Below are 57,203 nucleotides of genomic sequence, written 5' to 3'. Positions count from 1 at the left end.
TCAGCCGCTCACGCAGGGTGGATTGCTCAAATACGTCCATGGTGGTGAGTACCATGCGTATAACCCGGATGTCGTTGCGGCCCTCCAGGAGGCGGCGTACACCGGCGACTACGAGCGCTACCGGATTTATGCCGAGACCGTTAATACGCGGCCGGTGGCCGCACTGCGCGATCTGCTGCAGGTCAAGGAGCCCACGCCCATCCCGCTAGAAGAGGTCGAGCCGCTCGAGGACATCCTCAAGCGTTTTGACTCGGCCGGCATGTCGCTCGGCGCGCTCTCGCCCGAGGCCCACGAGGCCCTGGCAATTGCCATGAACCGGCTGGGTGGACGCTCCAACTCCGGTGAAGGTGGCGAAGATGATCATCGCTTCGGTAACGAGCGGAGCTCTCGGATCAAGCAGGTCGCCTCCGGGCGCTTTGGCGTCACGCCGCACTACCTGCGCAACGCCGAGGTGCTGCAGATCAAGGTGGCTCAGGGTGCGAAGCCTGGCGAGGGCGGTCAGCTGCCCGGCCACAAAGTTAACGACATGATCGCGCGGCTTCGCTACTCCAAGCCAGGCGTTGCCCTGATCTCACCGCCACCGCATCACGACATCTACTCGATTGAGGATCTGGCGCAGCTGATTTATGACCTCAAGCAGGTCAACCCCGATGCACTGGTGTCGGTCAAGCTGGTTGCCGAGCCCGGCGTAGGCACGGTCGCGGCTGGTGTCGCGAAGGCTTATGCGGATCTGATCACCATCTCGGGCTACGACGGCGGGACAGGCGCGAGCCCGCTCACCTCCGTGAAGTACGCGGGCACCCCATGGGAGCTTGGCCTCGCGGAGACCCATCAGACGCTGCGCGCCAATGACCTGCGCGACAAAATCCGGGTCCAGACCGATGGAGGGCTGAAGACCGGGCTCGACGTGATCAAAGCAGCGATCCTCGGCGCCGAGAGCTTTGGCTTTGGCACCGCTCCGATGGTTGCGATGGGCTGCAAGTACCTTCGCGTGTGTCATCTGAACAACTGCCCCACAGGTGTGGCCACGCAGGAAAAGGTCCTGCGAATGAAGCACTTCATCGGCACCCCGGAGCGCGTGGCCAACTATTTCACGTTCGTGGCCATGGAAACCCGCGAGTGGCTCGCGCGGCTTGGCGTGCGCTCACTCGAATCACTCATCGGCCGCGTGGACTTGCTCGAGGCCCGGGAAGCGGAGACCGACAAACAGCGCCGGCTGGATCTCAGCCCGATTCTGTCAGACGGTGGGCTGGATGCCTCCCTACCCACGCACTGCACCACGCCAAGCAACGTCCCCTTTGACCGGGGCGAACTGGCCGAGCGCATGGTGGCTGATGCCCTGCCGGCGATCGAAGCCGGTCAGGGTGGCGAGTTCCTTTACAACGTTCGCAATGACGACCGCTCAATCGGCGCCCGTCTATCCGGCGAGATCGCGGTAAGACACGGCAATCTTGGCATGAGCGGCAACCCGATCACGCTGCGCCTGACCGGCAGCGCCGGGCAGAGCTTCGGCGTCTGGAATGCCGGTGGCCTTGAAATGGTGCTGGATGGGGATGCCAACGACTACGTCGGCAAGGGAATGGCCGGTGGCAAACTGGTGATCCGCCCGCCGGTGCAGAGCCAGTTTGCTAGCCAGGACACCACGATCATCGGCAACACCTGCCTGTACGGGGCCACGGGCGGCAAGCTCTTTGCCGCTGGCCTGGCGGGTGAGCGCTTCGCTGTGCGTAACTCGGGTGCCCACGCGGTGGTCGAAGGCGTAGGCGATCATGGCTGCGAGTACATGACCGATGGTGTGGTCTGCGTGCTTGGGCCCACCGGGCTCAACTTTGGCGCCGGCATGACCGGTGGACTTGGCTTTGTGCTGGATCTCGAGAACCGATTCGTGGACCGCTACAACCACGAGCTGATCGACATCCGCCGCGTGCAGACCGAGCCGATGACCGCCCATCGCGAATTCCTGCGGGCCACCATCGCTGAATTCGTCGAAGAAACCGGTTCGCAGTGGGGTCGCGAGATTCTGGATAACTTCCGGGACTACGTCGGGTGCTTTTGGCTGGTCAAGCCCCGGGCGGCCGACATCAACGAGGTACTGAACACGCTGCGTCAGGCAGCCTGAGCGAGTTATGGGCAATTACTTTCAGTTTATTGACGTGCCCCGCGAGGACACGACCAAAGAGCCGGCCGGCGCGCGGGTTCAGAAATTCACGGAAATCTACGGTGATTTCAGCAGCGAGCATGCCGCCTCTCAGGCGGATCGCTGCGTGGAATGCGGCAATCCCTATTGTGAGTGGAAATGTCCGGTCCACAACTACATCCCGAACTGGCTCAAGCTGATTGCCGAGGGCAACCTGTTCGAGGCCGCCGAGCTCTCGCATAAAACCAACACGCTGCCTGAGGTCTGCGGCCGCGTCTGTCCGCAGGATCGCCTCTGTGAAGGCGCCTGCACGCTCAATGATGGCTTCGGTGCCGTCACGATTGGGTCGGTCGAGAAATACATCACCGACGAGGCGTTCAAACAGGGATGGCGGCCCGATATGTCAGGCGTGGTCGCCACCGGCCACAAGGTCGCGATCGTCGGGGCGGGCCCGGCAGGCCTGGGCGCCGCCGACATCCTCGTGCGCAACGGCGTGGAGGCGGTGGTCTTTGACCGCTATCCCGAGATCGGTGGCCTGCTGACGTTCGGCATTCCACCGTTCAAGCTCGAAAAGGAAGTCATCGCGAAGCGCCGCGAAATCATGGAAACCATGGGCGTCGAGTTCCGTCTGGGCGTCGACGTTGGCACCGATATCACCTACGAAGAGCTTGAGCGCGATTACGATGCCGTGTTCCTCGGCATGGGGACCTACACCACCATGCGCGGCGGCTTCCCGGGCGAGGACATGGAGGGCGTTTACGACGCCTTGCCCTTCCTCGTCTCGAACATCAACCGCCTGATGGGCTTCCAGAAAGACCCCTCCGAGTTCATCGACATGAGCGGCCAGCGGGTGGTTGTACTGGGTGGTGGCGACACCGCCATGGACTGTAATCGCACCTCGCTGCGCCAGGGCGCAACCAGTGTGACCTGTGCCTATCGGCGTGATGAGCAAAACATGCCCGGCTCCCGGCGCGAGGTGTACAACGCCAAGGAAGAAGGCGTCGATTTCCGCTTCAATCGCCAACCGGTCGAAATCGTGGGCAATGGCCAAGTCGAGGGCGTTAAAGTGGTCGAGACCCGTCTGGGCGCACCCGACGAGCGTGGCCGCCGGCGGCCCGAAGTTGTGCCAGACAGCGAGGAGATCATCCCGGCCGATCGCGTCATCATTGCCTTTGGTTTCCGTCCCGATCCGCCCGCCTGGTTCGACGAGCATGGCATTGCCGTTGATGAGCGTGAGCGAGTCAAGGTCCAGAAGCAAGGCAAGTACGCCTTTCAAACGGAGAACCCCAACGTGTTCGCCGGCGGCGATATGGTGAGGGGTTCTGATCTGGTGGTGACCGCGGTCTGGGAAGGCCGGGAAGCCGCGAAGGGCATCCTCGCCTATTTGAGCGTCTAGCGGTGAGCAGCGAGCTCCACAATGACCGCCTGCTTCGCGCCCTGTTGCGCGAGCCGGTCGATCGGACACCGGTCTGGATCATGCGCCAGGCAGGCCGGTACCTTCCGGAGTACCGCGAACTGCGGGCGCAAGCCGGCAGCTTCATGAGCCTCTGCAGCAATCCGGCGCTCGCCTGCGAGGTCACCCTTCAACCCCTGCGACGCTTCCCGCTGGATGCCGCCATTCTGTTTTCGGACATCCTCACGGTACCGGATGCCATGGGGCTTGGCCTCTACTTCGAGCCGGGAGAAGGCCCGCGCTTCGAACGGCCCGTCCGCGATGCCGCAGCGATCGATGCCCTGCCTGTCCCGGACATCGGCTCGGAGCTGCGGTACGTGACCGACGCCGTCAGCCTGATCCGCCGCGAGCTGGCCGGCCAAGTGCCACTCATTGGCTTTTCCGGCAGCCCGTGGACTCTCGCCACATACATGGTTGAGGGCGCCAGCAGCAAGGATTTCCGGCATATCAAGGCCCTCGCTTACGATCAGCCTGAGGTCCTCGAGCGGCTGCTCAACAAGACCGCTCAAGCGGTAACCGCCTATCTCAATGCGCAGGTTGAGGCCGGCGCTCAGGCCCTGATGATCTTCGATACCTGGGGCGGCGCCCTGGCGCATGATGCCTACGAGCGCTTCTCGCTACGCTTCGCCCGGCAGATCATCGAAGGGCTGATTCGTGAGCGGGATGGCCGCCGCATACCCGTGGTTTTCTTTACCAAGGGCGGGGGGCTATGGCTCGAACAGATCGCCGGTTGCGGCGCCGATGCCTTGGGCGTTGACTGGACCCTGTCTCTCAGCGAAGCCCGGCGCCGTGTCGGCGATCAGGTCGCTCTGCAGGGGAATCTGGATCCCAGTGTACTGTATGCCAGTCCGCACGTTATCCAGGCAGAGGTCGCCCGCGTGCTGGCCGAGTTTGGTCACGGCAGTGGCCATGTCTTCAACCTCGGCCACGGGGTTCACCCTCAAATCCCACCCGACCACGTGGCGGCGATGATCGAAGCCGTGCAGGCTCAAAGCCCTGCCTACCATGAATAAGCGCCGACCCCGCACGCTGTCCGCCGGCATGGTGATCGTGCGCCCGGAGGCGGCGGAATGGCGATTCCTCCTACTGCGGGCCTATCAGTACTGGGACTTCCCCAAGGGCCGTACCGAGGCAGGCGAGACACCGCTGCAGGCCGCTTGGCGAGAGGTGGCTGAAGAGACCGGCATAACCGAACTGGATCTCGCCTGGGGCGAGGACTATATCGAGACAGGCCCCTACGCCCGCGGCAAGGTCGCACGGTATTATCTGGCCCGGACCGAGACGCGCAAGGTGGTGCTGGGTATTGCCCCGGAACTGGGCACGCCCGAGCACCATGAGTGGCGCTGGGTGGATGAGACCACGGCCTACCATTTAACTGCGCCACGGGTGCGCCAGGTCCTGGACTGGGCTACCCATCGTCTGCCGCGCTGCCCCGCGGCCTGACCGCCGGAGATCACCGTGACCATGCACACCCCGACACCTGGTTTCCCCAACACCCGCCTGCGCCGCCTGCGCCGCGATGACTTCACACGGCGGCTCGTTCGTGAACATCGGTTAAGTGTCGATGATCTGATACAACCGGTGTTCGTGATCGAGGGTGAAGACCGCACCGAGGCTGTCCCGTCGATGCCCGGTGTCGAGCGCCGCACGGTGGACCGGCTGGTCGCCGAGGCCGAGGCCCTCGATGCCCTGGGTATTCCCGCGATCACGCTCTTTCCGGTGATACCGGCTGAGGCCAAAACCGCGGATGCCGCTGAGGCCTGGAACCCCCAAGGCCTCGCACAGCGGGCGGTGCGGGCCGTCAAGGCCCACGTGCCCGAACTCGGCGTCATCACCGACGTGGCCCTTGATCCGTTCACCCTCCATGGCCAGGACGGCTTGCTGGATGAGACGGGTTACGTGGCCAATGACCTCACCCTGGATGCGCTTGTGCGCCAGGCGCGCTCTCATGCCGAGGCCGGCGCCGACATCGTCGCCCCCTCTGACATGATGGATGGCCGAGTCGCGGCCATCCGGGGGGCTCTGGAGGCTGATGGCTGCAGTGAGACGCGCATTCTCGCCTATGCCGCCAAGTACGCCTCAGCCTTCTACGGCCCGTTTCGGGATGCAGTGGGCTCAGCCGGCAATCTCGCTGGCGGTGATAAACGCACTTATCAAATGGACCCGGGCAACAGCGACGAGGCCCTGCGCGAGGTCGCACTCGATCTGGCTGAAGGTGCTGATATGGTCATGATCAAACCCGGCATGCCGTATCTGGATGTCATTCAGCGGGTCCGCGAGCAGTTCGGTGTTCCCACCTTCGCGTATCAAGTCAGCGGGGAGTACGCCATGCTCAGCGCCGCCTTCGAGAACGGCTGGTTGGACCGGCGGGCCTGCGTCATGGAGGCCCTGCTGGGGTTCAAGCGAGCCGGCGCAGATGCCATCCTGACATATTTCGCCAAGGAAGTGGCTGGCTGGCTCACCGACCACTGAGACAACTGATTCACCGGAGGTGACCATGGATCTCTACGCCGTTTTTGGCCATCCAGTCGGCCATTCACTCTCTCCCCGCATTCATCGGCTATTCGCCGAGGAAACAGCCCAGCAGATGGAATACGAGCGTCGCGAGCCGCCCATGGACGGCTTTGCAGAGGCGCTGGCGGCATTCCAGGAGGAGGGCGGTGCCGGCGCCAATGTCACCGTGCCGTTTAAAGAGACGGCCTGGGACCTGGCCGAGCAGCGCAGTGAGCGGGCCGAACGCGCTGGTGCGGTCAACACCCTCATTTGCGGCGAAAGCCTGTATGGAGACAACACCGATGGCGAAGGACTGATCAATGACCTGCGCAACAACCTCGGCGTGGGGCTCGCCGGCAAACGGCTACTGATCATCGGTGCGGGCGGTGCGGCCCGCGGCGTCCTCGCACCGTTACTCGCTGAGCAGCCCGCCAACCTCGTGATCGCCAACCGGACAGCTGAGCGCGCCCAGGTTCTGGCCGCCGCCTTTGACGATATCGGCGGTGTCGAGGGCATTGGACTGGACGAACTGGACGGCGAGCGCTTTGAAGTGGTCATCAACGCCACATCCAGCGGGCTGGATGGCGAGGTCCCCACACTGCCCGAGAGCATCGTCGCGGACGGCGCCACGGCCTATGACATGGTCTATGGGGCCGAACCCACGCCTTTCCTGCGCTGGGCGTCGGCAAACGGGGCATTCCGCACCCGGGATGGCCTGGGGATGCTCGTCGAGCAAGCCGCTGGCGCGTTTGAACTCTGGCGACATATCCGTCCCAGCACCGAGCCCGTAATCGAGACCCTTCGGCACGACACCCGCCCCTAAGCGGCATGCCCGTTGAGGCCAGCGCCACGCCGGATGCCCTCCTCGTCATGCTGGTGGGCGGGGCCACGCTGCTTGCCGTTATGGCGCGGCATGTCTGTGGGTGGCTCCGCATCCCGCCCCTGGTGGGCTATATCCTGATTGGCCTTGGGCTGCGGCTCGTGGGCGCGCCGCTTGAGTGGCTGAACACCCCGGTGATAACCGCCTTTGAATTGTTGGCGGCGCTGGGGCTGGTTGCCTTGCTCTTTCGGATTGGCCTCGAGAGTGCCCCCCGTCGTCTGCTCGCAAAGCTTCCGGGCGCCAGCCTGATCTGGGTGGTGAGTGTCATCACCGCTGGGCTCGCCGGCTATGCGGGCGCGCGCTGGGTTGGCTTTGATCCCCTGCCGGCTGGCGTCGCCGGTGTCGCGCTGACGGCCACCAGCATCGGCGTTTCGATCCCGCCCTGGCAGCAGGCCGGCGCGCTGGGAAGCGAGAGTGGATCAGTCGCCCTCGACGTGGCCGAGCTGGACGACATCTCAGGGGTCGTGTTGATGGCCGTGCTGTTGAGCCTGATCCCGGTGTTGCAAACCGGGGAGGCCATCGCCTGGAGCACGGTTGCCGGCACAACGGCCACCCTGCTAACAAGCCTTGTGGCTTTCGCGGCCGCCTGCTGGCTCTTTGCCCGCTGGGGAGAGCCGCCGCTTGCCCGTTTCCTCGCCAGCTGTGAGAGGCCGCCGGCCCCGATGCTGGTGGTGGTCGCGCTGGGCAGCCTCATCGCCGCGATGGCCGGCCTGCTCGGCTTTTCTCTGGCCGTGGGGGCACTGTTCGCGGGCCTGATCTTCAGCAAGGCCCCGAGCCGGGTTCGCGAAGACGAGGCCTACCGCGTATTCCACGACTTTCTGGCGCCGTTCTTTTTTATCGGGATTGGCCTAAAGCTCGACCCCACGGCCCTGATCGGCGCCCTGAGTGCCGGCGCCGGCCTGCTGGTAGCCGCTGTGGCGGGCAAATTGGTTGGCACGGCCCTGCCCGCCCGCTGGGCAGCCCCGCGAGGCAGTGCATTGCCCCTCGGCGTCAGCATGGTCCCGCGGGCCGAGATCGCCATGGTCATCATGGATCAGGCCCGGCGATTCGGCCCGGAGGTGGTCCCACCCACCCTCTACGGTGCCATGACCCTGGTCACCCTCGTGACCTGTGCGGCAACGCCCAGTGTGGTTCAGGTCCTGCTCGCGAGGCGCCCCCAACTGGCTCAGTCCTCGGCGTCACCCCGATGACGGCCCATAAGCCGGACATAATGATCGGCTGAATAGGGCAGCTGCTCGCGCTCTTTGGCCGTGAGAGGCCGAACCACCTTGGCCGGGCTCCCCAGATACAAATAACCGCTCTCCAGGCGCTTGCCGGGCGGGACCAGCGTATTGGCGCCAATGATGACGTCGTCTTCAATCACGGCGCCATCCAGAATAATGGCCCCCATGCCAACCAACACCCGGTTACCCACCTCACAGGCATGAATAACGGCCCGGTGACCCACCGTAACGGCCTCGCCGACCACCGCGGGATACCCTGACTGAAACGGCCCCTCATGGGCGACATGCACAATGGCCCCATCCTGGATGTTGGAGCGCGCACCAATCTCGATGCGATGAACATCACCGCGCAGGACGGCGGTTGGCCACACGGAGACGGCCTCGCCCAGCGTGACGTCGCCGATGACGACAGCGGCATCATGGATCCACGCGGTCTCGGCGATCTGTGGGCTGATCTGCTGATAGGACTCGATCATGACCTGGGTTCCCCTATGATTAGGTCATGGTGACCACTTCTTCCGCACTGGTTGGGTGGATCGCGACGGTGTCATCCAGATCGCGCTTGGTCGCGCCCATGCGCACCGCAACCGCAAATCCCTGCAGCATCTCATCACTGCCCACGCCGAAGAGATGGATGCCGACCACGCGCTCGTCCTCCCCCACGCACACCAGCTTCATGGTGCTGCGCTGCTTGGCCTCAGCCGGCGCCAGGGCGAAGTCCATGGGCACAAAGCCCGTCTGGTAGATCCGCACCTCATCCCCGTATTCGGCGCGGGCCTGCGCCTCGGTCAGCCCGACCGTGCCAATCGGCGGATGGGTAAACACCACGGTGGGCACATCCCGGTAATCCAGGCGCCGCTCGGGCTGGCCACCCCAGACCCGATCGGCCAGCCGTCGACCGGCCGCAATGGCCACTGGGGTCAGCGGATAGGGGTTATCCGTGACATCACCCAACGCGAAGATGTGTGGCTGGTTGGTGACCTGCCAGTCATCCACCGGCACGGTGCCGCGCTCGGTGGTGCTCACCCCTGCGGCGTCCAGGCCCAGGGTGTCGGTGTTCGGAACACGACCGACGGCCCAGACCACCTGGTCAAGGCCCTCCAGACTGCGACCATCTTCGGCGTGCAGCGCGTATCCTCCCCACGCCGCCTCAAGGCCGGCCGGCGTGAAGTGATTGATCAGCGTGGGGCCGCCCTGCTCGATGCTATCCAGGTAGGCCTGCTGGATGGCGGCATCAAACTCCCGCAGCGGCTGTTCGCGACGCACGACAAGCTGGACTTCACTGCCCAGTTCGTGGAGTACGCCCGCCAGCTCGACGGCAATGTACCCAGCGCCAACCACGGCTACGCGCTCCGGTCGATCACGCAGGTCGAAAAATCCGTCTGAATCGATCCCAAGATCACCGCCGGGGATCGCGGGCCGGCCAGGCACGCCGCCGGTGGCAATGACGAACCGCTCCGCCTTATAGCGGGTACCGTCCACTTCCACGGTGTGGGGATCCACGAACCGGGCATGGCCGGTGATGTTTTCCACCTCAGCCTTGTCGAGGTTGCGGGCATAAATGCCGTTCAGCCGCTCGATGTAGGCTGCACGGGCACTGACCAGGGCCTGCCAATCATGGCGTGGCGCGACACCCGAGAAACCGTAGTCGGCGGCCCGCTCCATGACGTCGGCGGCATGGGCCGCCTGCCACATAATCTTCTTGGGCACACAGCCCACGTTTACGCAGGTCCCACCCAACCGGTCTGATTCGATGACCGCGCATCGTGCCCCATGCGCCGCCGCCCGTCGCGCGGTTGCGATGCCGCCACTGCCGCCCCCGATGCATATCAGATCAAACGTCTGCGCCTCGTCGGCCATAGCCCGCTCCTGGTTATCGTGAATATCGCTTTATATTCTCTCAGACCCAGCCTGCGACCGTCAGGCGAACTTATGGCGTGGCCTGCGCTCGAAATCGGTATCGTCAGCCTCTACCCTAGAGATTATAAGGTTTCCCGCCCATCAACGGAGCTCACGGCAAAACCATGACCAACCCCCTACTCGAGACCGACGCGCTGCCTCGCTTTTCCGACATTCGGCCTGAGCATATCCAGCCAGCCGTAGAGCAAGTCCTTGCGGACAACCGCGCCGCCATCGAGGCCATCACCGCGCAACCCGGCCCTCACACGTGGTACACCCTCGTCGCCCCGCTCGAGCAGCTCGAAGACCGCCTCGAAAAGGTCTGGTCGCCGGTCTCGCATCTCAATGCCGTGATGAACACCGAGGCGCTGCGTGCGGCTTACAACGCCTGCTTACCCGCTCTGTCCGCCTATCACACGGAAATGGGGCAGAACGCGGCCTTGTACGGTGCCTTTCGGGAGCTGAGCGAGAGTGAGGACTACGAGCGCCTCGAGCAGGATCAGCGCCAAAGCGTCGACAACGCCCTGCGCGACTTCGAGCTGGCCGGCGTGGCCCTCGAGGACGAGGCCAAGACGCGGTATGCCGCCATCGCAACCCGGCTCGCCGAACTCGCCTCCAAATTCCAGGAGAATCTGCTCGACGCCACCGATGCCTGGCACTGGGACACCCCCCAGGCCGGTGATCTCGCGGGGATTCCGGACTCAGCGCTGGGCGTGATGAAGCAAAAGGCCGAGCAGGCGGGTGTCGACGGCTGGCGAGTCACCCTCGACATGCCGGTGGTACAGGCGGTGCTCGCCCACGCCCACAACCGTCACCTGCGCCAGCGTGTTTACGAGGCCTTCACGACTCGGGCCTCAGATACCGGGCCAAACGCCGGGCAGTGGGACAACCACCCGCTGATGGCAGAAATCCTCGATTTGCGTCAGGAGCAGGCGGAGCTGCTTGGGTATCCGAACTACGCCGAGCTGTCACTTGCGCCCAAAATGGCGGAGTCCGCCGATCAGGTCATCGCGTTCCTTGAAGACCTCGCCGAGCGCGCCGTGCCCGCTGCGCGTGCGGAGTACGCCGAACTCGAGGCCTTCGCCAAGACATTCGATGGCCGCACCCAGCTCGAGGCGTGGGACGTCGGGTATTACAGCGAGCGGCTGCGCGAGGCACGCTACCAGCTCTCGCCTGAGGACCTGCGCCCTTACTTCCAGGCTGATCAGGTCATGGCGGGCCTCTTCGCCGTTGTGCAGCGGCTCTTTGCCGTCACCATCACTGAGCGCACGGATGTCGACACCTGGCATGACGATGTCCACTTCTACGAAATCCACGACGCCGACGGCGATCTGCGCGGCCAGTTCTATACCGATCTCTATGCCCGCTCGCACAAACGCGGCGGGGCCTGGATGGCGACTGCTCGGGGCCGGATGGGGCACGGGGGCGCACTCCAGACACCGGTGGCCTTCCTCACCTGCAACTTCACGCCACCGGTGGGGGACAAGCCGGCATTGATCACCCATGGCGAGGTGGAAACCCTCTTCCACGAGTTCGGCCATGGCCTGCACCACATGCTCACCCGCGTCGATGCCGCGAGTGTAGCCGGCATCAATGGCGTGGCCTGGGATGCTGTGGAGCTGCCCAGTCAGTTCCTCGAAAACTGGTGCTGGGAGCGCGAGGCGCTGGATCTGTTCGCGGCCCACCACGAGACCGGCGAGCCGATTCCTGAGACGCTGTTCGAGCGCATGACGGCCGCTCGCAACTTCCAGGCCGCCATGCAGATGGTCCGTCAGCTGGAGTTCTCCCTGTTCGATCTGCGCCTGCACGTCGAGCATGACCGCGCAACCGGCGAGCGAATTTTCTCGCTACTCGAGGCCGTGCGCGATCAGGTGGCCGTCGTGCGACCACCGGCCTTTAACCGCTTCCCAAACAGCTTCGCGCATATCTTCGCGGGCGGTTACGCTGCCGGGTACTACAGTTACAAGTGGGCCGAAGTCCTCTCAGCGGATGCCTTTGCCCGCTTTAGCGAAGAAGGCATCTTCAACCCGGTAACGGGTCGCGCCTTCCTGGAGCATGTCCTGGAGAAGGGCGGATCCGAGGATGCCGCCAAACTCTTCCGAGACTTCCGCGGTCGCGAGCCAAGCATCGAACCCCTTTTGAAGGCGAGCGGACTGGCGGCCTGAGCGCCGCCTCCGCTCCTCTTTCCTGAACGAGACCAACATGCAGAATACCCAGCAGCCGGTCCTCCGGGACATCGTTCTGGTCGGCGGCGGCCACAGTCATGTCGGTGTGTTGCGGCGGTTTGGCATGAAGCCGGCGCCTGGCATCCGCCTGACGCTGATCTGCCGCGACACCCATACCCCCTATTCCGGGATGCTGCCCGGGTACGTGGCAGGGCATTACGCCTATGACGATGTGCACATCGATCTGCGCCGCCTCGCGGAGTTCGCTGGTGCGCGTTTCCTTCGCACCGAAGCCACCGGGATTGATCGTGCAGGCCAGCAGGTGATTTGCAGCGATCGCCCCGCCATCCCCTATGACCGGCTGTCGATCAATATTGGCTCAACGCCGAAGCTCAGTAACACCGGTGGCGCCGCCGACCATGCGGTCGCCGTCAAACCCATCCACCGCTTCAACGACCGCTGGCTGGCGTTGCTCGAGCGGGTGCGCTCAACGCCCGGGCCGATGCGGATCGCGGTTGTGGGCGGCGGCGCCGGGGGCGTTGAGCTGCTGCTGGCAATGCAGCATCGACTGCGCAGCGAGCTAAAGGCCTTGAAGCAGAACCCGGACCTACTGGCCTTCGCGCTGTTCACGCGCGGCCGCACCGTACTCCCCACCCATGCGCCCCATGTGCAGCGGCGTTTCGCCCGCGTGCTGGGTGAACGCGGCGTGGCCGTTCACTGCAACGCCGAAGTGACGGGTGTCGATGCGACGGGGCTGACCACGGTCGATGGCCAACACCATCACGCCGATGAGGTGGTCTGGGTGACTCGGGCTGGCGGTGCGCCGTGGCTACGGGACACCGGACTCGCACTGGATGACAGTGGCTTCATTCAGGTCACCGATACGCTACAGACGGTGACGGACCCGAACGTCTTTGCGGCCGGCGACATCGCGAGCATGGTCAACCACCCCCGAGAGAAAGCGGGCGTCTTCGCCGTTCGCCAGGGCCGGCCGCTGGCGCGCAACCTGCGCCTGTCGCTGGAGGATCGAGAACCGCAGCAGTATCGACCCCAGCGCCATTGGCTTGCGCTGATCAGCACAGGCGATCAATACGCAGTGGCCTCTCGCGGGCCTTTCGGCGCCGAGGGCGCGGCACTGTGGCGATGGAAGGACTGGATCGACCGCCGCTTCATGGCGCGGTTCAATGAGCTGCCGGCTATGGAAGAACCGGCGCGGCGCGGACCGCGCTCACGCGTGGCACTGGAGGGGGAAGAAGCCAAACAGGCCATCTCCGCGGTCGCCATGCGCTGCGGCGGCTGTGGCGCCAAGGTGGGAGCCTCTACCCTGTCGCGGGCACTCGGCGCCCTGCAGCCCGTGGACCGGGAGGACGTCCTCATTGGGCTCCACGCGCCCGATGATGCCGCGGTTGTGCGCGTCCCGCCCGGCAAGGCCATGGTGCACACCGTCGATTTCTTTCGGGCCTTTATCGATGATCCGTATATCTTTGGCCAGATTGCCGCCAACCATGCCCTTGGCGATATCTTTGCCATGGGCGCCGAGGCACAGACCGCCACCGCCGTCGCCACGGTGCCGCAGGGCCTGGAGTCGAAAGTCGAGGATACGGTTTACCAGATGATGGCTGGGGCGCTCGAGATCCTGAACGACGCGGACTGTGCACTGGTCGGTGGCCACACCGGCGAGGGCCAGGAGCTTGCACTCGGGTTCGCCATCAACGGCCTGATTGACGACCAGGCTGATCACATCATGCGCAAAGGCGGCATGCAGCCCGGCAATGTGTTGATACTCACCAAACCCATCGGCACGGGCACCTTGTTTGCGGCGCATGCCCGTCTTGCGACCCGGGGGCGCTGGATCGACGAGGCGCTTCGCTCGATGCGCCATTCCAATCGTCTCGCAGCCCAGTGCCTGCATCGCCAGGGCGCCACGGCCTGCACGGATCTCACCGGGTTTGGTTTGTTGGGGCACCTGGTAGAAATGACCCGCCCCTCGGAAGTCGACGCCACGCTGACGCTGTCTGCACTGCCCGTGCTTGAGGGGGCGGAGGAGACAGTGGCCGCTGGTATTCTGAGCTCACTACAACCCGCCAACGTGCGGCTGCGCCGCGCCATCCGTCACGCCGAGACCGTCTTGGACCATCCCCGCTATCCGCTGGTCTTCGACCCGCAGACAGCCGGCGGGCTCCTGGCCAGTGTGCCGGCTGAGCAGGCGGATGCCTGCGTGCGTGAACTCAAGGATCTCGGCTATCCGCACACGGCCATCATCGGCCAGGTAGAACCGCAGGGCGATGCCCTCGAACCGGTTCAGCTCAAGCCGTGAGCATGCTCAACGGCGGCATCAATGGCGCGACACAGGGCGGCCTGCTCCGCTGCCGGCGTAAAGCGGGGCGCAAGCGCTCGACAGCGCATCGCCAAATCGGCAAGGAAGTCGGGGTCCGTTTCCGTGCGAGACATCAACGCACACAGCGCGGCGGTGTCCTGGGCTGGATAGAGCCCAGGGTAATGATCCCCAAGCAACCCGGTGTTGCCCGGGATGTCACTCGCCAGCACCGGCAGCCCGGCCACACAAGCCTCCGAGACCACGTTGGCACCGCCTTCCATCACCGAGCTCATCACCATCGCGCGACTGCAGGCATAAAGCCGCCGAATCGCGCCTTGACCGATCTCGCCCACCCATCGATAACGCGGGTTGGCATCAGCCTCAGCCTCAGCGGCCTGCGCCCATTCCGCGGTGTGCGCACGGCCCGCCTGGGTGATGCGAATGCGCGAGTCCGAGGGCAGATCGCGCGCGGCGAGCGCTGCGCGGAGGCTGTCCTTTTCCTCACGCAGGTGACCCACAACGCAGAGCTCGAAGCGATCAGTCAACGGGCCGCGGTAACTGGGCGGCAACGGCGAAGCCGACTGATGGACGGTGTGCAAGATCGGGTGAAACCGGGCGGGGATATCACGATGGACATGATCATGCAGTCCAATGAGCGCATGAGCACGTCCGAGACTGGCCTTGGTGACCGCCGGGTCGCTATGCTGAAAGCGATAAATGTCCGTTCCGGTCAAAACCACCACCCGTGGCCGATCCGGATAGCGCTCGGCAAACGCGGCAATGCTCGGCGCACTGCGCCAGGCATGGAGCGCCAACAGGACATCAAAAACCGGATCACCGACGTCCCAGCGCTCGCGCACGCGCACCCGATGCCCAGCCGCGCGCAGCCGGCTCGCCCAGCGGGTCGCCGTGGCGCGATTGCCGGCCAACGAGCCCGGTGCAGCTGGCGTCACCAGTCCGATCTTCATGAATTACCCCCGAACAGGAGCCCACGATGATTCAGACCCCACCGACTCATCCTGTCGCCTCCGAAAATCTGATTGCCATGCTGGATGACGCCCGTCAACGCACACTGGCATTGACCGGCGATCTGCCGGCAGAACGCCGCATGGGCCCGAAGCTTAGCATCGTCAATCCGCCCCAGTGGGAGATCGGCCATGTCGGGTTTTTCTACGATCACTTCTTCCTGCACCTTCATCAGGGCCTGAGCGACTACCAGATCCCCCATGCGGAGCGCCTGTATGACTCCATGGGCGTCGCTCACGATGACCGCTGGGACCTCGCCCTGCCCACACTAGACGACACCTTGGGCTATCTGTGCCAGATCCGTGACGAAATGGCGGCACGCCTGCCCGAGGGCATGGCCGATGCCGCCACGAGTTATGTCTGGCAGCTCGCGGTTTTTCACGAGGACATGCACGGTGAGGCCTTTACCTACACCCGTCAGACACTCGCTGATCCGGCGCCGGTGATCGACGCCCCAGCGCGCCTGGCGGATGTCGACTCCGGCGCGATTGAGGGCGATGTCGCCATACCCGGCGGCGAGCACACGCTCGGCGCCGACGATGATGTCCCTTTTCGCTTCGACAACGAAAAGACCGCGCACACCATTCAGGTTGCGCCGTTCCGAATTGCCCGCGCCCCGGTGACGCAGGCCGAGTTCGCGGCCTTTGTCGAGGCGGGCGGCTATCGCGATCCGGCCTACTGGTCAGCCGAAGGTTGGGCCTGGCGGGAATCCAGTGAACTGGCGGCACCGGTCTATTGGCGAAGCGGCCCGGGCGGCTGGGAAGTCCGCCATTTTGACGCCTGGTATCCGATGCAACCCAATGCGCCGGTCTCTCATGTCAGTCGGTACGAGGCCGAGGCATTCTGTCGCTGGGCCGGCCGGCGACTGCCCACCGAGGCGGAATGGGAAATGGCCGCGAGTCGCGTACCCAGTGACAACGGTCTCGAACCGGGCAAACGTCACTACCCCTGGGGCAACGCCCCGGGTGACAGCCGCCATGCCAATACCGACGGCTACCGGGTCGGTACGGTCGACGTGGCCGGACTAGCCGAGGGCGACAGTGCCCTTGGCTGCCGTCAGATGCTGGGTAACGTCTGGGAATGGACGGCCTCGCCGTTTGCGCCGTATCCCGGCTTCCAGGCGGACTTGTATGCCGAATACTCCGCGCCCTGGTTTGAGGACGGTCGCAGCGTCCTGCGCGGTGGCAGCTGGGCAACCCGCCGTCGGCATCTCAACATCAACACCCGCAATTTCTTCGCCCCCGGGCGCAACGACCTCATCGCCGGGTTCCGAACCTGCGCGCGCTAATCTATCAAAGACAAGGACCACATCATGCAAACCCTACGCTCCCTTGCGACAGCCATCGTCCTCACGCTGCTGATGACCCTGCCCGCTCAAGCCGAGGTGTTCGTTTTCACCGCGATCCCTGATCAGGATGAAAGCGAGCTCGAAGAGCGCTTCAACGCCATTGGGGCCTACCTTGAAGAGGCTCTCGACGTTGAGGTCCGCTACGTCCCGGTTAAATCCTACGCCGCCGCCGTGACCGCCTTTCGCAACAATCAGGTCCAACTCGCCTGGTTTGGTGGTCTCTCGGGGGTGCAGGCCCGTGCCCGGGTGCCAGATTCGCAGGCGCTGGCCCGCGGGGTTGAAGATGAGGGATTCCGCTCCTATTTCATCGCCCACGAAAGCACAGGGCTGAGCCCCAGTGACACGCTCGGGCCCGCGCTCCGTGACAGGACCTTTACCTTTGGCTCCAAGAGCTCCACATCCGGTCGACTCATGCCGGAGTACCATCTGCGTGATCAGTTAGGGGAAGCCCCTGAAGAAACGTTTGAGCGGGTCGGCTATAGTGGCAACCACAGCCGGACACTGCGTCTGGTGGAGAGTGGCAGCTACGAGGTCGGCGCCATCAATTTCGCTGTCTGGGAGCGGGAACTCGCCGACGGCAACATTGATACCGACTCAGTCCAGGTGATCTGGGAGACACCCGGCTATCTGAACTACCAGTGGAGCATCCGCGGCGATGTCGATGAGCGGTTTGGCGAAGGCTTTACCGACCGGGTTCAGGACGCGCTGCTGGCCATGGACGACCCCGAACTGCTGGAGCGCTTCCCGCGCAGCGGCTTTGTCCCCGTCTCCAACGACGATTATGCGGGGCTCAAAGAAACCGCACAGACCATTGGTCTGATTGACTGATGAGCGCACTTGCCCTCACCGGCGCCCGCGCGGACTACGGCGGGCAGCCGGTGCTTGGTCCACTCGACCTCGACATTAACGCGGGCGAACGCGTGGCCCTCGTGGGGCGCAGTGGCGCTGGCAAGTCCACGCTGCTCGCGTTACTGCACGACCGCACGCGCCGAGATATTGCGCTGATGCCGCAAGACCTTGGCCTGGTCGAAACCCTCAGCGTGTTTCATAACGTGTTTATGGGCCAACTCAGTCACCATTCAGCGGCGTACAACCTCGCCAATCTCATCCGGCCTTTCCGGCGGGAGGTGAAGGGCGTCACGGCTGTGCTTGAGCGCCTCGACATGACTGAAACGCTCTGGGCCCGCACCGGTGAACTCTCGGGTGGACAACGCCAGCGCGTGGCCGTCGCCCGCACCCTTTTTCAAGGCGGCCATGTGCTACTCGCCGATGAGCCCGTTTCAGCCCTGGATGGCCCCCGGGCTGAGCGGGTAATGGAAGCCCTCACAGAGCAGTATGAAACCGCAGTGATCGCCATGCATGATCTGCAACTGGCTCGGCGCTATGCCGACCGACTTGTCGGCATTCGCCATGGCCTGATCGCGATGGATGTCGCTGCCGACGCCGTCGAGACCGAGGCACTTGATGCGCTTTACTGAGCGCAGCCCCCTGGCCTGGACCGCGCTATCGTCTCCAACGGTCCGCACCAGCTTGTGGCTGGTCGCGATCGCGCTGGTTTGCGTGGCGCTCGCGGACTTCGAGATCCGCTCCATTTCCCCCTGGGCGGAGTTGGGCCGTTTCGCCCACGGCCTGATCCAGCCAGATTTCCGCACCCTGGATACGGCGGGCACCGCGCTGCTGCGCACCATCACGTTTGCCTTTACCGGCGTGGGCCTCGCCGCGATCGCGGGGATGGGGCTCGCCCTGGTGTTTCACCACCGCTGGGTCCGTGGTGCCTGCGCGTTTATTCGGGGGATTCATGAGCTCTTCTGGGCCCTGATCTTCTTGCAGTTTTTCGGGCTACACCCACTCACCGGGGTGCTCGCCATCGCGCTGCCTTATGCCGCGGTCTTTGCCCGGGTGTACAGCGAGATCCTTGAGGAAGGCGATGCGCGCCCGGCACGCGCGCTACCGGCGGGCAGTGGGCTGATTTCCACCTTCTGGTATGCCCGGGTCCCCGATGTGTGGCCCCATCTCATGAGCTACACCAGCTACCGGCTGGAATGCGGCATGCGCTCCAGTGCCATCCTTGGCTTTGTGGGCATGCCCACGCTCGGCTTTTATCTGGAAAGCGCCTATGGCGAAGGGTTGTACGGCGAGGTCGGCATGCTGCTCCTGCTCTTCCTCGCGCTGATTGCCAGCCTCCGCCTGTGGGTGCGTCCGCGTCTGGTGCCTTTCTACCTGCTGGCCGCGCCGTTTTTCCTTGGCACGGGGCTGCCCATTGTTTGGGGTAATGCCACCCGGTTTTTCACCGAGGACATCATCCCGGCACCGCTGCGCAGCGGTGAGGGCTTAGCGGGGCTTGGCCCCTGGCTGTGGGATCTGCTGGTCAACCAGGCGCTGCCCGGCATCGGCGCGACGCTCGTACTGACCCAGATTGCGCTGGTGGCGACTGGCGTGCTGGCGCTGATCAGCTTCCCGCTGATCTCGCGGCTTTTCTCGGGGCCCATCACCCGGGGCGGCGGCAACGCGCTGCTTATCATCGGCCGCTCAACGCCCGAGTATCTGCTCGCCTATATCCTGCTGCAGCTCTGGGGGCCCTCCATGCTGCCCGCCGTTGCGGCGCTGGCCATCCACAATGGCGCGATCATCGGTCATCTCATCGGCCGCCAGAGCAACCAGCTCTCGCTGCGGCCTGATGCCGTGGGCGGCTTTAACCGTTATACCCACGAGGTGGTCCCGCGGCTCTACCGGCCCTTCCTCGCGTTCTTGTTCTATCGCTGGGAAATCATCATGCGCGAGACCGCCATCCTCGGGATTCTCGGGATCACCACCCTCGGCTTCTATGTGGATAGCGCAATCCAGGAGCTGCGCTTTGACCGCGCCATGGTCCTGATCCTCATCACCGCCTTGCTGAACATCGCCGTGGACGCCGTCGCCCGGCGCATGCGCCAACACCTGCAACTGCGCACAACACCCACGGCGTCCACGCCGCCCTGACGCTTAGCACACAGGATACGACTATGACTCAAACCCTGAAGGATGACGTCCTCGCGGCCCTGCGTGAGCCGGGTCATCGCATTCCATCGACCTGGTTGTACGACCAGCGCGGCTCGGAGCTCTTTGAGGCCATCACCCGCCTACCGAGCTATTACCCAACCCGCACGGAGATCAGTATTCTCGACGCGCACCTGGCCGATATCGCGGCGGTCGTGCCAACCGACAGCCTTGTCGTGGAGCTTGGCAGCGGCTCAAGCCGCAAAACCGCACCGCTACTGCGTGCGCTTGAGCAGCCGGCCGGCTACGTGCCGCTCGACATCTCCGCGGCGTACCTCGCCGAGGCGGCCGAGACGCTGCGCGCGCAGGTACCGAACCTGCCCGTTCACCCGTGGGTGGCCGACTTTACCACCGCCTTCGACCTGCCCCCTGATCTGCCGGCACACACGGGCCGACTGGGGTTCTTCCCGGGCTCAACCATTGGCAACCTCACCGCCGAAAACGCGCATGCCCTGCTCCGTCACTGCCACACCCTGCTGGGGGATGGGGCACGTTTTCTGCTCGGGATCGATCTCGACAAATCCCCGGAAGTCCTGATTCCCGCCTATGACGACCCCGAGGGGGTGACCGCCGAGTTCAATCGCAACCTGCTCGTGCGGATCAACCGCGAGCTCGACGCCAATTTCGATCTCGCGGCCTTCCGCCACGAAGCGCGGTATTTCGAAGACCCTCCACGCATTGAGATGCATCTGGTCTGCGAGCGGCCTGTGTCCGTCCAGATGGCCGGCGAGTCATTCGAGCTTGAGGCCGGCGAGAGCCTGCACACCGAGACCTCTCACAAGTACAGCATCGCGGGATTCACGGCCCTGGCCGCCGAAGCCGATTGGGTGGTGAGTCACCAGTGGCATGACGCCGAGTCCCGCTTCGCGGTCTTGATGATGCAATCCACCCCTGACTGAACCCATCAGCACTGCGCTCATCATTGGCAGCGGTTACAATCCCCAGTTGGTGTCAAACCCCCATAGGAGCCCTGCGCTGTGAAAGTTGCCTCCTGGAACGTCAACTCCCTGAACGTCCGCCTGCCCCACGTTCTCGATTGGCTCGAAGCCGCTCAGCCGGACATTCTCGGACTGCAGGAAACCAAGCTCACCGACGAGAAGTTTCCGAGCGAGGCGATCCGTGAAGCAGGCTATGAGGTCGCTTATGCTGGGCAGAAAACCTATAACGGCGTTGCCGTGCTCGCCCGCTCGCCACTTAACGACGTCATGACCGACCTTCCGGGGCTGGAAGACCCGCAGCGCCGCGTCCTGGGCGCGACGGTGGATGGCCTGCGGTTTATCAACCTCTACGTCCCCAACGGCAAGGCGGTGGGCAGCGACAAGTACGAATACAAACTGGGCTGGTTGGACAAGCTTCAGGCCTGGCTAGCCGCCGAGCTTGAACGGCATGAGCGGGTGGTGGTGGTTGGCGACTTCAACATCGCCCCGGCGGACGCCGACGTGCACGACCCAGAGGAGTGGCATGAGCAGATTCTGTGTTCGACACCCGAGCGCAAGGCATTGGGCCAGATTCTCGATCTCGGCTTCACCGACAGTTTCCGGGCCTTCGAGCAGCCGGAGCGCGCGTTCTCATGGTGGGATTACCGAATGAATAATTTCAAGCGCAACCGGGGGCTGCGAATCGATTTGATTCTGACCAGCCCGGCCGTTACCGCCGAACTGCGCACCAGCACCATCGAGCGCGATCCCCGCACCTGGGACCGGCCTTCCGATCACACACCGGTTGTCGCCGAATTCGCGCCTGACGGGAGCGGATAAGCCGATGCAGTACAAAGACCTCCGAGACTTCATCAGCCAGCTTGAGGCACGCGGTGAACTCAAGCGGGTCACAGCGCCCGTCGATCCAGCCCTGGAGATGACGGAGATTTGCGACCGCACCCTGCGCCAGGGTGGGCCAGCCATTCTTTTCGAAAACCCGGTAGGGCATGACACACCCGTACTGGGCAATCTCTTCGGCACGCCGGAGCGCGTCGCCCTGGGGATGGGCGCCGAGAACGTCGAAGCCCTGCGTGAGATCGGCGAGCTGCTGGCCTTTTTGAAATCACCTGAACCGCCGAAGGGCATGCGCGAGGCCTGGCAAAACCTGCCGGTCTTTCGAAAAGTGCTCGATATGGCGCCCAAAGTTCGGCGCAGTGCGCCCTGCCAGAAAAACGTGCTTGAAGGCGAGGCCGTCGATCTTGGTCAGCTCCCCATTCAAACCTGCTGGCCAGAGGATGCCGGTCCACTGATTACCTGGGCGCTCGTCATCACCCGCGGCCCGGGGCAAAAACGCCAGAATCTCGGGATCTATCGCCAACAGGTCATCGGGCGCAATCGCGTGATCATGCGCTGGCTCTCCCATCGCGGCGGCGCCCTGGATTTTCGTGACTGGCAGCAGGCTCACCCCGGCGAGCCCTTTCCGATTGCCGTTGCCCTGGGCGCCGACCCCGCGACCCTGCTCGGTGCGGTTACACCGGTCCCCGACAGTCTGTCCGAATACGCCTTCGCCGGGCTACTGCGCGGCAGTCGCACGGAGCTGGTGAATTGTATTGGCTCCGATCTGCAGGTACCCGCGTCAGCGGAAATCGTGCTCGAGGGCCATATCCACCCCGGTGACATGGCCCCGGAAGGCCCATTTGGCGATCACACCGGGTATTACAACGAGGTGGATGACTTTCCGGTATTCACCATTGATCGCATCACCCATCGCGATGACCCGATCTATCACAGCACCTACACCGGCCGTCCGCCTGACGAGCCGGCGGTGCTGGGCGTGGCCCTCAACGAGGTGTTCGTGCCCATCCTGCAGCGGCAGTTTCCCGAGATCCTGGACTTTTACCTGCCCCCCGAAGGCTGCAGTTATCGCATGGCCGTCATTAGCATGAAAAAGCAGTATCCGGGGCATGCCAAGCGCGTCATGATGGGGGTCTGGTCGTTCCTGCGGCAGTTTATGTACACCAAATTCATTATTGTGGTGGACGAGGATGTGAACGCCCGGGCCTGGGAAGATGTCATTTGGGCCATGACCACACGCATGGACCCCGCACGAGACACGGTGACGGTCGAGAACACCCCCATCGACTACCTCGATTTCGCCTCGCCTGTCTCCGGGCTCGGCTCGAAGATGGGGTTTGACGCCACCAGCAAATGGCCCGGAGAAACGGATCGAGAGTGGGGCCGCGCGATCACCATGGATGCGGCCATCAAGGCCCGCGTCGATGAACTCTGGCCCGAGCTGGGCCTCGACAAGGAGACCCGATGAGTTATCAGGTCCGCATCGAAGATACCGACCACGCCTTTAACGTCGACGAGGGCGAAAGCGTCATCGACGCCGCCCTTCGGAGCGGTTTGATGCTGCCCTACAGCTGTCGCAATGGCACGTGTGGCACCTGCAAAGGCGAGCTCGTTGAAGGCGCCATCGCCTATCCCGATGGCCTGCCACCCGCCATCGACGCCAGCGAGGATGCCGCGGGCAAGGCCCTGTTCTGTCAGGCCAGAGCCAGCAGCGACCTCGTCATCCGGGTCCAGGAAGTCCGGGAAGCCGGCGATATTATTCCGCAGCGGCTACCCGCCCGTGTGGAGCAGATCGACGACCTCGCACCGGATGTCCGCCGAATTTTCCTGAAACTGCCCCGCGATAAGCATTTGTCCTTCCTCGCCGGGCAATATCTGGACATCCTGCTCCGCGGCGGCCAACGCCGCAGCTACTCGCTCGGCAACGCACCCCGGGAGGACGGCCTGCTGGAGCTGCACGTGCGCCATCTGCCCGGCGGCGTGTTCTCGGAATACGCCTTCACCACCATGCAGCCCGGTGCTTTGCTGCGCTTTGAAGGGCCACTTGGCAACTTCTTTTTGCGCGAAGACAGCGACCGGCCAATGATTCTGATGGGTGGGGGCACCGGTTTCAGCCCTGTCAAAGGCATTGTGGAGCGCGCCCTGCAGGTCGGCACGACCCGTCCGATGCACATTTACTGGGGTGCACGCGCTGAGCCCGACCTCTACCTGAACCAACTGCCACGCCAGTGGGCCGAGCAGCATGGCGCCATCGATTACACGCCCGTGCTCTCCGAGCCCGCCAGCGACGGTGATTGGGCGGGTGCCACGGGTTTTGTTCACCACCAGGTCCTGGCTGACCATCCGGACCTGAGTGGCTTTGATGTCTACATGAGCGGGCCACCGCCCATGATTCATGCCGCCCGCGATGAATTCACCGCTGCAGGACTGCCAGCTGACCGGCTGTTCTACGATTCATTCGAAGCCGGTGGCGATTAAGCCGCGCTCACGGAGAGAGCCCATGAGACGATTCCACGGCCTGACGGCCCTGCTCCTGGTCGTTGTTCTGACCGGTTGCAGTACCACCACAGATCCCGATGCGACGAATGACCCGGCCGAGGAGTTCAATCGTGGGGTCTATGCCTTTAATGAGGAATTGGACACCTATGTCCTCAAACCCGCCAGCGAAGGCTGGACTCGGGTCACCACCTCAGGCGTGCGACGCGGCGTCGATAATTTCTTCAGCAACCTTCAGGCGCCGGGGTACATTCTCAACGATGCCCTACAGGGCAAGGCGGCGGGTGCAGGCCGTCAATCCGTTCGCTTTGTGATGAACAGCACCGTCGGCGTGCTCGGGATTTTTGACCCGGCCGACGCCTGGCTCGGCTTGGAGCCGCGCCCGGAGGACTTCGGCCAGACACTCGGGGTTTGGGGTGCCAACTCGGGGCCCTACCTCGTACTGCCGCTCTTCGGGCCTTCCAACGGCCGCGATGTCACGCAGTACCCAGTCGCTCACTACACGAACCTCATGACCTACATCGCGCTGGACACGCTCACCATGGGCAGTCTGACTGCCATCAACGTCGTCAACACACGCGCCAGGGCCGATGGAGCCGCGCAACTGCGAGACGACTCTGCCGTCGACCCCTACGTGTTTACACGCTCAGCTTATCGGCAGTATCGACAGGATCAGATCTACGACGGGAACCCGCCGCTTGAAGACGATCCTTACGCCGAGTTCTTTGACGAAATGGACTCGGACAGCAATCAGGCGGAGTAGCCGATCGGCGCCAGCTCGAGCGCCGTCTCATCGACCAGCGGCTGAAGGCGTTCCCGCAGTGGGCTCCGGCGCGGGAAATGCGCCCGCAGAAAAGCCATCTGGTCAGCCAGGATTCGTCGACCCTGCAGATAGACATACTCGGCATGCGTGGGTGTGAACGGCACGGCGAGCAGCTGCATACCCGCTTGCTCGGGTGTCCGGTTGCCCTTGAGATTGTTGCAGCGCTTGCAGGCTGTCACCACGTTGGTCCAGACATCTGCACCACCCCGGCTGATCGGCTTGACGTGATCGCGAGACAGCTCCCGCTCACGGCGAGACTCGCCGCAGTACAGACACAAATGGTCATCACGCCGAAACAATGTGGCATTGTTGAGCGGCGGGACATACGCAGGATTACCCTTGAGCGTGGCTTGCATGGCCCCCACCGTGGCGACAATCGAATTGACCTCGATGACGCTGCGTTGGCCAGACCGGGCGTTGTAGCCCCCGTGAATGCGATAGAGCCCTCGGCCGCAGGTGTAGACCACCTGATCGAGGGTGTAGAGACGAACCGCGTCCTGGTAGGTAATCCACTCAAGTGGCATGCCCGAGACGTCGGTCCGCAGGATGTGGTGCTGAAGCGTCATCACGCTGCTGCCCCTTTTCCCGTGCCGGTGTCACCGCGACAACGTTCTGTCATGATCATCTAATGCCTGACGCTAATGTGCAAGCGTTACGCCCTGATGACGATGGGCTGACTTGACGGTCCCGGGGATGTTTCGCTGCACAGATTCTGTAGAATTACCGGCTCGCCGGTCGAAACAGACCAGTCTACGGACAGGAGACAACCTGATGAGCATCACCATTGCTGTCCCCAAGGAAACGGCCAGCGGCGAGCGCCGCGTTGCGCTCGTGCCCAGCGTGCTCAAGTCACTCGACAAGCTCGGAGTGGACGTGCGCATCCAGCGCGGTGCCGGAGAAGCCGCTGGGTTCACCGACGATCAATACGAAGGGGTCACTTGGGCTGACAAGGCCAATGATCTGTATGACGGCGCGGATGTCATCCTGCGCGTCCAGCCACCCTCAGTCGAAGAGGCCGGCAAGCTGCCCGAGGGCAGTATCGTCATGGGCTTTATGACACCGCACGAGGGCGATAGCCGCATTCGCAACCTGTGCAAACGCAAGGTGACCAGCTTTGCGCTTGAACTGGTCCCCCGCATTACCCGGGCCCAGGGCATCGACGCCCTGTCCTCGCAGGCCAACCTGGGCGGCTATAAATGCGCGCTGCTCGCCGCCCATCTAAGCCCGAAGCTCTTCCCGATGCTCACCACGGCCGCCGGCACGGTGCGCCCCGCGCGTGTCGTGGTCATCGGCGCGGGTGTTGCCGGGCTCCAGGCGATTGCCACGGCCAAGCGGCTTGGCGCCATTGTTGAGGCCTACGATGTCCGTTCGGCCACCAAGGAGCAGGTCGAATCCCTTGGGGGTAAGTTCATCGATACGGGCGTCAGCGCGGAAGGCGAAGGCGGTTATGCCCGTGAGCTCACCGACGAGGAAAAGGCCAAGCAAGCCGAAGTCCTGGCACAGCACATTGCTCAGGCTGATGCCGTGGTCACCACCGCAGCGATCCCCGGCCGCCCGGCGCCGAAGCTTATTGACAAGGCCACAGTCGAGCGCATGAAACCCGGCGCGGTCATTGTGGATATGGCCGCCGAGACAGGCGGCAACTGCGAACTCACCGAGGCCGGCAAGGACGTCGAGCACGGCGGTGTCATCATCGCCGGGCCGAAGAACATTCCCAGCATGGCCGCCACGCATGCCAGCGAGATGTACGCGCGTAACCTCCGTAATCTGCTGGATCTGTTGATCAAGGATGGGGAACTGCACCTCGACTGGGACGATCAGGTGATCGCCGAGAGCTGCCTGACCCATGAGGGCGACGTTCGTCATGCGCCTACCCGTGAGCGCATGGAAGGAGACAAGTAATGGCGATTGAAGGCTTTGTCGCAATCTATATTTTCATGCTGGCGGGCTTCGCCGGCTTCGAGGTGATCAGCCGGGTGCCCGTGATCCTGCATACGCCGCTCATGTCTGGCTCGAACTTCGTTCACGGCATCGTCGTGGTCGGCGCCATGGTGGTCCTCGGGCACGCCGAGAGCACGGCGGAGCAGATCGTCGGCTTTATTGCCGTCATCCTCGCGGCTGGTAATGCCGTCGGCGGTTATGTCGTCACCGAACGGATGCTCGAGATGTTCAAGAGCAAGGATGAGCAGAAGAAGGGGGCGCAGGAATGAATTTCATCGTCCAACTGAGTTATCTCATTGCCGCGGTCCTGTTCATCCTCGGGCTGAAGGCGATGAGCTCGCCGAAAACCGCCCGTCGAGGCATCGTCTGGGCCGGTGTCGGCATGGTGCTCGCCACACTCGTCACCTTCCTGCACCCCGCGGTGCAGGGGCTCACAAACACCATTCTCATCGTCATTGGCATTGCCGTGGCCGGCGGTCTGGCGTGGTGGTCAGGTCGTCGTGTGGCGATGACCGAAATGCCACAGATGGTCGCGCTCTACAATGGCATGGGCGGCGGCGCGGCCGCGGCGATCGCCGGTGTCGAGATGCTGCGGGCACTGCGCATGCTGCCTGAAGGCCTGCAATCACAGGCACAGGCCCTCGCCTCCGATGCGGGGATCAGCATGGCGGCTGCCGAGGCGGCGCTGCGAGCCGAGGGTGCGGGCAGTGCCAACATCGCCAGCGCGCTCGGGGCAGACGTGGCCATACTCGCTATTCTTGGCGCGCTGATCGGCACCGTCGCATTCTCGGGCTCACTCATCGCCTGGGCGAAGCTTGACGGGCGCATGAAGCGTAACAGCCTGGTGCCGGGTCAGAAGTACGTGAACCTCCTGGTGTTCGTGCTGGCCATCGTCTTTGGCATCATGACGTTCTTTACCGACAGCATCTTGGTGGTGACCCTCTTCTTTGCCCTGGGCTTGCTGTTCGGCGTCTTTGTCGCAGTCCCCATTGGCGGCGCGGACATGCCGGTCATCATTTCCCTTTTCAACGCATTGACCGGACTTGCGGTCGGCTTTGAGGGCTATGCCATCGGCAACCCGGCCATGATCATCGCCGGTACCGTGGTGGGTGCCGCAGGCACACTGCTCACCCAGCTCATGGCCAAGGCCATGAACCGCTCCATCACCAACGTCCTGTTCGCCGGCTTCGGTGCCGACACGCAGAGCGCGAGTGAGGCCCTCGAGGGCGAGATGAAAGACGTCAGCGCCGAGGATGCGGGCATCATGATGGCCTATGCCGAGCGCGTCATCATCGTGCCGGGCTACGGCATGGCGGTTGCCCAGGCTCAGCACAAGATGTGGGAGCTCGTTGAGCTGCTGCAGGATCGCGGCGTTGAAGTGAAGTTCGCCATCCACCCGGTGGCAGGGCGTATGCCCGGGCACATGAACGTGCTGCTGGCCGAGGCCGGCGTGCCATACGACATGATCTACGACATGGAAGACATCAACGAAGAGTTCGCGATGACGGACGTTGCCGTGGTGATTGGTGCCAACGACGTGGTCAATCCGGCTGCCCGTGATGATGCCGCCAGCCCGATCTACGGGATGCCGATTCTCAATGTTGATGAGGCGGAGAACGTGCTGGTCATCAAACGCGGGCGTGGCGCCGGCTTCTCCGGTGTCGAGAACGCGCTGTTCGTCGGCGACAACACCCGCATGGTGTTCGGCGATGGTCAGAAGGTGGCCAGCGGCATGGTACAGGCAGTTAAAGGGCTGTAAGTCCGACAGGAGTCAACATGAGCGATCCCGAGAAACAGCAGATCCTCGAGCAGCTCAACCTGGATAGCGATGGGCTGTATCAGGAAGAGAACTTCACCGACCGTCGAGTCGGCAGCATCCAGCGCCTGACCCCCGTCACGCAGGATGGCCAGCCGGATAGCAGCCGTTCGGTGCTGTTCGTTGGCTCCACCCAGGTCATGACACCAGCTGGCGCCCTGCCGCTCAACTTCGAGCTAGAGGTCGCCACACTGGAGGAGGCGCTGGCGGCCTTCCCGGAGGCTGCTCACACGGCGCTTGAGCAGACCATGGAGCAGCTCAAGGAAATGCAGCGTGAACAGGCCTCGCGCATCATGACGCCCGATCAGATGGGCGGTGGCGGCATGCCTGGCGGTGGTGGCGGCGCACCGGGTGGCGGCGTGCCAGGCGGCGGGATTCAGTTGCGCTGAGGTTCAGGTCGGCCAACGGCGCCATTCAGTAATGGCGCCAGAATCTGCTCAAGATCGGCCTCATCCTCGGATGAGGCCGATGCATTTTTGCCGGCCAGATAAACCAAGGCGTTGAGGCGGACGGCCTCTGTCCAGGGCAGCTCAGACAGACCGCTGGCGGCGTAGTCCGCCACCAGCAATTGTTGCTGTAACCGCTCAGCCTCAATCTCCCTGGCCTGCAAATCATGACGCAGCGCATGCGCGTCAGCCTCAATGGCCGGTGCCATGGCGCCGCGAACGCCCCGACGCGCCGCGCGCAGCGGCTCAATCACCGCCTGCTGAAAGTGTTCGGCCCGCGCCAGCGTCGCCTCCATGGCGTTTTTCTCCAACGCCGGGCGACCCGCCGCCGCGAGCCCGATGAGCGCCAGCAACGCGCTCACACCAACGCCTCGGCGGGCCTGGAGCGAGAGGCAGGCCGACGCAACACCCGGCTGGTCATAGAGCGACAAGGTGAACTGCCACACCGCCTCCGCCATTGCCCCAGTCGCCTCTGGATCTGACTCACGCTGCATTGCGCTAGTCTAGCAGTCTGTCCCTTCAGACTTGCGCGTACCTCAACCGAAGCCAACAATCCCCCCCATGGCGCAGACGATACCCGTTGCCGTTTCTGGCCCCTTTCCCCGATCGCTGGACTACCTGCCCCCGGAGACAGACACCCCACCGGTCGTCGGTGCGCGGGTGCGCGTCCCCCTGGGGCGCCGGCAGATGGTCGGTATGGTGACCGGACCACCGCGCGATCCCGGGCTCGCTGGACATCGCCTGCGGCAAATCACCCAGGTCCTTGATCTCCAGCCCCTGCTCGATTCCGAACTGCTCGGGCTGATTAGCTGGAGCGCGCGCTACTATCACCACCCCATTGGCGATTGCATCGCCACCGCACTGCCCGCCCGGCTACGCCAGGGTTATCCCGCCGAGCCAGCCAGCGAGACGCGCTGGCAGCTGACCCCGGCCGGCGACGAGGCGGACATCGAGGCCCTGCGACGCCGTGCACCGCGTCAGGCTGCGCTGCTGGACGCCCTGCGCAGCACGGATGACTTACCGGCCGGCCAGCTCGCCGGGTTGGGCGGGGATGCCCGAGGTGCGCTGCAGCGCTTGGTGGAGCGTGGGTATGCAACAGCCGTGGAACGGGCGGACTACGGGCTGATCACCGGTCGTGGGACGGAGGGGGCACCCGCGTTAAACCCCGAGCAAGCCCAGGCCACCTCCGCCCTCCAGCCCGGTGCTGGCCATCAGGTGACCCTCGTGGACGGCGTGACCGGTAGCGGCAAGACCGAGGTGTATCTCGATGCCATTGCCCGGGCGACGGCGATGGGCCTGCAATCGCTGGTCATTGTGCCGGAAATCGGGTTGACCCCTCAGCTGGTCTCACGGTTTCAGGCCCGGCTCAGTGCAAAGATCGCCGTCCTTCACTCCGGTCTGGCGGATGGCGAACGCCTGAACGCCTGGCTGGCAGCCGGCAGCGGCGCCGCCGATGTCATCATCGGAACGCGCTCCGCCGTGTTCGCTCCGCTTCGCCGGCCCGGACTAATCATTGTTGATGAAGAACACGACGCCTCGCTCAAACAGCAGGAGGGCTTTCGTTATTCCGCTCGGGATCTCGCGGTGATGCGTGCGCACCGCTTGGAATGCCCCATCGCCATGGGGACCGCAACACCCTCACTCGAGAGCCTGGCGAACGCCCGAGCGGGGCGCTACACCCATTACCGCCTGACTGAGCGGGCGGGCAATGCCCGGCCACCGCAACTGCGGCTGCTCGACATGCGCGGCCAGCCCACAACCGAGGGGCTATCGGCGCCATTGCTCAGCACGGTGCGACAGCATCTGGATAACGACGGACAGGTGCTTTTGTTTCTGAATCGCCGCGGCTTTTCCCCCACGCTGATCTGCCATGAATGCGGGTGGCTGGCTGAATGTGATCGGTGTGATGCCCGTTACACCTACCACCGTGGCCGCTCACGGCTGCACTGCCACCACTGTGACCGCGAAACCCCAGTGCCAGCGGTCTGCCCCAGCTGCAACAGCGTGGACCTACGCCCTCTCGGACTGGGCACAGAGCGCATCGAAGGCGCGTTACAGACAGCCCTACCCGATACGCCGATGGTGCGCATCGACCGCGACAGCACCCGGCAGCGCGGCCGGTTTGAGCAGCACATGGCCGCCGCCCAGCGCGGTGAAGCCCAATTGCTGCTCGGCACGCAAATGCTGGCCAAGGGCCATCACCTACCCGCGGTCACGCTGGTCGCGATCATCAATGCAGACCAGGGCCTGTTCGGGGCGGACTTCCGATCACCGGAGCGGCTCGCGCAGCTGGTTATCCAGGTAGCCGGTCGCGCCGGGCGTGCCGAGCGGGCGGGTGAGGTGGTCATCCAGACCCACCAGCCAGAGCACCCGTTACTCCAGACCCTGATTCACGGGGGTTACCCCGCATTCGCCGAGGCTGCGCTCACTGAGCGAGAGGCAGCCGGCCTGCCGCCCGCTCGGGCCATGGCGCTCATCCGTGCCGAGGCACCCGGCCAGACAGCCCCCCTCAACTTTCTGAAGGCCGCAGCAGCCACGCTGCCGACCGACTCATCAGTGGAAGTGCTCGGGCCTTACCCATCGCCGATGGAGCGCCGGGCCGGCCGCTACCGAGCGCAACTCATGCTCCAGGCCAATCAGCGCGGGACGCTTCAGGCGCTGTTAACAGACTGGCTGCCTGGCGTCTCGGCACTCCCCATGGCGCGACGGGTGCGGTGGTCGGTTGATGTCGATCCCGCCGAGATGCTGTAGGTGCTTGAACAGCGTGAGTCAGACCGGATAATGGAGCGTCTTTCGCTATCCGGACACGCCTTCCATCCATGAAAGAAGAACTCGCCGAACTGCTGCGTCAGGGCCTTCAGTCATACTGTTCCGCCAACGGCGCCGACCGTCCGGCTGACCTCGAGGTCCAGATCGAGCGAGGCCGGGGCAGTGACCACGGCGACTACGCCAGCAACCTCGCCATGCGGCTCGCCAAGCCATTCGGTGAGCGGCCCCGTGATCTGGCGCAGGCATTCGTCGAAGGCATGCCCACCCATCCCCATGTCGCCAAGGTGGAAGTGGCAGGTCCGGGGTTCATCAACTTTTTCCTGACCCAGGATGCAGCGGCGGCGGTCATCGCACGCATCCATCACGAGGGCCAGAACTTCGGACGCCGCCAACGCAACGATGCCGAGCGCATTCTGCTGGAGTTTGTCTCTGCCAATCCCACGGGACCGCTGCATGTGGGGCACGGCCGGGGTGCCGCATTCGGTGCCGCGCTAGGCAATCTACTGGAAGCCGCGGGGCAAAGCGTCCATCGGGAGTACTACGTCAACGACGCGGGTCGGCAGATGCACATCCTCACCGCCAGCGTCCTGGTTCGTTATCTCGAGCATCGGGGCGAAACGATCCCCTTTCCGGTCAACGGCTACCGCGGCGACTACATTCACACGATTGCCCGAGACCTCGAGGCAAAACAGGGAGAGCGCTACCGGATCAGCGCCAGCGAGCTGCTGGCGGATCTGCCGGCCGACGCCAATGCCGGTGGTGACAAAGAGCGCTACATCGATGCCCTGATCCATCGCGCCCGCGAGCAATTAGGTGAGACGCGCTATAACGAGGTTCGCCTGGCCGCTGTTCAGGCCATTACAGCCGACATCGCAGAAGACCTGGCGGCGTTTGGCGTGCACTACGATCGCTGGTTCAGCGAAGCGCAGCTGGTCGAGACTGGCGCCGTCGACCGGGCACTGGCACGACTGCGTGAGGCCGGCGCGCTCTATGAGGCGGAGGGCGCCGAGTGGTTCCGCTCAAGCGAGTATGGCGACGAAAAAGACCGGGTGGTGCGCCGGGCGGATGGCCAGGCCACTTACTTTGCCTCGGACATTGCCTACCACCTTGATAAATTCGAACGCGGTTTTCAGCGCGCCATTGATGTTTTCGGGGCAGATCACCACGGGTACATGGCCCGAGTGCGCGCCAGCCTGGCGGCCTTCGATCACGACACCAGTCGGCTTATCTTTCGGCTGGTGCAATTCGCTATCCTCTACCGCGGCCAGGAACGCCTGCAGATGTCGACGCGCTCGGGTGAATTCGTGACCTTACGGGCGCTGCGGGAAGAGGTCGGAAATGACGCCGCGCGGTTTTTCTATGTCATGCGCCGGCCTGAGCAGCACCTGGATTTCGATCTTGATCTGGCCAAGTCCCAGTCCAACGACAACCCGGTCTACTACGTCCAGTACGCGCATGCCCGTATCTGCAGCGTGCTCGGTCAGATGCAGGAGCGCGGGCAGGTGCATGACCTCGAGCGTGGATTAGCGCACGTCAACACGCTTGACGCCGATCACGAACAGGCGCTGATTAACGAGCTGGGTCGCTATCCGGAGTTGATCGACTCGGCGGCGGACACCCATGAGCCTCATCAACTCGCTCAGTATCTGCGCGAACTGGCGGGCGCGTTCCATACCTACTACAACGCCCACACCTTTCTGGTCGAAGACGATCAACTGCGGGACGCCAGGCTCGCCCTGATCACGGCCACGCGACAAGTGATCCGCAACGGACTGGCGATCCTCGGCGTCTCGGCCCCGGAGGCAATGTAGGCCATGGCAGACAAAACGCCGCCTCGAAAGCGGGCATCCAGCGGCGGCCAGGCGCGGCGGCCGAAAAAGCCGGTCAACGCCCGGCGTCTGCTCATGATCGGCTGGGCCAGTGGTCTGGTCATGGGGCTTTTCGTTGCCCTGATGGTGCATCTGGAGCACACCCGGCCAGAGACACCTGACACGGATGCCAAAAACCCCAGCAACGAACCGGCGAGCGCATCAGCCGAAGACGATGGCCCGCGTTTTGAGTTCTACCGCCTGCTGAGTGAGCAGGAGGTGGAAGTGGCGACACAAGAATCCGGCGCCGTGGACAACGCGGGTGCGCTCCCATCCCTGCGTGAACAGGATGGACCAGCGGCTGATCAAGACGCGAGCGACTCCGCACCGGCGGGTGACACCGAGCGCTACCTGTTACAGGCGGGCTCATTCCGCCAGGCGGATGATGCCGATGCATTGCGCGCCAACCTGGCCCTGCTCGGTATCGAGGCCCGTATACAGACGGTTGAATTGCCCGGCGGCGAAACCTGGCATCGCGTGCGCATCGGGCCATTCAGTAGCCTTGAAAACGTCAACACCGTCCGCCAGCGCATGGCGGGCCAGGCCATTGATGCCATCCTGCTGCGCGGAGGCGGCGGTTAAAGACTCTTGCGATTGCCCGTCTCGAACAGCTCGCGCTTGAGGCGGTAAAGCGCCGACATGTCCTCGTCGCCATGCCCCTGCGCCATCAGGCGGTCGTAGTGCTTAAGCGTCATCTCCACGAGCGGCAAGTTGACATCCAGCGACTGCAACAGCCGACGGCATAAATGCAGGTCCTTGTGGTGCAGTGCCATGCGAAAGCCTGGCTCAAAATCGCGGGCCAGTATGCGGGCACCGCGGCGCTCCAGTAGCCGGCTGCCAGCGGCGCCACCCGACAACACCGGCAGGAGCTGTTCAGCATCGAGGCCGCTTGCATCAGCAAAGGCGAGGGCCTCGCTGATGGCCTGGACCATACCCGCCGCGAGCACTTGGTTCACCGCCTTGGCGCGCTGACCATACCCCACAGGCCCCAGGTGCGTGACATGGCTGCCGAAGGCCAGAAGCGCCGGGCGAACCCGCTCGACCGCCGCTTCATCACCACCGGTCATGATCTGCAGGGTGCCGGCCTCAGCCCCCTCGGCACCGCCGGTCACCGGCGCGTCCACAAAGGCAGCCCCCACTGCGGCCACCTGTTCAGCAAGCGCCTCGGCGGTATCCACACCGATGGTGGAGGTATCCACGAGAACATGCCCAGGGCCCAGCGCCGGGCGCAGCGCCTCAGTCACTTCACGCACATCCTCATCCGCACTGACACAAATCAGAATGACCTCACACTGATGCGCAAGGTCCGGGAGATCATTGGCTTGCATGACCCCGAGATCTTCCGCGAGGGAGGCCGCCCGGGCCGGCGTGCGATTCCAGACGCTGGTCAGAAGACCCGCTCTCGACAGGTGCCGGGCCATCGCTGCGCCCATCACTCCCAACCCAACCATACCAACGTTCATGACCTGTTCCTCTTGATCCTGTGGCGCGGGAGTCTAACCCAGGCGGGCGGCCCCATAAAAAACGGGCGCCCGAGGGCGCCCGTTGCGTGCGGGGATGGCGATTCCCCTTACTGCGTCCGGGTAAACTCCGGATACGCCTCGACACCGCACTCCGTGATGTCCAGACCCGTTTCTTCCTCTTCCTCGGTCACACGGATGCCCATGACCGCCTTCAGGATGGTCCAGAGGATCAAGCTGACCACAAAGGTCCAGGCAAAGATCGAGACGATCCCGATGATCTGCGGACCAAAGCTGGCACCGTCGGACCAGAGAGGGACAGCCAGCACACCCCAGATACCCGCCGTACCGTGGGCTGAAATAGCACCCACCGGATCATCCAGCTTCAGCTTGTCGAGACCCACGATGGAGAACACGACCAGCACACCACCGACCGCACCGATCAGGCTTGCCACCAGCAGGCTGGGGACGTTCGGGCCGGCCGTGATAGCCACCAGACCGGCGATACCGCCATTCAGCGCCATCGTCAGATCCGCCTTGCCAAACATGAGCCGAGCGGTGATCAGTGCCGCAACCACACCGCCTGCGGCGGCGAGATTCGTGTTGGCAAAGACGAGTGCCACGGCGTTGGCCGAATCCACATCAGACAGCTTGAGCTCCGAGCCGCCATTGAACCCGAACCAGCCCAGCCACAGGATGAACACACCCAGCGTGGCCAACGGCATGTTGGTGCCCGGGATCGGCTTTACTTCGCCATTCGGGCCGTACTTGCCCTTGCGGGGACCCAGCACGATGACCGCTGCCAGCGCCGCGGCTGCACCGAACATGTGGACGATGCCCGAACCGGCGTAATCAGAGTAGCCGACCTCCGCCAGGAAGCCGCCGCCCCAGCTCCAGAAGCCCTGGATGGGGTAAATCACGCCCGTGAGGATCACCGTGAATAGCAGGAACGCCCAGAGCTTCATCCGCTCGGCTACGGCACCGGAGATGATGGACATCGCCGTTGCCACAAACACGACCTGGAAAAAGAAATCCGAGATGTTGGAGTAATAGGCGTCGCTGCCGCCCGCAATATCCGCTGCGGCGTTATCAGCTGCACCCAGCACCCCGCCAAAGGACGGAATCAGCGCGCTCACGCCCCCGCCATACATGATGTTGTAGCCCATTAGCATGTACATGATGCAGGCAATGGCATACAGAGAGACGTTCTTGGTCAGAATTTCCGTGGTGTTTTTCGAGCGCACGAGGCCCGACTCGAGCATGGTGAACCCCGCCGCCATCCACATGACCAGGGCGCCCGAAATGAGGAAGTAAAAGGTGTCCAGCGCGTAGGCTAGTTCGTTAAATTCTGCAGACATTTTTCAGACTCCCAGTGATTCTTCAGAGTGCGTCTTTATCCGTCTCGCCGGTACGGATGCGAATCGCCTGCTCCACCGGTGAAACGAAAATCTTGCCGTCACCGATCTTGCCGGTGTTGGCGGCCTTGCTGATGGCATCGGCAGCACGCTCGACAAGCTCATCGTCGAGCACGACCTCCACTTTCATCTTGGGGAGGAAATCGACGACGTATTCCGCTCCGCGGTAAAGCTCGGTATGGCCTTTCTGGCGGCCAAACCCCTTGACCTCGGTAACAGTGACGCCCTGAACCCCGATGTCCGAGAGCGATTCCCGGACGTCATCGAGCTTGAACGGCTTGATGATCGCTGTGATTAGCTTCATGGCTGATCTCCCATTGGGGCTTGGAGCGTTGGCTCCAGGCCCGTGGACGGTAAATACCCGCCTTGTCTAATGCAGGGACCGTGCCAGTTCGCAGAGCGACTCGAATCAGTGCAGCGCAAAACCATCCGCACAGTGTTTGTGCGCCAGGCGGGTGAGCTCAGCACCAATACGGTGCAAAAGAACGTTTGGGTTCGCCGACTGACCCCATTAAACTTGGAGACCGATTAACGGAGGACTCGCGCATGCTCGACCCGAAACAATTTGACGAAATGGCGAAGCGATTCGCAGAAGGCCTCCCGGCCGGTGTCCGAGACTTTCAACAGGAAGTCGAGAAAAACGCCCGGGTCGCCCTGCAGAGTGCCTTCAACCACATGGAGCTGGTGACCCGCGAAGAATTCGACGCCCAGGCAAAAGTGCTGGCACGTACCCGGGAGCGGCTGGAAGCGCTCGAGGCGCGTGTGGCCACACTCGAAGGCGGCGAGGCAGGCGCGGAGGACACCCCCAAGAGCGAGTAAACCCTCGCCGGTGACCCAATGACCTGCCATGCAGAAAGGAGCGCGCAGGTTTGTCACTGGCCATGGTTCGGGCGCGTGCCGCCCTGGGTATCGACGCCCCGTCGGTTGACGTCGAGGTTCACCTCGGCGGCGGCCTACCGTCTTTCTCGATCGTGGGGCTACCCAACACGGCCTTGCGGGAAGCGCGGGACCGCGTCCGCGGCGCGTTGACGACCAGCGGTTTCGAATTTCCTCGTCGGCGTATCACCGTCAACCTGTCACCAGCAGACTTGCCAAAAGACGGCGCTCGCTTCGACCTGGCGATTGCGCTCGGCATTCTGGCCGCCTCAGGGCAACTTAAACCAGCCTCACTCCAGGGCGGCGTCTTCAGCGCCGAACTGGCCCTCTCCGGTGCCCTGCGTCCGGTCCCAGGCACGCTACCCGTTGCCGTGCAGTGCACTCAGGCCAGCGAGTGGCTCGTTGTGGCCGCGGACAATGGCGAGGAGGCGGCGTTGGGCGGTGCCCGGGTTTATGCCGCCGCGCACTTGCTCGATGTCTGTGCGCATCTGCGCGCCTCTCCCTCACTGGTCCCTGTGACGGCGCCCTCAACGGGTGCGCAGCGCCCCAACAGCCCTGATCTGGCCGAGGTGCGTGGCCAACATCGAGCCCGCCGCGCACTGGAAATCGCCGCCGCGGGTGGGCACAGCCTGCTGTTCTGCGGCCCACCCGGTAGCGGCAAGAGCATGCTCGCTGCCCGGCTGCCGGGCCTGCTACCCCCGATGACAAACCACGAGGCACTGGAATCAGCGGCCATTCACTCCGTTGCCAAAGGGCGGATCGATGCCACTGCATGGGGTCAGCGCCCGTTTCGTCAGCCCCATCACACCGCCTCGTCCCGCGCACTTACTGGCGGGGGCCGGCCTCCGCGTCCCGGTGAGATTTCCTTGGCGCACCACGGCGTCCTTTTCCTTGACGAGCTCCCGGAATTCCCTCGGGACGCGCTGGAAGCGCTGCGAGAACCCCTGGAGACCGGCGAGATCCACGTCGCCCGTGTCGGCACACAGCTGCGTTTCCCCGCCCGCTTCCAGCTCGTGGCGGCCATGAACCCCTGCCCCTGCGGCTACTTGGGCGAGCAGCACACGGATTGCCGATGCACCCCGAATCAGGTGCGGCAGTACCAGAACCGCATCAGCGGGCCGTTACTCGATCGATTTGATATGCAGGTTGATGTCCCGCGCCTGCCCCCCACCGAACTCGAAGCGTGCGCCCCGGGTGAGTGCACCGCGACGGTCGCAGCACGGGTCGCAACGACCCGACGTCACCAGCAGGACGCCTATGGCAAAGCCGCTGCGGGGCTGGTCGGTGATGAACTGGAGCGACATAGCGCACTGGATCCGCAAGGCCAGTCCGTGCTTCGTCACGCCACAGAGCACTTCGCGCTCTCGGCCCGGGCCTGGCACCGCTGTCGCCGTCTTGCACGAACAATCGCCGATCTGGAGGGCAGCGACACCATCCGCGAACGCCACATTGCGGAGGCCCTTGGCTACCGTAAAACCGTGGGTTGAGCCCGCGGGGTGGCCTGATCGGCCCGATATCTGCAAGGCTATCAGCTGAATACAGGATAGGAGCCTTCGTGCAGGTCACAGTCTTGGGTGGCGGATTGGTTGGCGTAACGACGGCCTGGTATCTGCTCGATGCCGGCCACGAGGTCACGTTAGTTGACCGCGCCACGGAGCTGGCCGCAGAAGCGAGCCACGCCAACGGCGCCATGCTGCACGCCAGTCATACAGAGCCATGGAATACACCCCGGGCGATCGGGCAGTTGCTGCGCTGGATTGGACGGGAAGACTCCCCCCTGCTGCTGCGGCCAAGCGAGATACCCCGTATGGCGCGCTGGGGCCTGGGGTTTTTGCGCTACAGCCAGGCCCATCACCATGCCCGCAATACCCAGGTCAATGCGCGGCTGGCCACCTACAGCCTCCGCCTGATGCGCGAACTCGAGGCGCAGGTACCGCTCGATTTCACCCAAAGCCACGAGGGGATACTCAAAATCTTCCACACGCCGGAGGCGCTCGAGACCGCCAAAGCAGATACGGCGCTCATGGCCGAGGTCGGGGTGCGTCACGAAACGCTCGATGCCGCCGGCCTCGTAACACGGGAGCCCGCTCTCGCCGATATCCGCGAGAGCCTGAGCGGCGGGATTTTCTATCCCGACGACGCCAGCGGGGATGCGCGACTGTTCTGCCAGCGCCTGGGACAGATCGCCGTACAACGGGGACTTGAGCTGCGCCTCGGCGAGACCATTCAGCAGCTCCACTGTGCGCGTGGGCGGCTCACCGAGGTGGAAACCGATCGCTCACGCCTTAAAGCCGATGCCTTTGTCCTGGCCACGGGCGCTGAAGCCCCACAGCTCGCGAAACAGCTTGGCATTCGACTGCCGATCCGGCCGGTGAAGGGCTATTCAGCAACGCTTGATGTCAGCGACCTCGAGGGTGCCCCCCGGCTACCCATTATCGACGATGGCCGCAAAGTGGTGATTACCCGACTGGGCGATCAGCTGCGCATTGCCGGCACCGCCGAGTTCACGGGCTATGACACCACTGTGCGGCCCCGACGAGTGGCGGCTGTCATACGCCAGGGGCTTGCGAATTTCCCGCGCCTCGCCGCGCAGATCGATCCCGCTGAGGCGGACCAATGGGCCTGTCTGCGCCCCATGAGTATGGACGGCCCCCCCATTCTCGGCGAAAGTGGTGTCCCGGGTTGTTATCTGAACACGGGCGCGGGACACCTTGGCTGGACTTTTGCTGCTGGGGCCGGTCGCGTCGTCGCGGATCTGATTGACGGGAAAACACCCGCCATCGCGCTCGAGGGGCTGACCCTTGGGCGCTACGCCTAGCAACAGGAGGGACCAGAGACAACCATGGAGGGCCTGCACAGCATCCTTATCCTCCTGGCGGCTTCGGTTGTGGTGGTGGCCGTTTTCCGGCGACTCTCACTGCCGCCGATCATTGGTTACCTCGTCGTCGGTGTGGCGATCGGACCCAGCGCCCTTGGCCTGATTGAGGAAACGGCGGGCACACACTTGCTGGCCGAGTTTGGTGTGGTCTTTCTCCTGTTCACCATCGGCTTGGAGTTCTCCTTTCCGCAGCTGCATGCCATGCGCTGGGCCGTGGGAGTGCTTGGGTCTCTGCAAGTCACTCTTTCTCTGCTCGTCTTCGGCGCCATCGCCGCATGGTTGACCGGCGACATCGGCGTCGCGCTGGTGCTGGGCGGTGCGCTCGCTTTGTCTTCCACTGCAATCGTCACCAAACAACTGACCGAGCAGCTGGAAATCCACACCCGCCATGGCCGTCGTGCCGTCGGCGTACTGCTCTTTCAGGATCTGGCGGTGGTTCCCCTTCTCATTGCCATACCCATTCTGGCGGGCAGCAGCGATAACTCGCTGGCCAGTGAGCTTGGCCTGGCGCTTTTGAAGGGCATCGCGGTGTTTTCAGTCATGGTCTGGGTGGGGCGCAAAGCCCTGCGCCCCGTCTTCCATGAGGTGGCCGGCGCCCGCTCTAACGAACTGTTCACGTTAACGGTATTACTGATTGCGATCGCTGCCGCCTGGGCGACCCATCTGGCCGGCCTCTCCCTGGCGTTGGGGGCGTTCCTGGCCGGGATCATGCTCGGTGAAACCGAGTATCGGCACCAAATCGATGCCGACATTCGGCCTTTTCGAGACGTCTTACTCGGCTTTTTCTTTATCACGGTCGGCATGGTCATCGATCTCCCGGCGCTCATGACCGGGGCCCATTGGGTGTTACTGATTGCCGTTGGCATGATGGTCTTCAAGGGCCTGCTGATCTACGGCATTGCCCGCACCGTGGATGGGCCACTGGATGCCACGCGCACCGCCGTTATTCTGGCCAATGGCGGAGAGTTTGGCTTTGCGCTGATCGCCCTGTCCCTCAGTGCCGGGCTGATGGACACGGCCACCAGCCAGTACGTGCTGGCCGCGGTGGTCATCAGCATGATCGCCGCGCCTTTGCTGATTCGGCACAACGCCCAGTTAAGCGAGTGGCTCGGCGGCGCTCCCACCAACCCGATCGATCACGCAAGCGCCGCCTCGGATGTGACCCAGCTCGCCAACCCGCTGGATCACCACGTCATCATTTGTGGCTACGGGCGCACCGGTCAGAATATCGCGCGGCTCCTGGATGAGGAGGGGATCGGGTTTGTGGCCCTCGACCTGGATCCGCAGCGTGTCCAGGAAGCCCGAAGCGCTGGTGAGCCGGTCAGTTACGGAGACGTCGAGCGCCGAGAGATCCTGCAGGCGGCCGGGCTGGACCGCGCGCGAATGCTGGTTTTGAGCTTTGACGACCCACAACTCACCATCAAGGTGCTCGAACACACACGCACGGAGCGACCCGATTTGCCGGTTCTTGCCCGCGCCCGGGACGACCGGTGGATCGAGCGCTTTCAGGAAGCCGGCGCCACGGCGGTGGTTCCCGAGGTGCTTGAAGCCAGCCTGATGCTCGCCTCCCACGTTCTGGCACTGCTCGGCGTCCCAATGGCTCGGGTCTACCGCTATGTGCGCGATGTCCGGGGTGACCGTTATCGCCTGCTGCGCGGCTACTTCCACGGAGCTGAGCGGATCGATATGGAGAAATCCGATCGCTTCCGCGAGCAGCTCCATGCCGTCACCTTAAGCGGGAGCGCGCGTGCGATCGGCGAGCGGATTGCCGAGCTGGATCTCGAAAAACGGGGTGTTCGGGTGACCGCCGTGCGACGGGGTGGCATCAGAGGGCCACAACCCGACCCGGACACCGTTCTAAGAGAGGGCGACGTGCTGGTGCTCTACGGAACCCCCGAAGCGTTGGAACACGCCGAGCACACCCTTCTGGGAGGCGGCAAGGCGGCCTGACTCAGGACTCCGGGATTTCGAGACCCGTCTCGTCCTCAATCATGTATTCGATGGCGGCCCGAATTTCTTCTTCGGTAGCGGCACCACCCTGCGCCGGCATGTTGCCGTAGCCTTCTGAGACATGGGTCGTCAGTGTCTCCCAGCCCTTGCCGATGCGCTCACCCCAGCCGTCCTGATCGCCAATACCCGGCGCGTTCTGGAAATTCCCCTGATGACAGGCAATGCAGACGGCTTGGGTTACCTGCTCGCCGCTACGCACTTCCGTGACGCCGCCCTGCGCCTCGGCTTCCGCTTCGCCCGAGGCCACCGCTGGCGCTGGCTCGCCACTCAGGCGCACCGCATAGTCTGGCGCCAGATTGCGTTCCGCGCGCTCCTGAGCCAGCGCCTGCCGCTCGGCATCATCGCCGCCGGAGAAGGTGTTGACGACAATCAGCAATAAAATGGTGACACCGACTAACAGGCCGATCACCAGGGCGAAGTTACGCAGGAAAGTGCTATCCGAATCGGCGCTCACGGCCTGTCCCTCTCATCCGTTTTTTATGGCTACCAAAGTATAGCCAGTTTGTGTTGTGCGTAAAATGGGACTATGACCGCTCAACGCTTGTCGGTACACTCTCGAGTCGACGCGCCCGTAGCTCAGCTGGATAGAGCGTCGGCCTCCGAAGCCGAAGGTCACAGGTTCGACTCCTGTCGGGCGCGCCAATCCCTTTCCCCGTCCACTCTGATATCCTCCGGCGATCACTGAATCATAGACGTGTTCGAGGGGAGGCCGTTTGCCGTGAAAGCGTATTTCGACAGCCGTCAGGATCTGCATCATCCACGCACTTACTTCACGCGTGGGCAAATGCGCGCACCCCAGGAGATCCCCGAGCGCACAGGCCATATCCGATCAGGCCTGGAAGCGTCTGGCGTTGCGATGGCGCCGGTCGCCGATCATGGCATTCGCCCGATCAGCGCCGTCCATGATCTCGGCTACCTCCGGTTTCTGGAGAACTGCCACGCACGCTGGACAAGCATGCCCGATGACTGGGGTGACGAAGTGCTCTCCAATATTTTTGTGCGCTCACCCAATCCACTCCGGGGCATCCTCGCGGAAGCAGCGCGCTATCTGGCGGATGGAAGCTGCCCTGTCGGCGCGCATACCTGGGAAGCGGCTTACTGGTCGGCACAAGGCGCCGTTAACGCGGCCGAGGATATCCTGGCCGGAGAATCCATGAGCTTCGCCCTGTGCCGTCCGCCAGGACACCATGCCCGCGTCGACGCGGCCGGCGGTTTTTGCTACCTCAACAATGCCGCCATTGCCGCAGAGCACCTGCGTCAGCGGTTTGACCGGGTTGTGGTGCTGGATACCGATGTACATCACGGCCAGGGCATTCAAGAGATCTTTTATCAGCGTCAGGATGTGCTCTACCTCTCCATTCACGGAGACCCGACCAATTTCTACCCAGTGGTCAGCGGCTTTGAGGACGAGCGCGGTGAGGGGCAGGGTTTTGGTTACAACATCAACATGCCCTTACCGCATGGCGCTGATGCCACTGACTTCTCTGCCGCGCTCGATCAGGCGCTCGCGGCCATTCGTCTCTTTGCTCCGGATGCCCTGGTCTTCTCGAACGGCTTTGACATCTACCACGAAGACCCGCAGGCCAAGATTGGCGTCGGGGCCGAGGACATACAGCAACTTGGCGCCCGCGTGGCCGGTCTGGATTTACCTACCGTGGTCATTCAGGAAGGCGGTTATCACTACGACAGTCTGGCCAGCAATACGCGGCACCTAATCGCCGGGCTACAACAGCCAGCCTGACAATGCGCGGCAACATTCGTGACTGATGAGCACAGGCGATCATCCTGGAGCGCTATTCCGCCCCTGCCGAGAAATCCCTAGGATTATCGATAGTTCGCAGGGGCAACCCTGCTACCGACTCTCCTCCTCTTGGCCGACGCTAACGTCGGCTTTTTTTTGTCCGGATAACGCGTCAATTACTGAGCTGATTGCCAATGACGCGGGCTGACGCCGTCAACTCCGTGGCCAGTTCTTCAAACATGCCAGGGCGATGCATCACCGGATCTGGTCCAGCCACATTAATGGCCGCCACCACGTCTCCCACCGGATTGCGAACCGGCACCGCAACAGCCGTCGACTCATCCGAGCCACTGGTGTGCCACCCTCGATCCGATTCCTCAGCAATCATGTCGATGAGCTGTGGGAAGGTACTGGGTGATGGCGCTGCATAGCCGTCCAGATTCTGATGGGCATAGAGCATCTTGAGCGTCTGCGTGTCGACACCGCTGAGCAGCGCCCGTCCCATCGCCGTGGTATGACAGGGCAGGCGCGTCCCGACCGGCACGTTAACCGCCACACGTTGCTGAGCGAGCGCCCGGTAGATATACAGCACATCCCGCTCCTCGCGGATGGACAGATGCGAGGACAAGGACGTGCGCGCGCACAGATCACTCACCGGCTCTGCCGCGATTTCCACCAAATCACGGCTTGAGAAATAGCTAAACCCCTGAGCAACCATTCGGCTACCCAGGGCGTAGCGCCCATCGCGGCTCCGCTCCAGATACCCGCCGGCAAGCAACGTCTGCACGAACCGATAAACGGAATGAACGGGCAGTCCCAGCCCCTCCGCAATCTCATTCTGACTCAGCCGGTACTGCTCGCGGCCAAACAACTCAAGAATATCGAGCCCGCGTCGCAGCGCCGGAACCGTATAGTCCTGTTTTGTCATCGCATGCCCCGTTTATCCAGCCGCCGCGCTCGGCTGGCCCTCTTCGTTCACTTTCAACCGATTGCGTGCCAGCAGCCCGATCACCACCGCGCTACAGACCGCCACCACCCAGGGGTTGTTACCAACCAGGGTGAGACCGAGCACGGTGAGCAGATAGACCTCCCAGCGGCGAATCGGCGCGGCGAAGTAACCGATATAGGCTGCCGACAACGCCACAATGCACAGCACACCGCTGAACATCGCCACGCTGAACTCCACCCAGCTGAAATCGAGGAATAGCAGGCTCGGCGCGTACATAAACATCAACGGCACCAGCGCCTTACCCATCGACAATCGGAATGCCGTCACCCCAGTCGGCATCGGGTCGGAGCCTGATATACCCGCACCGGCATACGCGGCCAGCGCCACCGGCGGTGTCACGTCCGCCAGCACGCCGTAGTAGAAAACAAAGAAATGGGCGGCGAGCAACGCGATACCAAATTCATCAAGGGCGGGCGCCACAATGGAGGCGAGGATGATATAGGTCGGCGTGGTTGGAATACCGGCGCCCATCAGAATGCAGGCAACCGCCACCAGCAACAGCGCCGAGAACAGGATGAGGCCCGACTCACTGAACAGACCAAACGGTAACAGGGGCGCCAGCCAGCTCCCGGTCGCGTGGGCCATCTCCACAATCGCGCCCGAGAATTTAAAACCCAGCCCCGTCAGCGTGGTCACGCCCAGCAGAAAACCCACGCAGGCACAGGCCGCGGTGATGGCGATGGACTGCTTCGCGCCCTCCTCAAGGCTCGTCGTCAGCCGCCGAGGCGTCAGTACACTCGTGTTATCGAGCCGGGTAAACCCAAGAGGCCGCAGAACCAGAGGAATGTAGGAGCACACAACCGTCAGGATGATGCCCCAGAAAGCCGCCAAAAACGGCGTAAACCGCATCATCAAGAGGGTCACCATGACAACGATGGGAATGACCTGATGCCAGCGGCTCGCCATGACATCCAGAAACCGCGGCCGATCCGCGGCCGGTATACCCGCTAGCCCCCGTCTGCGCGCCTCGAAATGCACCATGCACAGGGTGGCCAGGTAATGGAACGCTGCCGGAATCACGGCAATAAGAATGAGCTCGTTGTAGGGGATGCCGAGCATCTCCGACATCACAAAGGCCGACGCCCCCATGATCGGCGGCGTGATTTGACCACCACAAGACGCCGCGGCCTCAGTCGCCGCCGAAAACTTACTGCCGAAGCCATAGCGCTTCATCATCGGAATAGTGAACGCACCCGTCGTCACCGTATTGGCGATCGGCGAGCCGGAAATCATGCCGAAGAAACCGGATGAGACCACCGAGACCTTCGCAGGCCCACCGGAGTAGCGACCTGCCAGCACCGTGGCCAGATCAATGAACAACTGCCCGAGCCCGGATGCCTGAGCAAGCACTCCGAACAGGACGAAGTGGTAGACGTAGGTCGCTGCCACACCCACCGCGACGCCGTAGATGCCCTCCGTTCCCAGGTAGAGGTGCCCGATCAAGCGCAGCACGTCGTATCCCCGGTGGGCCAGGGCATCCGGCAGATATTGCCCCAGGGTGGCGTAGAGCAGGGCCATGAGACCGATCAGGGGCAGGGCCTCACCCATGGTCCGGCGGGCGCCTTCCACCACCATCAAAATGGCAATGCCGCCCATCAGATAATCAATCGGCAGCGGAAACCCGACGTTGGTGACAAAAATCCGCTCAAAGAAAATCAGGATATAGGCGGAAAACCCGGCACCCAGCAAGGCCAATGGCCAGTCCAGCAGCCCAATGCGGTCACCCTGGCCACCCAGGAACCGAAAAGGCAGCGCACTCAAGGCAATCAGGCCCGCGAAGGCGTACGAGGCCAGTGTGAGGCCCATCCCGATCTGACCGGAAAGTGCACTGACCAGCTGATAAGTAAAAATCAGATAAAAAGCGGCAAAAATGACGCCGAAACCCACACTCGCCCCACGACGTATCGGGCGAGCACGCGGGAAGAGCAAAAAGAGCAGCCCCATGGTGAAGGCCATATGGACCGAGCGATGCGAGACCTCATTCAGCAGCCCGAAACCGGCCGTGTAGATGTGGAATACGCTGAGCGCAATACAAATGGCCGCGACGAAAAAGCGCAGCGGCCCACGTAACTGCCTGAAACCACTCTCGCGATCGTATTCGCGAATCAGGGTATCGGTATCGGAAGTGGCGTGCTCCGTCATGGCTTACCTGTTGCTTTTACAGTCGCCGACCGGCTCGATACGCAGCGCCCGGTCAGGCCAGTTCGTCAAATCGATGCGACGCCCATCGGCCCGCAACGTGTTATCGAAATCCGGGTGCGCCCGAATGATGAGCTTGGATATCGGCCGACGCATATGGGCCACGAACCCGGTGTCGGTATGCTCCAGCCGGCTTAAACCAGGTTCATCCTCCATCGAAGGCAAGCCCTGCCCATGGGTGACGAAATGCTCAGCGGTCTGCACCAGTTGCCGTTCAGACCCCTCACCCTCGAGGGTGTACACATCTTCCACAGGCGTTTGTGAGACCGAATGAATAAACGTCAACGAGAAAGCCCGATCGGATAGCGGCAGACAATCCAGTCGCTCACTGGTCCGAGCCTCTCTGACCTCGAGGCCCAGAGAGTGGGCCGGTGCGGTGAAAGCCAAGGCCATCACCGCACCCAGCACCGGGAACGCTTTAGTCAATGACGCCTTGCTCGCGGTAGAACCGTTCTGCACCGGGATGGAGCGGAATGGTTACCGACTCGAGGGCCGTTTCAAGGCTGATCTCGCGGCCCTTCACATGCACTTGGGCGAGGGTCTCGACGTTGTCGTACAGCGCCTTGGTCACGTTGTAGGCCATCTCATCCGAGACACCGGCATGCGTCGCCCAAATGGCGCGCACGGCGAGCGTCTGGACAGGCTCGTCGACACCCCGATAGGTCTCTGCTGGCATTTCCACCGAGGTGTACTGCGGCTGACGCTCCAGAAGGGCATCCACCTCAGGACCCGCCAGCGGCACGATATTCACATCATGACTGTTGGCAAGCTCGGTGATCGATGAGGTTGGCGTACCGGCGGTGATCAATGACGCACCCAGATTGCCATCAGCAATCTTGCCGGCGGCCTGTGAAAAGGAGGAGTAATCCTCATCGATGTCATCGCGGCTCAGGCCATGCACATCCAGCAGATCTGTCAGCAACTGATACTGCCCGGAACCCGGTGAGCCAGAACTGACGGACTGACCCGCCAGATCTTCCACCGACTGGATGTCGGGCTGGGCGACCAGCTGAACGGTTTCCGGATACAAAGCGCCGAGGGCCCGGAGGTTTTTCTGCGCCTTGTCTTCAAACTGATTCTCACCGCTGTAGGCTGCACCCAGGATGTCGGCCGCCACGAAGGCCGACTCAATCGCCTCACGACCCAGCAGTCCGGCATTCGCTACCGATGCGTTGCCTGTCTCGGCCGTTGCGGAAATGCGTGCGCCTTTGAGTTCGGCGTTATTCGAAATCACCTGCGCAAGCATCCCACCCAGCGGATAATAAGTGCCGCCGGTGCCGCCAGTGGCGATACCGAAGAACACGCGTTGCTGAGCCATCGCCGTGCCCGCGGCAACGCTCAACCCCAGCAGCGCAACGGCTGCGATCTGTGTCACTTTTGTTTTCATCATCTTCTCCTTCAAAGGATCGGCTACTGATTGGTCGGACTCGGGCCTATGCACCCAGAACCTGACTGGCCAGCACGGCAGCCGAACGTGCGGTCATCTGTTTTGAATCAAATGTTGGGTTCAACTCGACAATATCGACCAGTCGCAACCCGCCGGGACAATGCCGGGCGGCGTCGACGATGTGGTCAATCAATGCTTCAACAACAGGCATCGGCACACCACGTTCAGCGGGTGCGCTGACGCCAGGCGCCTGATCGCGGGGTAGCACGTCAAGATCGATACTGAGGTGCACGACCTCACTGGCGGCGACGAACTGGTCGATCTGGTCCTGGACTGTTGCGCTCAGCCCAGTCTGCAGGGCGACATCTGACACCCACTCGGCACCGATCTGTGATGCCCGATCAAAAAGCGCGTCACTGTTGGATTCGGCTGCGAGACCCAGCACCAGATACTGCCACTGCCCCGTTGGCGTATCCGCATGGATCTGGCTAAACGCCGTGCCGGAGTTACCCCCCGTGGCGTAGGGATCGCGGAGGTCGAAATGCGCATCGATGTTGATCACGCCGACCACTTGATCGCCGACATGCCGGCGCAATCCACAATGACTGCCGTATGTGGCCTCATGCCCGCCCCCTACCACCAGCAGGCGATCCACCGCGTCTAGCTGCTCAGCGACCGCCTCGGCTAGCCTCTCCTGAGCCCCCTCCAGGGAATTCAAGACTGGGGTAATGTCGCCGTGATCCGGTATGGACTTCCCCATCGAGGCGAGGGCTTCACGAAACGCGCCAGGGCCGGCATGCGCACCAACGCGCCCGCCGTTACGGCGAACGCCGATATCACAGGCGAACCCCAGTAAACCAGCAGACGCGGGAGCGGAAGCAGTGCACACGCAGGGAGTGTGAGAATTCAAAAGGCCGCCCAAGTTTAATTACATTTGCACTGAGGCTATGCAAAAGTGTTTAAACGGTCAATGCGTTTCAAATTTGTGCACATACGCACAAATCTTGCGCAAAAAATATGCTCGGCCAGTTAGTCGAACCAGGACTGCAAGCGCGGAAGAAAGCGAGAAAGCTCTCCCGACATGATCGAGAAATCCGCGTCAAATCGCTCCGCCGCCGACTCCGCCTCGCGCTCATCGGCATCAGACTGAACCAGATCGGTGAACTTCAGGCGTTTGATCGACAGGTCAGCATCCAGCACCGCGTTGATCCGGCCATCCCAATCCACGGCCAGACGGCGTATTCGCTTGCCGGCCCGCACCAGGCCACGGATTTCGTCGCTGCGCAGATCCTGGCGCTTACAGCGGACTTCAGCCCCCTCGCTGCGAGGGTCTTCAAAAACCGCCTGCTCACCGGGCTCAAGATCACTGGGAAAATGATCTCGTGCGAGCCACTCGGTCATCACCTGACCGGGTGCGCTGTCCGTTTGCAGCGGACGAATCGGCAACGTGCCCAGTAGCGCACGCAGGTCATCGGTCAGCAGCTCGCCCTCGCGCCAGGTGGTGGCATCAACCACCAGCCATCGCGCCTCGAGATCGATATAGGCATAACAGCGCTTCGAGCGCGTGAAGGCCCGAGGCAATAGATCGAGGGTCACTTCTTCTTTCAGTCGGGCTTTCTCCCGCCGGCCGAGGGGCCGACCCATGGCGTCTTCCCGCTCCGAGACCCGCTCCTCCACCGTCTCACGGACAACCGCAGGCGGAAGGACCCGGCTCTCGGTCTGCAGGCAGATCATCATCCGCGGCCCCGCCACATGCACGAGCGGTTCACCACCAGGCAACGGCGGCACCCAGCCGCGGGATTCGGGATCATGCCCGCCCACCGGCTGAAAGGCGCCAGTCTGCAGGCGCTCTTCAAGCTGCTCGGCGTCGATGCGAAACGCATCCGCGAGCTGATAAACGCAGAGATTCCGAAACCACATGAGGCGTTCTATTCCGTTGAGTGAAGGGCGGCCCGGGCCGCCGTGGCACGTCTGGCGGCATCGTCACGATCCGATCCAAACGCCGTGATATGGCCCATTTTGCGACCGGCGCTCGCCTCGGCCTTGCCATACAGATGAAGATTGACTGCCGGATCGGCCAGGGCCGCCCCCCAGGCTGGCTCGCCGCCAGCCCAGTGATCACCGAGGAGGTTCACCATCGCCACAGGCTGAAGCCGCCGAGTATCGCCGAGGGGCAGCCCGCAAACCGCACGCAGCTGCTGATCGAACTGGCTGCTGGCACACCCCTCGATGGTGAGATGCCCGGAATTGTGTGGGCGGGGCGCCAACTCATTCACTAGAAGCGCTCCATCGCGGGTCAAAAAGAGTTCGATGCACAGCACACCGACCACATCCAGCGCACTCAGCACCGTCTCGGCAATGTCCCGCGCGGCTTTTGCCTGCTCGGGCGCCAACGGCATATCCACAATGGAAACATCGAGGATGTGATCCACATGACGGTTCTCAATGAGCCCGTAATCGACCACAGCGCCATCCAGACCGCGCGCAGCCACCACAGAGAGCTCGGCGGCGAAGTCGACAAACCCCTCCAGCACGGCGGGCACGCCCCCGATTGCCTCCCAGGCATCTGCTGGATCCGTATCGCGATCAACCCGCGTCTGACCTTTGCCGTCATAACCAAAGCCAGCCGTCTTGAGAATGGCCGGCGTGCCAATGCGATCGATGGCGCCCGCCAGCTGCGCCTGGGTATCGACCACCTCGAACGGCGCCGTCGGGAGGCCAGCCGCCGCCAATGCCTCTTTTTCCCGTCGACGATTCTGGGTGATGTGCAGGACCTGCCCCCGTGGGCGCACGGGCGCGTGCTGTGCCGCGGCGTCTGTCGCGGCAGAGGCGACGTTTTCGAACTCGAAGGTGACGACATCGACCTGGCGAGCGAAATCGGCGATCGCATCGAGGTCGTCGTAATCAGCGACAACCTCCCGATCGGCTAATTGCCCCGTTGGCGTATCCGAGCCTGGTGAGAGTGTGTGGATGCGATAACCCATGCGTCGCGCGGACTGCGCAAGCATTCGGCCAAGCTGACCGCTACCCAGAATGCCGAGGGTCGAGCCGGGAAGGATCGGCTCGCTCAAGGCAATTCGTCCTCAATCACCTTATTCGCCTGGGCTTCGCGAAAGGCGGCCAGCCGCTCGGCAAGCGCCGCGTCATCGGCTGCCAGCATGGCAATAGCAAAGAGCGCGGCATTGCGAGCGCCCGCATCTCCGATCGCAAACGTGGCGACCGGAACACCACCAGGCATTTGCACGATCGACAGCAACGAATCGAGCCCCTTGAGTGCACGGCTTTGCACTGGCACGCCGAGCACCGGAACCGTTGTCTGGGCGGCGACCATGCCCGGCAAGTGGGCGGCACCCCCCGCCCCGGCAATAATCGCCCGTAACCCCCGTTCTCGCGCTGTCGCCGCATAGTCATTCATGCGCTCAGGCGTGCGGTGGGCCGACACAATCCGCGTCTCATGCGGCACACCGAAATCCTTTAGAACGGTGTCGGCATGCGCCATGGTCTCCCAGTCCGAGCGGCTACCCATGATCACGCCGACCTGGGGGGCCGCATCAACCATCGGATTTCTCCCGCACGTAACGACCCGGCGCATCCTCAATCGCTTTTAGCTTGCCTTCACCCGGCTGCCGCGCAGGCACCTCGCCGCCGCGCTTGGGTGTCAGCCACTCCACCCAGTCCAGCCACCAGGAGCCCTCATGCTGCGTGGCACCCTCCAGCCAGGCCTCCGGGTCCTTGGGGCCGCGGGTATTGCGCCAGAAGCCGTACTTCTGCTTTTCCGGCGGATTAATCACACCGGCAATGTGGCCGGAGCCGCCCAATACAAACCGCGTCTCGCCGCCCAACAGCTTTGTGCCCGCATAGCAGGCATGCCAAGGCGCGATATGGTCCTCGCGGGCCGAGACGAAATACGCCGGCACCTCGACTTTGCCAAGGTCGATGGGCACCCCATCCAACGTAATCCCACCGGGCTCACGCAGCTTGTTCTCGAGGTACATGTTGCGCAGATAAAAGGCATGCATCCGCGCTGGCATGTTCGTCGAATCCTGGTTCCAGTACAGCAGATCAAAGGGGAACGGATCCTCGCCCTTGAGGTAGTTGTTCACAAAGAACGACCAGATCAAATCGTTGGAGCGCAGACTCGACATGGTCGAGGCCATCTGATTGCCCGCCAGGTATCCCCGCTCGTTCATCTGTTTCTCAAGGGTGTGGAGCTGGTCTTCGTCGATAAAGATCTCGAGCTCCCCCGGGCTTTCGAAGTCCAGCAGTGTGGTCAGGAACGTGGCGCTGTTGACCCCGGTCTCGCCTCGCTCAGCCATCCACGCCAGCGTAGAAGCCAGCAGCGTGCCCCCGAGGCAGTAACCGATCACATTGACGTCACGCTCGCCGATGACCTGCTCCACAGCATCCAGTGCCGCGACAGGCCCCTCTTTCATGTAGTCCTCAAACTGCTTTTCGGCGAGTGCCGCATCCGGGTTACACCAGGAGATCACAAAGACCGTGAAGCCCTGCTCTACCAGCCATTTGATCAACGAGTTCTTAGGCCTGAGATCAAGGATGTAGTACTTATTAATCCAGGGCGGCACAAACAGCAGAGGACGTCGCGCGACCTGCTCGGTCGCGGGCGCGTACTGGATCAGCTGCATCAGCTCGTTTTGATAAATCACCTTCCCGGGGGTGACCGCCAGGTCCTTACCCACCTCGAAGGCATCAGGGTGCGTCTGGCGAATCTTGAGCGTGCCATTGCCGCGCTCCAGATCCTCCAGCAGCTTGTTCAGTCCGTCGAGCAGATTCTGGCCCCGCGTCTCGACGGTGCGCTCGAGCACCTCGGGGTTCGTGGCCAGGAAATTCGACGGCGACATCGCGCTCACGAACTGCCGGGTGTAGAAGTCGACCTTGCGATGCGTTTTGTCATCCAACCCGTCAACATTGTCCACCGTGCGATGCAGATAATCCGCGGTCAGCAGATATGACTGCTTAACAAAGTCAAAAAACGGGTTGTCCTCCCAGCCCTCATGGGCAAACCGCTTGTCACGCCGATCCGGCTCGCGCGTCGGTTCGCTCTCGACGCCCATCATTCGCAGCGTTGAGTTTTGCATGAGCGACATGTAGTCCTGCCAGAAAGACATCTGCGCCTGCACGAGCTGGACCGGATCGGCCATGAGCCGGGCGTAGAGGTCCTGAAAGAGCTTGCTCATGTGCAGCGCATCGTCCATGGAGACCTGCTGACCGGCCTCCTGCCTGCCCAGAAAATCTTTTACAAGCTGTTGACTGCGGCCGGCGATCTCCGAGAGTGAGCGGCTGAGCTCATTAGGATCAATGGCCGTGGCTCCGCTATCCTTTTCTTCAGTCATGATGGCTATCGCCTCCAGACGCAGGTGGAATAAAGATCATACGGCACTGCGACAAACGCTCACAAACACCTGGTGAAATCCCGGTTGTCGACGCTTCCTCGGCAATGGCAACGGCCAGCCGCGAGCTTGCCACCCGGCTTGGTCTACCGCTGATCAGCGCACCACCCCAATCCGGACTGTGGCTGCAATGGACAACGTCAGGCCTTGCGCTGCAGGCGGGCGCCACCCGTCCCCAAAGGCTGATCGTGGATTTCGCCGCCGGCGCGCAGGGCCATCGCGCGGCTCAACTCGGCCATCGCCGGGAGCTTGTCGCCCGGGCCTGTGGCGTTGGTGGCGGGCGCGATGGCTCGATCGTGGACGCCACGGCCGGGCTGGGGCGGGACGGATTCGTGCTCGCGGCCCTCGGGGCGCGCGTCACCATGCTCGAGCGCTCACCTATCCTGGGCGAACTACTCGCCGATGGACTACAGCGTGCCCATCAGGCAGGCCATGCTGAGATCGTCGAGCGCATCAGCCTCATCACCACGGAGGCGGCTGAATGGCTGCCTCTGCAATCTGCCGAGACACCACCGCGGGTGGTCTATCTCGACCCGATGTATGCCGAGACCCAACGTCGCGCTGCGGCCGGCAAAGCGCTCGCGATGCTGCAAAAACTCCTGGAACCCGATGACGACGCCGACGCGCTGCTGGACGTCGCGCACACCGTCGCCACCGAACGGGTTGTGGTCAAGCGGCACCGCAAAGCCGCACCGCTTGGGGCCAACGCACCTGACTACACACTAACCGGCCGCAGCACCCGCTTTGACGTCTATCGGGTCAGCGCGGCACCGCCGGTTGGTAACGAGGAATCGTAACCGAGGCCTCAAGGGCAAGCATGGCCGACCAGGGATCGTTGGCCCGTGCCGGCGCCTGCAGATCGCCGTCGGTCACCAGACGCAGGCGCAGATCGCTGAAGCCCGCCCGGGCAAGACGGGTCGCCGCACCCGCCTGAGCCGTCGGGTCGATCTCGCCGGCAATCTGGGCGAGCAACGTCCCGCCTGGGCCACTCTCCGGCTCGAACTCGGCCAGCCGCAGGCTACGCAGGCGTTCTCCAAAATGATCGCGCAACACCGGCCAGACGCCCTGCAAACGCTGACGATGTGCCCCATTGGGTCGCGGCGTCGCCGGCATCGCGCGACGCAGGGCGAGGTCCAGCAGCACATCCGGCGGCGGACCGGCCTGAGCGACCTCAGCCGGGGAGCGCTCTCCCAGCCCGGGATGGGGCGTGGCCCACCAGCGCCGAGCGGCTTGCTCGCCGGCCACATCACTCTGAATTAACCGATCGAGGAAATGCGCATCACAGCTCACCCGATGCGTGCCAGCCACCTGGCGGCGCAGACCCGAATGCCCGCACGTCTCGCAGGTCACCGCGGCCGCATCGCGGGCACGAGCAATCGCCGCCGTCATCCGCTCGCGAACACCATCGAACCGAATCTCCAGCGCGCCCTGCAAAGCGCGCATCCGCCGCCAGCGAAAGCCACCCCGCTCGGCCGCGGGGACCTGATGCTCAACGTCGGCAAAGAGTTGATTTAAGAGGGCATGCCAGCCCACCGGGATATCGATCTCAACGGGATCATCATCGGGGCGCTGGCCCCGGCGCTGGAACTGCCACGCGTGTTTCAGCTGAGCCGCTGCGAGAAAGGCGCGATGCTTGTGTTCTTCGTCGTGGGTCACCATGGCGATATTGTGCGCACAGCTGGCCCAGAAACAAAAAGCCCGCGGTCGCAAGCGACCACGGGCTTCGAACGGCGTGTTATGCCGTTACCAGGAGCGGCGCGGGCCACCCCCACCGCCGGCGGGTTTGCGATCCTGCGCTTCATTGATGCGCAGTGTGCGTCCCCCCATCTCGGTGCCATTGAGGGCCTCGATGGCGGCGTCCGCCTCGGCAGGCTCCATGCGAACGAAGCCAAAGCCGCGAGGACGACCGGTTTCCCGATCAGAGATCATGCGAACTTCCTTGACTTCACCATGCTCGGCGAACAGGTCGCGAATCTCGTCCTCGGAAGCGGAAAAGGGCAGATTGCCCACGTAAATCGATTTCATCACTAAGTCTCATCAACACGCTGCCGGCGTTTGTATCGCGCGGCAGGTCTAACATCGCAGAGGGCCATGGCCCTCCTTCGGACGGCCCGAACATCGGGCTGCCGGGTCACGCCGCGCGCAGCGGCACTGACCTGAGGTTGACCATACGGCAGACCGACTCCCCGCGCAATGGCCATCTCTATCGGGTAGTCTCGATGGGCATCCGCCGCTCAGGCGATACGTGACTGATCGCCCTTCTGGCCGTATCGCCGTGACAGGGCTTCTTGAACCGCCGGGTGGACGAACCGGCTCACATCGCCACCCAGGCCCGCTACCTCGCGCACCAGACTCGATGAAATATAGGAATACTGCTCAGCCGGGGTCAGAAAAACCGTTTCCACGCGCGGCACCAGCTGGCGGTTCATGCTCGCCAGCTGAAACTCGTATTCGAAGTCGGAGACGGCTCGCAGGCCTCGCAGAATCACGCGGGCACCCTGCGACTCGACAAAGTCGACCAGCAGGCTCTCAAACGCCATCACCTCGACATTGCTGTAGGGCTTTAGCACATGCCTTGCCATGCCGACGCGCTCATCCAGGTCAAACGCCGGGTGCTTGCTGGGACTTGGATAACCGGCGACCGCCACAATCAGCCGATCGAATAGACGCGCTGCGCGCTCCACCAGATCACTGTGGCCATTGGTCAGAGGATCGAATGTCCCCGGATAGACTGCCGTTACCGCCATACCCCCTCCTTCGTTGCACTGCAACATCGTAGAGGCTGTTGATGGAGGATGCCACCCCTGGCAATCAGGTGACCAGCCCTAAGCCGTTGCGAGCAGCCCGTACCAGACCGCGCCGCTGCGCTTCTCCCGCCACACCGCCCAATCCGGCGGCAACACGCCTGGGTC

Annotated in this window: 53 protein-coding genes and 1 tRNA gene (2 of these 54 cut by a window edge); 32 read left to right on the top strand and 22 right to left on the bottom strand. The window is 63.3% G+C overall.

Annotated features, from left to right (window positions below):
• The 7 genes in view from gltB to SPISAL_RS01330 are tightly spaced (at most 25 nt apart) and all read left to right on the top strand, a layout consistent with a single transcriptional unit that may run on beyond the window.
• A protein-coding gene (gene gltB / locus SPISAL_RS01360) for a glutamate synthase large subunit (protein ID WP_016352678.1) crosses the window boundary here: on the top strand, positions 1–2,119 show its 3' portion. Its footprint begins 2,345 nt before the window's first position; the window shows 2,119 of its 4,464 coding nt (coding positions 2,346–4,464); the start codon falls outside the window, past its left edge; the stop codon is at positions 2,117–2,119.
• A gap of 7 nt (positions 2,120–2,126) precedes the next feature.
• Positions 2,127–3,533: an FAD-dependent oxidoreductase gene (locus SPISAL_RS01355; RefSeq protein ID WP_016352677.1), complete on the top strand. Its 1,407-nt coding sequence runs from the start codon at positions 2,127–2,129 to the stop codon at positions 3,531–3,533.
• A gap of 2 nt (positions 3,534–3,535) precedes the next feature.
• Positions 3,536–4,603 carry a uroporphyrinogen decarboxylase gene (gene hemE, locus SPISAL_RS01350; protein ID WP_016352676.1) on the top strand — a complete coding sequence of 356 codons (1,068 nt, stop codon included), beginning with the start codon at positions 3,536–3,538 and terminating at the stop codon, positions 4,601–4,603.
• Positions 4,596–5,033, top strand: a complete 438-nt coding sequence (locus SPISAL_RS01345; RefSeq protein ID WP_016352675.1) for an NUDIX domain-containing protein — start codon at positions 4,596–4,598, stop codon at positions 5,031–5,033. The genes hemE and SPISAL_RS01345 overlap by 8 nt, the downstream gene beginning before the upstream one ends.
• A gap of 21 nt (positions 5,034–5,054) precedes the next feature.
• Positions 5,055–6,062, top strand: a complete 1,008-nt coding sequence (gene hemB / locus SPISAL_RS01340) for a porphobilinogen synthase (protein ID WP_016352674.1) — start codon at positions 5,055–5,057, stop codon at positions 6,060–6,062.
• A gap of 25 nt (positions 6,063–6,087) precedes the next feature.
• Positions 6,088–6,906, top strand: coding sequence for a shikimate dehydrogenase (gene aroE, locus SPISAL_RS01335; RefSeq protein ID WP_016352673.1), 819 nt, complete (start codon positions 6,088–6,090; stop codon positions 6,904–6,906).
• Between the two features lie 5 nt (positions 6,907–6,911).
• The gene (locus SPISAL_RS01330) at positions 6,912–8,153 is read left to right on the top strand and encodes a cation:proton antiporter (protein ID WP_016352672.1); all 1,242 of its coding nucleotides are present in this window, start codon (positions 6,912–6,914) and stop codon (positions 8,151–8,153) included.
• Here SPISAL_RS01330 and SPISAL_RS01325 read toward each other — a convergent pair.
• Both SPISAL_RS01325 and gorA read right to left on the bottom strand, forming a co-directional pair.
• Entirely contained in the window at positions 8,129–8,662 is a 534-nt protein-coding gene (locus SPISAL_RS01325; protein WP_016352671.1) for a gamma carbonic anhydrase family protein, read from the bottom strand. The genes SPISAL_RS01330 and SPISAL_RS01325 overlap by 25 nt on opposite strands.
• A 19-nt stretch (positions 8,663–8,681) precedes the next feature.
• Positions 8,682–10,046 (bottom strand): glutathione-disulfide reductase, encoded by a 1,365-nt coding sequence (gorA, locus tag SPISAL_RS01320; RefSeq protein ID WP_016352670.1) that lies wholly within the window; start codon positions 10,044–10,046, stop codon positions 8,682–8,684.
• A 164-nt stretch (positions 10,047–10,210) separates the two neighbouring features.
• On the opposite strand from gorA, the gene prlC reads away from it, so the two are divergent.
• Complete coding sequence (gene prlC / locus SPISAL_RS01315; RefSeq protein WP_016352669.1) at positions 10,211–12,250, top strand: oligopeptidase A; 2,040 nt, start codon at positions 10,211–10,213, stop codon at positions 12,248–12,250.
• Positions 12,251–12,287: 37 nt separating this feature from the next.
• The gene (selD, locus tag SPISAL_RS01310; protein ID WP_016352668.1) at positions 12,288–14,567 is read left to right on the top strand and encodes a selenide, water dikinase SelD; all 2,280 of its coding nucleotides are present in this window, start codon (positions 12,288–12,290) and stop codon (positions 14,565–14,567) included.
• Here the strand turns inward: selD and senB are convergent.
• Entirely contained in the window at positions 14,552–15,535 is a 984-nt protein-coding gene (gene senB / locus SPISAL_RS01305) for a selenoneine biosynthesis selenosugar synthase SenB (protein ID WP_016352667.1), read from the bottom strand. The genes selD and senB overlap by 16 nt on opposite strands.
• Before the next feature lie 26 nt (positions 15,536–15,561).
• Here senB and senA point away from each other — a divergent pair, with 26 nt between their 5' ends.
• The 9 genes from senA (at position 15,562) to SPISAL_RS01260 (ending at position 25,008) form a co-directional block, all read left to right on the top strand.
• On the top strand, positions 15,562–16,881 hold the full coding sequence (senA, locus tag SPISAL_RS01300; protein WP_016352666.1) for a selenoneine synthase SenA: 1,320 nt from the start codon (positions 15,562–15,564) through the stop codon (positions 16,879–16,881).
• Positions 16,882–16,905: 24 nt separating this feature from the next.
• Complete coding sequence (locus SPISAL_RS01295; RefSeq protein ID WP_016352665.1) at positions 16,906–17,769, top strand: putative selenate ABC transporter substrate-binding protein; 864 nt, start codon at positions 16,906–16,908, stop codon at positions 17,767–17,769.
• Positions 17,769–18,419: an ATP-binding cassette domain-containing protein gene (locus SPISAL_RS01290; protein WP_016352664.1), complete on the top strand. Its 651-nt coding sequence runs from the start codon at positions 17,769–17,771 to the stop codon at positions 18,417–18,419. Before SPISAL_RS01295 ends, SPISAL_RS01290 begins: the two co-directional genes overlap by 1 nt.
• On the top strand, positions 18,406–19,920 hold the full coding sequence (locus SPISAL_RS01285) for a PhnE/PtxC family ABC transporter permease (protein WP_016352663.1): 1,515 nt from the start codon (positions 18,406–18,408) through the stop codon (positions 19,918–19,920). Before SPISAL_RS01290 ends, SPISAL_RS01285 begins: the two co-directional genes overlap by 14 nt.
• Before the next feature lie 23 nt (positions 19,921–19,943).
• On the top strand, positions 19,944–20,876 hold the full coding sequence (gene egtD / locus SPISAL_RS01280; protein WP_016352662.1) for an L-histidine N(alpha)-methyltransferase: 933 nt from the start codon (positions 19,944–19,946) through the stop codon (positions 20,874–20,876).
• A 78-nt stretch (positions 20,877–20,954) separates the two neighbouring features.
• Entirely contained in the window at positions 20,955–21,734 is a 780-nt protein-coding gene (xth, locus tag SPISAL_RS01275) for an exodeoxyribonuclease III (protein WP_016352661.1), read from the top strand.
• A 4-nt stretch (positions 21,735–21,738) separates the two neighbouring features.
• On the top strand, positions 21,739–23,217 hold the full coding sequence (gene ubiD, locus SPISAL_RS01270; protein WP_016352660.1) for a 4-hydroxy-3-polyprenylbenzoate decarboxylase: 1,479 nt from the start codon (positions 21,739–21,741) through the stop codon (positions 23,215–23,217).
• Positions 23,214–24,227 (top strand): CDP-6-deoxy-delta-3,4-glucoseen reductase, encoded by a 1,014-nt coding sequence (locus tag SPISAL_RS01265; protein WP_016352659.1) that lies wholly within the window; start codon positions 23,214–23,216, stop codon positions 24,225–24,227. The genes ubiD and SPISAL_RS01265 overlap by 4 nt, the downstream gene beginning before the upstream one ends.
• A gap of 22 nt (positions 24,228–24,249) precedes the next feature.
• On the top strand, positions 24,250–25,008 hold the full coding sequence (locus tag SPISAL_RS01260; protein ID WP_016352658.1) for an MlaA family lipoprotein: 759 nt from the start codon (positions 24,250–24,252) through the stop codon (positions 25,006–25,008).
• On the opposite strand, the gene SPISAL_RS01255 is transcribed toward SPISAL_RS01260, so the two are convergent.
• On the bottom strand, positions 24,996–25,634 hold the full coding sequence (locus SPISAL_RS01255; RefSeq protein ID WP_016352657.1) for an HNH endonuclease: 639 nt from the start codon (positions 25,632–25,634) through the stop codon (positions 24,996–24,998). The genes SPISAL_RS01260 and SPISAL_RS01255 overlap by 13 nt on opposite strands.
• Before the next feature lie 205 nt (positions 25,635–25,839).
• On the opposite strand from SPISAL_RS01255, the gene SPISAL_RS01250 reads away from it, so the two are divergent.
• Genes SPISAL_RS01250 through SPISAL_RS01235 form a run of 4 tightly spaced genes read left to right on the top strand, consistent with a single transcriptional unit; the run spans position 25,840 to position 29,214 of the window.
• Positions 25,840–26,970 (top strand): Re/Si-specific NAD(P)(+) transhydrogenase subunit alpha, encoded by a 1,131-nt coding sequence (locus SPISAL_RS01250; RefSeq protein WP_016352656.1) that lies wholly within the window; start codon positions 25,840–25,842, stop codon positions 26,968–26,970.
• Positions 26,970–27,278: an NAD(P) transhydrogenase subunit alpha part 2 gene (locus SPISAL_RS01245; protein ID WP_016352655.1), complete on the top strand. Its 309-nt coding sequence runs from the start codon at positions 26,970–26,972 to the stop codon at positions 27,276–27,278. The genes SPISAL_RS01250 and SPISAL_RS01245 overlap by 1 nt, the downstream gene beginning before the upstream one ends.
• The gene (locus SPISAL_RS01240) at positions 27,275–28,768 is read left to right on the top strand and encodes an NAD(P)(+) transhydrogenase (Re/Si-specific) subunit beta (protein WP_016352654.1); all 1,494 of its coding nucleotides are present in this window, start codon (positions 27,275–27,277) and stop codon (positions 28,766–28,768) included. The genes SPISAL_RS01245 and SPISAL_RS01240 overlap by 4 nt, the downstream gene beginning before the upstream one ends.
• A 17-nt stretch (positions 28,769–28,785) precedes the next feature.
• Positions 28,786–29,214 carry a hypothetical protein gene (locus tag SPISAL_RS01235; protein ID WP_016352653.1) on the top strand — a complete coding sequence of 143 codons (429 nt, stop codon included), beginning with the start codon at positions 28,786–28,788 and terminating at the stop codon, positions 29,212–29,214.
• Here the strand turns inward: SPISAL_RS01235 and SPISAL_RS08630 are convergent.
• Complete coding sequence (locus SPISAL_RS08630) at positions 29,202–29,765, bottom strand: TIGR02444 family protein (protein WP_081633195.1); 564 nt, start codon at positions 29,763–29,765, stop codon at positions 29,202–29,204. The genes SPISAL_RS01235 and SPISAL_RS08630 overlap by 13 nt on opposite strands.
• A 67-nt stretch (positions 29,766–29,832) precedes the next feature.
• Here SPISAL_RS08630 and SPISAL_RS01225 point away from each other — a divergent pair, with 67 nt between their 5' ends.
• The 3 genes from SPISAL_RS01225 to SPISAL_RS01215 all read left to right on the top strand — a co-directional run bounded on the left by SPISAL_RS01225 (position 29,833) and on the right by SPISAL_RS01215 (position 34,490).
• Positions 29,833–32,022 carry a primosomal protein N' gene (locus tag SPISAL_RS01225; RefSeq protein ID WP_016352651.1) on the top strand — a complete coding sequence of 730 codons (2,190 nt, stop codon included), beginning with the start codon at positions 29,833–29,835 and terminating at the stop codon, positions 32,020–32,022.
• A gap of 68 nt (positions 32,023–32,090) precedes the next feature.
• Entirely contained in the window at positions 32,091–33,851 is a 1,761-nt protein-coding gene (argS, locus tag SPISAL_RS01220) for an arginine--tRNA ligase (RefSeq protein ID WP_016352650.1), read from the top strand.
• A 3-nt stretch (positions 33,852–33,854) separates the two neighbouring features.
• Positions 33,855–34,490: an SPOR domain-containing protein gene (locus SPISAL_RS01215; protein WP_016352649.1), complete on the top strand. Its 636-nt coding sequence runs from the start codon at positions 33,855–33,857 to the stop codon at positions 34,488–34,490.
• On the opposite strand, the gene SPISAL_RS01210 is transcribed toward SPISAL_RS01215, so the two are convergent.
• The 3 genes from SPISAL_RS01210 to SPISAL_RS01200 form a co-directional block, all read right to left on the bottom strand.
• Entirely contained in the window at positions 34,487–35,371 is an 885-nt protein-coding gene (locus SPISAL_RS01210; RefSeq protein WP_016352648.1) for an NAD(P)-dependent oxidoreductase, read from the bottom strand. The two genes, SPISAL_RS01215 and SPISAL_RS01210, sit on opposite strands and share 4 nt — an antisense overlap.
• A gap of 107 nt (positions 35,372–35,478) precedes the next feature.
• A complete protein-coding gene (locus SPISAL_RS01205; protein ID WP_016352647.1) occupies positions 35,479–36,726 on the bottom strand; it encodes an ammonium transporter in 1,248 nt (415 codons plus the stop codon).
• Between the two features lie 22 nt (positions 36,727–36,748).
• Positions 36,749–37,087, bottom strand: coding sequence for a P-II family nitrogen regulator (locus SPISAL_RS01200; RefSeq protein WP_016352646.1), 339 nt, complete (start codon positions 37,085–37,087; stop codon positions 36,749–36,751).
• 242 nt (positions 37,088–37,329) lie between these two features.
• Between SPISAL_RS01200 and ubiK the strand changes: the two genes are divergently transcribed.
• From ubiK to SPISAL_RS01180, 4 genes are all read left to right on the top strand, one after another.
• A complete protein-coding gene (ubiK, locus tag SPISAL_RS01195; protein ID WP_016352645.1) occupies positions 37,330–37,602 on the top strand; it encodes a ubiquinone biosynthesis accessory factor UbiK in 273 nt (90 codons plus the stop codon).
• 50 nt (positions 37,603–37,652) lie between these two features.
• The gene (locus tag SPISAL_RS01190) at positions 37,653–39,146 is read left to right on the top strand and encodes a YifB family Mg chelatase-like AAA ATPase (protein ID WP_016352644.1); all 1,494 of its coding nucleotides are present in this window, start codon (positions 37,653–37,655) and stop codon (positions 39,144–39,146) included.
• A 68-nt stretch (positions 39,147–39,214) separates the two neighbouring features.
• Positions 39,215–40,477: a D-amino acid dehydrogenase gene (locus tag SPISAL_RS01185; RefSeq protein ID WP_016352643.1), complete on the top strand. Its 1,263-nt coding sequence runs from the start codon at positions 39,215–39,217 to the stop codon at positions 40,475–40,477.
• Positions 40,478–40,501: 24 nt separating this feature from the next.
• Positions 40,502–42,487, top strand: a complete 1,986-nt coding sequence (locus SPISAL_RS01180; RefSeq protein WP_016352642.1) for a cation:proton antiporter domain-containing protein — start codon at positions 40,502–40,504, stop codon at positions 42,485–42,487.
• Between the two features lies 1 nt (position 42,488).
• On the opposite strand, the gene SPISAL_RS08625 is transcribed toward SPISAL_RS01180, so the two are convergent.
• Positions 42,489–43,001 (bottom strand): c-type cytochrome, encoded by a 513-nt coding sequence (locus SPISAL_RS08625; protein ID WP_016352641.1) that lies wholly within the window; start codon positions 42,999–43,001, stop codon positions 42,489–42,491.
• 111 nt (positions 43,002–43,112) lie between these two features.
• Between SPISAL_RS08625 and SPISAL_RS01170 the strand changes: the two genes are divergently transcribed.
• Positions 43,113–43,189 (top strand) — tRNA-Arg (locus tag SPISAL_RS01170).
• A gap of 76 nt (positions 43,190–43,265) precedes the next feature.
• The gene (locus SPISAL_RS01165) at positions 43,266–44,288 is read left to right on the top strand and encodes a histone deacetylase family protein (RefSeq protein ID WP_016352640.1); all 1,023 of its coding nucleotides are present in this window, start codon (positions 43,266–43,268) and stop codon (positions 44,286–44,288) included.
• Between the two features lie 172 nt (positions 44,289–44,460).
• On the opposite strand, the gene SPISAL_RS01160 is transcribed toward SPISAL_RS01165, so the two are convergent.
• The 9 genes from SPISAL_RS01160 to SPISAL_RS01120 all read right to left on the bottom strand — a co-directional run bounded on the left by SPISAL_RS01160 (position 44,461) and on the right by SPISAL_RS01120 (position 54,234).
• Entirely contained in the window at positions 44,461–45,216 is a 756-nt protein-coding gene (locus SPISAL_RS01160) for an IclR family transcriptional regulator (RefSeq protein ID WP_016352639.1), read from the bottom strand.
• Between the two features lie 12 nt (positions 45,217–45,228).
• Complete coding sequence (locus SPISAL_RS01155; protein ID WP_016352638.1) at positions 45,229–47,439, bottom strand: TRAP transporter permease; 2,211 nt, start codon at positions 47,437–47,439, stop codon at positions 45,229–45,231.
• Between the two features lie 3 nt (positions 47,440–47,442).
• Positions 47,443–47,922, bottom strand: coding sequence for a DUF1850 domain-containing protein (locus SPISAL_RS01150; protein ID WP_144060354.1), 480 nt, complete (start codon positions 47,920–47,922; stop codon positions 47,443–47,445).
• On the bottom strand, positions 47,915–48,883 hold the full coding sequence (locus SPISAL_RS01145; RefSeq protein ID WP_016352636.1) for a TAXI family TRAP transporter solute-binding subunit: 969 nt from the start codon (positions 48,881–48,883) through the stop codon (positions 47,915–47,917). The genes SPISAL_RS01150 and SPISAL_RS01145 overlap by 8 nt, the downstream gene beginning before the upstream one ends.
• A gap of 46 nt (positions 48,884–48,929) precedes the next feature.
• Complete coding sequence (gene hutG, locus SPISAL_RS01140; protein ID WP_245539909.1) at positions 48,930–49,772, bottom strand: formimidoylglutamase; 843 nt, start codon at positions 49,770–49,772, stop codon at positions 48,930–48,932.
• A gap of 140 nt (positions 49,773–49,912) precedes the next feature.
• Entirely contained in the window at positions 49,913–50,803 is an 891-nt protein-coding gene (locus SPISAL_RS01135) for a recombination-associated protein RdgC (protein ID WP_016352634.1), read from the bottom strand.
• Between the two features lie 8 nt (positions 50,804–50,811).
• Positions 50,812–51,954 (bottom strand): 5-(carboxyamino)imidazole ribonucleotide synthase, encoded by a 1,143-nt coding sequence (locus SPISAL_RS01130; RefSeq protein WP_016352633.1) that lies wholly within the window; start codon positions 51,952–51,954, stop codon positions 50,812–50,814.
• Complete coding sequence (gene purE, locus SPISAL_RS01125; protein ID WP_016352632.1) at positions 51,951–52,442, bottom strand: 5-(carboxyamino)imidazole ribonucleotide mutase; 492 nt, start codon at positions 52,440–52,442, stop codon at positions 51,951–51,953. Before purE ends, SPISAL_RS01130 begins: the two co-directional genes overlap by 4 nt.
• On the bottom strand, positions 52,435–54,234 hold the full coding sequence (locus SPISAL_RS01120) for a PHA/PHB synthase family protein (RefSeq protein WP_016352631.1): 1,800 nt from the start codon (positions 54,232–54,234) through the stop codon (positions 52,435–52,437). The genes purE and SPISAL_RS01120 overlap by 8 nt, the downstream gene beginning before the upstream one ends.
• A 104-nt stretch (positions 54,235–54,338) precedes the next feature.
• Between SPISAL_RS01120 and SPISAL_RS01115 the strand changes: the two genes are divergently transcribed.
• Positions 54,339–55,088 (top strand): class I SAM-dependent methyltransferase, encoded by a 750-nt coding sequence (locus SPISAL_RS01115; RefSeq protein ID WP_016352630.1) that lies wholly within the window; start codon positions 54,339–54,341, stop codon positions 55,086–55,088.
• Here the strand turns inward: SPISAL_RS01115 and SPISAL_RS01110 are convergent.
• The 4 genes from SPISAL_RS01110 to rsmD all read right to left on the bottom strand — a co-directional run.
• Positions 55,051–55,950, bottom strand: a complete 900-nt coding sequence (locus tag SPISAL_RS01110; protein WP_016352629.1) for a hypothetical protein — start codon at positions 55,948–55,950, stop codon at positions 55,051–55,053. The two genes, SPISAL_RS01115 and SPISAL_RS01110, sit on opposite strands and share 38 nt — an antisense overlap.
• A gap of 84 nt (positions 55,951–56,034) precedes the next feature.
• Positions 56,035–56,316, bottom strand: a complete 282-nt coding sequence (locus SPISAL_RS01105; RefSeq protein ID WP_016352628.1) for an RNA recognition motif domain-containing protein — start codon at positions 56,314–56,316, stop codon at positions 56,035–56,037.
• 209 nt (positions 56,317–56,525) lie between these two features.
• The gene (coaD, locus tag SPISAL_RS01100) at positions 56,526–57,038 is read right to left on the bottom strand and encodes a pantetheine-phosphate adenylyltransferase (protein ID WP_016352627.1); all 513 of its coding nucleotides are present in this window, start codon (positions 57,036–57,038) and stop codon (positions 56,526–56,528) included.
• Between the two features lie 78 nt (positions 57,039–57,116).
• Positions 57,117–57,203: the 3' portion of a 16S rRNA (guanine(966)-N(2))-methyltransferase RsmD gene (gene rsmD / locus SPISAL_RS01095; RefSeq protein WP_016352626.1), read on the bottom strand. It continues 468 nt past the right edge of the window; 87 of the gene's 555 nt are visible here — the last part of the coding sequence; its start codon lies off the right edge, out of view; it ends in the stop codon at positions 57,117–57,119.

This window comes from Spiribacter salinus M19-40 (assembly GCF_000319575.2).
GTDB lineage: Bacteria > Pseudomonadota > Gammaproteobacteria > Nitrococcales > Nitrococcaceae > Spiribacter > Spiribacter salinus.
The sequence above is the reverse complement of the archived record's forward strand: the minus strand, read 5'-3'. Positions and strand labels throughout refer to the sequence as shown.

Excerpts from the sequence above, each read along its gene's own strand:
- SPISAL_RS01105 (WP_016352628.1), bottom strand. The coding sequence starts at position 56,316 with ATGAAATCGATTTACGTGGGCAATCTGCCCTTTTCCGCTTCCGAGGAC.
- SPISAL_RS01200 (WP_016352646.1), bottom strand. The coding sequence starts at position 37,087 with ATGAAGCTAATCACAGCGATCATCAAGCCGTTCAAGCTCGATGACGTC.
- SPISAL_RS01120 (WP_016352631.1), bottom strand. The coding sequence starts at position 54,234 with ATGACTGAAGAAAAGGATAGCGGAGCCACGGCCATTGATCCTAATGAG.
- SPISAL_RS01250 (WP_016352656.1), top strand. The coding sequence starts at position 25,840 with ATGAGCATCACCATTGCTGTCCCCAAGGAAACGGCCAGCGGCGAGCGC.
- aroE (WP_016352673.1), top strand. The coding sequence starts at position 6,088 with ATGGATCTCTACGCCGTTTTTGGCCATCCAGTCGGCCATTCACTCTCT.
- SPISAL_RS01345 (WP_016352675.1), top strand. The coding sequence starts at position 4,596 with ATGAATAAGCGCCGACCCCGCACGCTGTCCGCCGGCATGGTGATCGTG.
- SPISAL_RS01225 (WP_016352651.1), top strand. The coding sequence starts at position 29,833 with ATGGCGCAGACGATACCCGTTGCCGTTTCTGGCCCCTTTCCCCGATCG.
- SPISAL_RS01240 (WP_016352654.1), top strand. The coding sequence starts at position 27,275 with ATGAATTTCATCGTCCAACTGAGTTATCTCATTGCCGCGGTCCTGTTC.
- senB (WP_016352667.1), bottom strand. The coding sequence starts at position 15,535 with ATGAAGATCGGACTGGTGACGCCAGCTGCACCGGGCTCGTTGGCCGGC.
- SPISAL_RS01260 (WP_016352658.1), top strand. The coding sequence starts at position 24,250 with ATGAGACGATTCCACGGCCTGACGGCCCTGCTCCTGGTCGTTGTTCTG.
- senA (WP_016352666.1), top strand. The coding sequence starts at position 15,562 with ATGATTCAGACCCCACCGACTCATCCTGTCGCCTCCGAAAATCTGATT.
- SPISAL_RS01180 (WP_016352642.1), top strand. The coding sequence starts at position 40,502 with ATGGAGGGCCTGCACAGCATCCTTATCCTCCTGGCGGCTTCGGTTGTG.
- hemB (WP_016352674.1), top strand. The coding sequence starts at position 5,055 with ATGCACACCCCGACACCTGGTTTCCCCAACACCCGCCTGCGCCGCCTG.
- SPISAL_RS01205 (WP_016352647.1), bottom strand. The coding sequence starts at position 36,726 with ATGTCTGCAGAATTTAACGAACTAGCCTACGCGCTGGACACCTTTTAC.
- SPISAL_RS01155 (WP_016352638.1), bottom strand. The coding sequence starts at position 47,439 with ATGACGGAGCACGCCACTTCCGATACCGATACCCTGATTCGCGAATAC.
- prlC (WP_016352669.1), top strand. The coding sequence starts at position 10,211 with ATGACCAACCCCCTACTCGAGACCGACGCGCTGCCTCGCTTTTCCGAC.
- coaD (WP_016352627.1), bottom strand. The coding sequence starts at position 57,038 with ATGGCGGTAACGGCAGTCTATCCGGGGACATTCGATCCTCTGACCAAT.
- SPISAL_RS01355 (WP_016352677.1), top strand. The coding sequence starts at position 2,127 with ATGGGCAATTACTTTCAGTTTATTGACGTGCCCCGCGAGGACACGACC.
- SPISAL_RS01235 (WP_016352653.1), top strand. The coding sequence starts at position 28,786 with ATGAGCGATCCCGAGAAACAGCAGATCCTCGAGCAGCTCAACCTGGAT.
- SPISAL_RS01110 (WP_016352629.1), bottom strand. The coding sequence starts at position 55,950 with ATGGTGACCCACGACGAAGAACACAAGCATCGCGCCTTTCTCGCAGCG.
- SPISAL_RS01330 (WP_016352672.1), top strand. The coding sequence starts at position 6,912 with ATGCCCGTTGAGGCCAGCGCCACGCCGGATGCCCTCCTCGTCATGCTG.
- SPISAL_RS01285 (WP_016352663.1), top strand. The coding sequence starts at position 18,406 with ATGCGCTTTACTGAGCGCAGCCCCCTGGCCTGGACCGCGCTATCGTCT.
- SPISAL_RS01295 (WP_016352665.1), top strand. The coding sequence starts at position 16,906 with ATGCAAACCCTACGCTCCCTTGCGACAGCCATCGTCCTCACGCTGCTG.
- gorA (WP_016352670.1), bottom strand. The coding sequence starts at position 10,046 with ATGGCCGACGAGGCGCAGACGTTTGATCTGATATGCATCGGGGGCGGC.
- selD (WP_016352668.1), top strand. The coding sequence starts at position 12,288 with ATGCAGAATACCCAGCAGCCGGTCCTCCGGGACATCGTTCTGGTCGGC.
- ubiD (WP_016352660.1), top strand. The coding sequence starts at position 21,739 with ATGCAGTACAAAGACCTCCGAGACTTCATCAGCCAGCTTGAGGCACGC.
- SPISAL_RS01245 (WP_016352655.1), top strand. The coding sequence starts at position 26,970 with ATGGCGATTGAAGGCTTTGTCGCAATCTATATTTTCATGCTGGCGGGC.
- SPISAL_RS01215 (WP_016352649.1), top strand. The coding sequence starts at position 33,855 with ATGGCAGACAAAACGCCGCCTCGAAAGCGGGCATCCAGCGGCGGCCAG.
- SPISAL_RS01210 (WP_016352648.1), bottom strand. The coding sequence starts at position 35,371 with ATGAACGTTGGTATGGTTGGGTTGGGAGTGATGGGCGCAGCGATGGCC.
- SPISAL_RS01160 (WP_016352639.1), bottom strand. The coding sequence starts at position 45,216 with ATGACAAAACAGGACTATACGGTTCCGGCGCTGCGACGCGGGCTCGAT.
- SPISAL_RS01115 (WP_016352630.1), top strand. The coding sequence starts at position 54,339 with ATGGCAACGGCCAGCCGCGAGCTTGCCACCCGGCTTGGTCTACCGCTG.
- SPISAL_RS01255 (WP_016352657.1), bottom strand. The coding sequence starts at position 25,634 with ATGACGCTTCAGCACCACATCCTGCGGACCGACGTCTCGGGCATGCCA.
- SPISAL_RS08630 (WP_081633195.1), bottom strand. The coding sequence starts at position 29,765 with ATGCAGCGTGAGTCAGATCCAGAGGCGACTGGGGCAATGGCGGAGGCG.
- SPISAL_RS01325 (WP_016352671.1), bottom strand. The coding sequence starts at position 8,662 with ATGATCGAGTCCTATCAGCAGATCAGCCCACAGATCGCCGAGACCGCG.
- SPISAL_RS01290 (WP_016352664.1), top strand. The coding sequence starts at position 17,769 with ATGAGCGCACTTGCCCTCACCGGCGCCCGCGCGGACTACGGCGGGCAG.
- SPISAL_RS01265 (WP_016352659.1), top strand. The coding sequence starts at position 23,214 with ATGAGTTATCAGGTCCGCATCGAAGATACCGACCACGCCTTTAACGTC.
- SPISAL_RS01135 (WP_016352634.1), bottom strand. The coding sequence starts at position 50,803 with ATGTGGTTTCGGAATCTCTGCGTTTATCAGCTCGCGGATGCGTTTCGC.
- ubiK (WP_016352645.1), top strand. The coding sequence starts at position 37,330 with ATGCTCGACCCGAAACAATTTGACGAAATGGCGAAGCGATTCGCAGAA.
- argS (WP_016352650.1), top strand. The coding sequence starts at position 32,091 with ATGAAAGAAGAACTCGCCGAACTGCTGCGTCAGGGCCTTCAGTCATAC.
- SPISAL_RS01145 (WP_016352636.1), bottom strand. The coding sequence starts at position 48,883 with ATGAAAACAAAAGTGACACAGATCGCAGCCGTTGCGCTGCTGGGGTTG.
- egtD (WP_016352662.1), top strand. The coding sequence starts at position 19,944 with ATGACTCAAACCCTGAAGGATGACGTCCTCGCGGCCCTGCGTGAGCCG.
- purE (WP_016352632.1), bottom strand. The coding sequence starts at position 52,442 with ATGGTTGATGCGGCCCCCCAGGTCGGCGTGATCATGGGTAGCCGCTCG.